The sequence below is a fragment of the Methylobacterium sp. genome, from assembly GCF_019745455.1.
Taxonomy (GTDB): Bacteria; Pseudomonadota; Alphaproteobacteria; order Rhizobiales; family Beijerinckiaceae; genus Methylobacterium.
The window spans coordinates 1-55,888 of record NZ_JAIETD010000032.1 but is presented as its reverse complement, the minus strand read 5'-3'; the positions used below and the strand labels follow the sequence as shown (position 1 = coordinate 55,888).

Below are 55,888 nucleotides of genomic sequence, written 5' to 3'. Positions count from 1 at the left end.
CTTGAAGGCGACGAGGCCCGAGATCAGCGTGCCGGCCTTGGACGATTCGACCCCCGGTGTCAGGAGGAAGAGCAGAGAGTTGAGGTCGTTCTTCTCCGGGACGATGCGGTTCTCGCGCAGGTATTGCGCGACGATGGGCGCGGGCACGCCGTGCTCGGCATATTCGCCGGTGCGCCGGTCGAACCCCGGCGTCAGCACGGTGAGCTTGTTGGGGTCGGTCATGGCGTAGTTCGGCGCCACATGGGTGAAGCCGTGCCAGGACGCGCCCGGTGTCAGCTCCCAGTACTTCGGGTCGCTTGCGAGCTCGTCCGTCGTCAGGCTCTCCCACGGAACCTTGCCCTCCGGTCCCTTGACCGTGTCCGGCACGAAGGGGTCGAAGAACCAGCGCCGGAGCGGATCGCCCTCCTTCTCCTCGAATTCGCGGCGGATGGCCCGGACCTTCTTGCGCCACTCGATCCCGAGCCGGATCGTGTCGTCCCAGAGCACCACCCCTGAACGGCCCTTCATCATCTGCGCGCCGACGTCGAGGGACGCGAAGAGGGGATAGAACGGCGAGGTCGAGGCGTGGACGAGGAAGGTCTCGTTGAAGCGCCTATGCTCGATCCGCCGCGTCTGGCCGCGGATATGGCTGTCCTTGGTGTGGATCTGGGAGGCCTGTGAGAAGCTCGCGAGCTGCTTGTGGGTCGATTGCGTCGCGATGATGCCCGGCGAGGTCTCGTCGAGGTTCTTCAGCCCCATGGCGAAGCGGCCGGCAAAGAGCGGGTGGAACTTCATGAAGCCCGCCCAGGCCTCGTCGAACAGGATGTAGTCGCAAAGATGCCCGATCTTCGCGATGATCATCTCGGCGTTGTAGATCGTCCCGTCATAGGTGCATTGCTCGATCACGGCGACCCGGAACGGGCGCTCGCGCTTCCAGGCATCCTTGTCCTTCACAAGCGGATTGGTGCGGATCTTCTCGCGGATCGCGGCCTCATCGAGGGCCTCATGATACATCGGCCCGATCAGGCCGAAGCAGTTGCGGTCGGTCTCCAGGAAGACCGGGACGGCGCCGCCGAGGAACAGCGCGCCGTGATGCGCCGCCTTGTGATTGTTGCGGTCGAACAGGACGAGGTCGCCCTCGGCGACCAGGGCCGAGAGCACGATCTTGTTCGAGGCCGAGGTGCCGTTGAGGACGAAATAGGTCTTCTCCGCCCCGAAGATGACCGCCGCCTCCTTCTGCGCCTTGAGGGCCGGGCCCTCGTGGACGAGGAGGTCGCCGAGATCGAGCACCGAGTTGTCGAGGTCGTCGCGGAACACCGCCTCGCCGAGATGCTCGACGAAGATCCGGCCGATCGGCGAGCGGTTGTAGAAGATGCCGCCGTTATGGCCTGGGCAGGTCCAGAGCTGGTTCCCCTGCTCGGCATAGTCGACGAGCGCCCCGAAGAACGGCGTCTTCAGGGTCTCGGCATATTGCTTGACCCGGCTGACGAGGCCGCGGGCGATGTAGTCGGGGGTCTCTTCCGCGAGGAAGATGTAGCCGTCGATGAAGTCGAGCACCTCGACCGGGATGTCCTCCAGGCGCTTGCGGCGGACCATGATGACAATGGGCATTTCGAGCCCGCGCTTCCTCATCAGGTTGATCAGCGCCGCCGCCTTCCCGTCCAGGCCACGCTTGCCCCAATCCACCACCATGCAGCCGATGGCGGCATCGGTCTGGACCGCGATGGCGGCGTCCTCGACGCGCCGGGCGCGGACCACCTCGAAGCCGAGCTTCTCCACGGAGCCGATGATCTGCTGGACGCGCACGCCTTCCAGGTCGTCCGGATCGAAGTTCGGGGCGCACATCAGCACGGTGAAGCGGCGGAAGAAGTCCATGCGGGTGTCGGCTCCTTGGAGGGATCGCGTACCGTTACCGCGATGTCTGACGGTTCGATGACAGTTGCCGCGCGGTCATGGGCGCATTGCCCCGCTCGATCAACCGCGCGGGCGCACGATGCCGAGTCGCCGGATGATCAGGTAGACCGCGAAGGCCGCGAGCGCGCCGATCCCGAGGGCGATGGTCGAACCATTCTCGAAATCGGCGAGGAACAGCCCCTTGGTGTTCATGCCGAAGACGCCGGTCACCAGCGTCGGCGGCAGGAGCAGCGCCGTCAGGATCGACAATGTGAAGAGCTGCCGGTTGGTCTCGGCGGCCGTGCGCGCGGCGATCTCGTCCTGCAGCAGGCGGCTGCGCTCGGACAGGAGCTGCATGTCTCGATGGAGAGCGTCGAGGCGCTGCACGACCCGAGCCGCCATGGCCTTCACCGTCTCGGGGCACTCCTCCGGCTCGTCGAGTTCCGTCTCCAGCCGATGGACGACGGCGTGAAGGCCGGAGAGCTGCCTTTGCAGCCGCACCGCCTTGCGCCGCAGGGGCGCCAGCGCTCCCGCATCGGCGCGTCCTTCGCCGTCGAGCAGCCTGTCCTCGATCCCATCGATAGAATCCGAGCAGGTCACCGTTGCCAGGTGCGCCGCGTGGATCACGCCATCGACGCAGAGTTCGACCAGATGAGCAGGCGAGGCGACGCGCCTGCCGGCGAGAACCGCGTCGCGGACCGCTTCGGCGCCGGCCGAGGCACGGCGGCGCCCGGTGATGACGATCTCCGGCCCGATGAGGCAATGGAGGCGGCTCGTCGGCAAGGCGGCCACGGTCCCGTCGAAGGCCCGCTCCCGGTCGCAGAGGACGAGGCCGATCCATGGCCCGTCGACCACGACGCGCTGGTGCTCGTCCCGGCTGAAGGTCGCCGAGGCAAGGGGGGCAGGGCCCAGCCGTCCCTGCGCGATAGGGCCTTCGATCCGGGCATCGACGAGGTCGAGATGAAGCCAGAGGAAGCCGCCATCGGTCGGAGCGCGAAGCTCGTCGATCTCGGCCTCGATCGGCCGGCTGGTCCCATCGGCCTCGAAGCGGGTCGCGAAGAGAAGACCCGGGAAGATGGCCGGATCAGTGAGAAGATGGAGCATCGGAGTTTTCCGATCGGCCGGACAGGGCCGCGTTCGCCCATGCGGTGCCGAGGGCACACGACAATCTGATGACGGCTCGCTTTCCGGTTGCCGCAAGACGGGACCCTGAGGGCCGAGCCGCCGCCCATCGAAAGATCCACCCGGCCTGCATGGCGCTCACACGGTCTTCGCCCAACTGTCACAAAGCCATGCTCTACACCGGCAACGACGAAGCGGAGCGAGCGAGATGAGTGACAGCGCGGATGCGGCAAGGGCCGCGAATATCGAGGCGGTTCGTCGGGAAGTGACGGACGATTTCGACGAGGAGCTCGAACTCGAATTCGAGGAGGAACGCCTCGAACAACTGGCTGCCGGGCTCAAGAGCCATACCCGCGCTCCGACCCTCGACCGCAGGATCTACTTCCGCGAGCTATTCCGGCTCCAGCACGAACTGGTGCGGCTTCAGGACTGGGTGCAGGCGCAGAAGCTGCGCGTCGTCGTGGTGTTCGAGGGTCGCGATTCCGCCGGCAAGGGTGGCGCGATCAAGCGCATCACCCAGCGCCTCAATCCGCGCGTCTGCCGGGTCGCGGCCCTGCCGGCGCCGAACGAGCGCGAGCGCACCCAATGGTACTTCCAACGCTACGTCGCTCACCTGCCGGCGGCCGGCGAGATCGTGCTGTTCGATCGCTCCTGGTACAACCGTGCCGGAGTCGAGCGCGTGATGGGGTTCTGCACCCAGGAGCAGTATGAGGAGTTCTTCCAGTCGGCGCCCGAGTTCGAGCGAATGCTGGTGCGCTCAGGCATCATCGTGATCAAGTACTGGTTCTCGATCACCGACGAGGAGCAGCAGTTACGCTTCAACATGCGCATCAACGATCCGCTCAAGCAGTGGAAGCTCTCGCCGATGGACGTGCAGTCGCGCCGCCTGTGGGAGGATTACACCAAGGCCAAGGAGATCATGCTGGAGCGCACGCATATTCCCGAGGCGCCCTGGTGGGTGGTCGAGGCGGTGGACAAGAAGCGTGCGCGGCTGAACTGCATCGCGCATCTGCTCGCGCAAATCCCCTACGGCGACGTGTCCCATGCGGCGGTGGAGCTGCCCGAGCGTGTCCGGCATGACGATTACGCCCGGCACCCGGTGCCGCCCGAGATGTTCGTGCCGTCGGTATTCTGAGATCGATGGCGATCTCGGCGGATCGCCGAGGATCGCTGACGGAGCTGGCTTGCAGCTTTGGTCTATTGCTGCACCCGGTTGATCAGCGCCTGCAGCGCCCTGGCCACCGGCTCGGTGATCGTCTTGCGGTACTTGCGGTGAACGAGCTGGCCATTGTGGTAGATGTCATGCTCGACGTAGAGCCGCTCGCCGTCCCAACGCACGACGTGATCGGAATCCGTGGTCTCCTCGACGCCCAGGTCCTCACGCAGGATGGCGTTGCGGGTTTGGGTCAGCATGGTCGGTCCTCGTGAGCCAGGCGAAAGACGGGTGTGATCGGCGACGAGTGTAAGATCACCGCTCGCCGGACGCTACACCTCAGCGCACCGTCACCTGGTCCTTGATGCGCTGATACGTGCCTTTGCTGAGCACCCGCTTCGAGAGCAACTGGTCGACCGAGCTGTAGGGACGCGCCCGGATGATCGCCTTGCCGATGGCACCTCCCCCCTGAAGTCCGTTGAGCTCTTCGAGTGACGCGGTGTTGAGGTCGACGACAGACAGCGCCGGCGGCGGCGAAGCATCAGCCGATACGCTGGCGCCTCCCTGGCGCGACGGTAGAGCTGCAGGGTCGGGCGGAGGAGCCTCGACGGCTGGCGGGGCTCGCTCCACGGGTGGTGCCGGAGATAGGGCTGGCGCGGAAACAGGAGGAGGCAACTGCGACGGGGGCAAGGGAGCTGCCTGCGGCGAGGCGGTAGGCCGCGGAGCGTCCTGGAGTGGCGGAGCGGCACTCGAGACCGCCGGCGGAGACGCCGCAGTGACTTCGGCCTCCGAGTCGATCCGGGAGGAAGGCCAGAATATCTGAACCAGCGCCGCGAGCATGGCCGCCACGACAACGAGGATGGCGACCCTGATCAGGGCTGAACCGCTGAGCATCGTTTCCATTTCACGCAAATTAAGCGGCGGGACGCTACCATAGGTATTGGCGGGGCGGAGCATCGCGGCCCTGCCATCCACCACGGTTTCGGGCAGCGTTCGCACGCCCTGCGACACGGATGCGTGAGTGAGCGGGATCGACGGGCGCCGAGGCTCGCGTCATGGTCGCGCCAATGCGCCTGCTCTCTTTCCTTGACGCGGCCACGCTGCGCCGTGCCGCGGCCGAGCGCGTCGGCAACCTTCGCCACCTGCCCGCCCTGTTCGCACTCGTCTACGCCGCGAGCCCGCGCCTGCTGGTCGCGAGCCTAGTTCTGCGCCTGGTACGCGCCTGTCTGCCGGTGCTCGCCCTTTATGTAGCCAAGCTCATCCTCGATGCCATCGTCGCCGAGCAAGGCCGCCCGCTTCCGGAAAGTTGGGAGGCCTGGTTCACCGATCCGCATCGCCGGGCGCTCGTCACGCTGGTCGGCATCGAGTTCGGTCTCGCCGTGCTGTCGGATCTCCTCGGGCGTCTCAGCACCCTGGTCGACGGCCTCGTCGCCGACCTCTACGGCAACGCCGCGACCTTGCGGCTGATGCGGCACGCCGCCGAACTCGATCTCGAACAGTTCGAGGACAGCACCCAGCAGGATCGCCTCGAGCGCGCGCGGCGCCAGGTCACCGGCCGGTCGAGCCTGCTCTCCCAGGTCTTCGGGCAGTTACAGGACCTGATCACCCTGGCCTCCTTCGCCCTCGGGCTCCTCGCCTTCGCCCCCTGGCTGATCCTGCTCCTGGCGATCGCCCTCGTCCCCGCCTTCTTCAACGAGACCTATTTCAATCGACAGGGCTACCGCCTCGCCTGGACCCGCACGCCGGAGCGACGCCAGATCGACTACCTGCGCTATCTCGGCGCCAGCGTGGAGGCGGCGAAAGAGGTCAAGCTCTTCGGCCTCAACGACTACATCGCCGGACGCTACGGGGCCCTCGCGATCAAGCTCGTGGCCGACAACCGGGCGCTGGCGATTCGCCGCGCCGCCTGGGGCGGTGCCTTCGCGGCGCTCGGAACGCTGGCCTATTACGCCGCTTACGCCACCATCGTCTGGCGCACGGTCGCAGGCTCGTTCTCGATCGGCGACCTCGCCTTCCTGGCCGGATCGTTCCAGCGCCTGCGCAGCCTCATCGAGGGTCTGCTGCTGGGCTTCTCGCAGATCGCCTCGCAGGCTCAGTACCTCGACGACCTGTTCTCGTTCTTCGCCGTGGTCCCGAGCATCCGTTCGCCGGCCGATCCCGCTCCCTTCCCGGCGCCGATGGTCCAAGGGGTCGTGTTCGAGGATGTCGGGTTCCGTTATCCCGGGACCGAGACCTGGGCGGTGCGCAACCTCAGCTTCCACCTCGATGCCGGCGAGGTCCTCGCCTTGGTCGGCGAGAACGGCGCGGGCAAGACCACCATCGTCAAGCTCCTGACCCGGCTCTACGACCCCACCGAGGGCCGAATCCTCCTCGACGGGCGCGAGCTCTCCGCCTACGACCTCGACGCCCTGCGCGGGCGGATCGGGGTCATCTTCCAGGATTTCGTTCGGTTCAACTTCACCGCCTCGGAGAATGTCGCGGTCGGCCGGATCGAGGCCCGGGACGAGGCCCCGCGCATCGCCGCGGCGGCCGGGCGCAGCCTCGCCGACAGGGTCATCGAGAAGCTGCCGAAGGGCTACGACCAGCCGCTCGGCAAGCGCTTCGAGGACGGCGTCGACCTGTCCGGCGGCGAGTGGCAGAAGATCGCCCTCAGCCGCGCCTACATGCGCGAGGCCGAGATCCTCGTCCTCGACGAGCCCACCGCCGCCCTCGACGCCCGCGCCGAGTTCGAGGTGTTCCAGCGTTTCCGCGATCTCAGCCGCGGCCGCACGGCGCTCATCATCTCGCACCGCTTCTCCACCGTCCGCATGGCCGACCGCATCCTCGTTCTGGAGGGCGGGCGCGTGCTCGAAGCCGGCACGCATGCCGAGCTGCAGGCCCTCGGCGGCCGCTACGCCGAGTTGTTCGACCTGCAGGCTGCGGGCTACCGCTGAGGCCTGCGTCGGTCTGCCCGAGATGACCACCGGGGCTGTCCCGCCCTATCTCGGCCCCATGGACAACATCCTCACCCGCGACGCGGGCCTCGACCGGCTGGGCCGCTTCGTGCCGCGCATGGGCCGGGCCTATGCCGGGCAGCGCAACACCGATCGCGGTCTGGATGCCGAGCCGACCACGTCGGCGCTCTCGCCCTACCTGCGCCGGCGCCTGCTGACGGAGGAGGAGGTGATCGCCGCCTCGATCCACGCGCATGGGCCGGGGGCCGTCGAGCGCTTCGTGCAGGAGGTCGTCTGGCGCAGCTACTTCAAGGGTTATCTCGAGACGAGACCCGGGATCTGGAACGATTACCGAGCCCGCGTTGCCGAGGGTCACGCCCGTCTCGAGCGAGAATCCGGCCTGCGCCGGACCTACGAGAAGGCCGTGTCCGGACAGACCGGCATCGACGGCTTCGACGACTGGGCGCGGAATCTCGTCGAGACCGGCTGGCTCCACAATCATGCCCGGATGTGGTTCGCCTCGATCTGGATCTTCACCCTGCGCCTACCCTGGGCGCTCGGGGCCGAGTTCTTCCTGGCTCACCTCCTCGACGGCGACCCCGCGAGCAACACCCTGTCCTGGCGCTGGGTCGGCGGCCTCCATACCCGCGGCAAGCACTACGTCGCCCGCGCCGAGAACATCCGCCGCTACACCGACGGACGTTACGACCCGCAGGGCCTCGACGAGGCGCCCGAGGCCCTGGACGAGCGGGAGCCTGCCCCGGCGGCGAAGCTGCCATCCGCCGACGCGCTTCCCCGCGGCGACATCGCCCTGCTTATCCATCTCGATGACCTCCTCCCCGAGAGCCTGCCCCTCGATGGTGCCTGCGTGGTCCGCGTCGGTGGTCTCGTCGCCCATGCGGATGGAGCGGTGGACCGCGTGCGCCAGGCCGACGAGAGCGCGATGGCGGACGCCCTGAACCGGGCTTCGGTCTACTTCGGCTGCAAGGCACTACCGGTCGCGCCGGGATGGGCGGGCGAATATCAGGTCGTCGCACCTTGGGCGCCGGTCGGTCCCTCCGCCGAGGCACTGCCGCCCTGCCTGCGCATCCGCAGGCCGTGGGACGAGCGGGTCTGGCCGCACTCGACCCGCGGCTTCTTCAAGGTCAGGGCCATGATCCCCGATCTGCTCGCGGCGTCTGGGATGATCGTCGATTGACGGTCGAGGCACAGGTTCTGAAAGGTCTCACGGCGGCACAAGTGCGATGCGACACCTCGGTTTGCCGAGCGGCCCGGATTATTGGGCGGCGGTGGGAACGATGGTATGGTCAAGCTCGTTCTCGCCGAAGCTGAGCCGTTTCAGCTTGCGGTCTCCGCGTAGCGGCGGGCTGGCACGAACGGGGTTCAGGGCTTGAGAATGACCATGTTTGCCCGCTCCAAGTGGCTCCGTGCCACTATCGTCATCGCCCTCGCCGCCCATCTCGGCGCCTGCGGTTCTACCCCTCGCGTCTCATACACGGCCAGCGAGGCCGCAGCCGCGTCGGTGCCGGGGATGGATCTCAGCGTCCGTGCCTTCGCCGACGCCTCCGAGAAGACCTTTACCGAGATGGTGGCGCGCCCCGAGGCACAGCGCAAACCCTTCGCCTATCTCGCCCTGTCCGGCGGCGGCGGCGACGGCGCCTTCGGCGCAGGCATCCTCAACGGCTGGACCGCCTCGGGCAAGCGGCCCGAATTCTCCCTTGTCTCGGGGGTGAGCACCGGCGCCCTGATCGCGCCCTTCGCCTTCCTGGGTTCGGGTTACGATTCCTATCTCACCGATTTCTACACGAGCGGCGTCGCCTCGACGCTGGTGCAGTCGCCGAGCGTCGCCAACGTGCTGTTCGGCTCGGGGCTGTTCGGCGACGGGCGCCTGCGCGAGCTCGTGGGCCGCTACGTCACGCCCGATCTCCTCACTGCCATCGCGGCGGAGCACGCCAAGGGCCGCAGGCTCCTCGTGGTGACGACCAACCTCGATTCGCAGCGCGCCGTCATCTGGAACATGGGTGCGATCGCCGCGAGCAACAGCCCGAACGCGGTCTCCCTGTTCTCAGACGTGCTGACGGCCTCGGCCAGCATCCCGGCGGTTTTCCCGCCGCAATTCCTCGAGGTGCAGGCCGAGGGGCGTGCTTTCCAGGAGATGCACGTCGACGGGTCTGTGGTGACGCCGGTGTTCACGCTGCCGCAATCATTCCTGCTGCGCGATGGGCGCCTGCGCGTCAGCAGCAAATCCGACATCTACGTCATCATCAACGGCCGCCTGGAGCCGGAATTCGATCCGGCGCAGAACAACACGCTCTCGATCGTCGAGCGGTCCTTCACGACCGCGAGCCGCGCCCGTAGCCGGGCGACATTGGCATCGACCTACGCCTTCACCCGCAGCAACGGGATCGGCTTCAATCTCACATATATCGACGAGAGCGCTCCCAACGCCAACGCGGCCAGGGGCTTCGACACCGGCTATATGCGCAGCCTCTACCAGGACGGATACGAGAAGGGACGCAGTGGTGCCTTCTGGTTCAAAAACGTGCCGACCGCGCCGCTCGTGAAGGCAATCGTCGCCGCACGCTGAGCCGGCCTGCGCATCCGTCCCTCGCGCTTCATGCTGCACTGCGATACGACGAGTGATCAGCGTGGGTCTATCGATCCGCGAGACCGTTCGCGATTGGCCCGGCATGCTCCAGATCGAAGACCTCACCTTCAACGCCTGGGGCCGCCGCTTCTTCGACCGGGCGAGCGTCACCGTGCCGCCCGGAACCAAGGTCGGCCTCGTCGGCCGTAATGGAGTCGGGAAGTCGACCCTGTTCAAGATCATCCTCGGCGAGTTCCAGCCCGATAGCGGCTTGGTGTCTCTGCCGAAGACCGCCCGGATCGCCTCGGTCGACCAGGAGCACCCGGCAACGCCCGTGAGCCTGATCGACACGATCCTGGCCGCCGATATCGAGCGCGAGGCCCTCAACCAGGAACTCGAGACCGCCGAGCCCGAGCGCATGGGCGAGATCTACGGACGCCTTATCGAGATCGACGCCGACCGCGCCCCTGCCCGTGCGGGCGAGATCCTGGCGGGCCTGGGATTCTCGGTGGCCGACCTGACACGGCCGATGGCGGAGTTTTCGGGCGGCTGGCGGATGCGGGTGGCGCTCGCCGCTGCGCTCTTTGCCGAGCCCGACATGCTGCTTCTCGACGAGCCCACCAACTACCTCGACCTCGAAGGCGCTCTCTGGCTGGAGGCGCGGCTCAAGCGCTACCCGCACTCGGCGCTGATCATCAGCCACGACCGCGAGCTCCTCAACAACTCGGTCGACGCCATCCTCCACGTCTCGGGCGAGAAGCTCGAGCTCTACACGGGTGGCTACGACGATTTCGAGAAGCGTCGCGCCGAGAAGGCCAGGCTCCAACTCTCGGCCAAGGCGAAGCAAGACGCCGAACGCGCGCACCTCCAAAGCTTCATCGACCGCTTCAAAGCAAAGGCCTCGAAGGCGGCCCAGGCGCAGTCACGGGTGAAGCGGCTGGCGAAGCTCGAACCGATCGCGGCCACGATCGAGGAGCATGTCGCACCGTTCCACCTGCCTTCGCCGAAGCGCCCGCTGGCACCACCGCTGATGCATCTCACCGACGCGACCATCGGCTACGGTGATGACGCGCCGGTGCTGCGCGACCTCAACCTGACGCTGGATGTCGATGACCGGATCGGGCTTCTCGGTGTCAACGGCGCCGGAAAGTCGACCTTCGCCAAGATGGTGGCGGGAGCACTCAAGGTCCGGGACGGACGCATGGTGCGCGAAGGCCGGGTTCAGGTCGGCTGGTTCCACCAGCACCAGATCGAGGCCCTCGACCCCGCCGACACACCGCTGGCCATCATCCGGCGCGAACGGCCCGACGACAGCGAATCCTCGCGCCGTGCCAAGCTCGCAAGCTTCGGTCTGCCGTTCGACAAGCAGGAAACCACGGTCGATTCCTTATCGGGCGGGGAGCGAGCGAGGCTGCTTCTCAACCTTGTGGCGATGCAGGCGCCGCATCTGCTCATCCTCGACGAGCCGACGAACCACCTCGACATCGACAGTCGCCGCGCATTGCTCGACGCCCTCAACGATTACGGCGGTGCCGTCATTCTGATCACCCACGACCGCTCGCTGATGGAGCTCGTCGCGGATCGCCTGTGGCTCGCGGCGGACAACACGGTGAAACCGTTCACCGGCGACATGGACGATTACGCGAGATTCGTCCTTGATCGATCGCGGCAGGGCAAGATCGCGCCGGGACAAGGTCGCGAGAGGAAGGGCAAGCGGCGGGCCGCCTGATGCCCGCCGCTCATCGCCGCCTTGCCTGCGCAGGATTCACTTGCGCAGGATCTTGGTGACGAGGCGTCCGATCGGGTTGCTGGAATCGACGTTGCGGTCGTCGCGGGCGACCGGACGGTCCTCGGTGCCGAGGAGCTTGGTGACGATGCGACCGATGAGGCTCATGGCTCTACCCTGATGACGTGACGCGCCGGCAACACGGCGCAGCTTGAGCCTTCAACGAGGCAAGACGGGAGCCGTTCCCAAAAACCGATATGCATGGCGGTGGGACGGTGCTGACGTGGCGACGGCTCATTGCGGCGAGCGACCTCAGCTGCGGTCGCAAGGTCTGCGCGGTGCGCAGAGACCCCGGCTCGCTCGTCGCCACCCGTGCCCAAGCGTCCAAGGATTATGCATCTCGGCATCGACCTTGCTCCCAGGCCCGAATAAGCGGGGCCTTATGAACGAAAAGCTTTTTCACGCCGGCGCGAGCATCCTGATCCTGCTCGCGGTCGCTTTCCTGTTCTCGACGAACCGTCGCGCGATCAGCCCACGCGTCGTCTTTTCGGCCCTCGCGCTCCAGGTCGCCGTGGGAGCGCTTGTGCTGTTCGTTCCCGCGGGACGTGCCTCCCTCGCGGCGGCCGCTGGATTCGTCGAGACGGTGCTCGGTTATGGGGATCGCGGCGTCGCCTTCTTGTTCGGCGGCCTGGTGGAACCGCGCATGGTCGAACTGTTCGGCGGAAGCGGGTTCATCCTGGCCCTGCGGGTGCTGCCGCAGATCCTCTACGTCTCGGCCCTGATCGCGGTGCTCTATCACTTCGGCATCATGCAGGCGGTGGCCCGAGCGCTCGGCGCGGGCCTGCAGCGACTGATCGGCACCTCGCGGATCGAGACTTTCGCGGCGGTCGTGACCATCGCCATCGGCCAGAGCGAGATCGCGGTAGCCCTTCGCCCATTCCTCGCGGTGCTGACGAGCGCTGAATTGTTCGCCGTGATGTCGAGCGGCGCCGCCTCGACGGCTGGGACCATCCTGGCCGGCTATGCCGCACTCGGCGTGCCCATGGAATACCTCCTGGCGGCGAGCGCCATGGCGATCCCCGGCGGTCTCCTCTACGCCAAGATCCTGGTGCCCACGACCGAACCGACGCGGATCGAGACCATGCGGGTCGAGTTCGGCGAGACCCGCGCAGCCAACGTCATCGAAGCGGCAGCCGACGGCACGCAGAAGGGCCTCGTCGTCGCCGCTTCGGTGGGCGCGATGCTGATCGCCTTCGTCGGGCTCATCGCGCTTCTCAACGGCATGATCGGCTGGGGAGGCAGCTACTTCGGGTATCCGACGCTCAGCCTGGAGGGCATGCTTGGGACCGCGCTGGCGCCGCTCGCTTGGCTGCTGGGTGTGCCGTGGGAGCAGGCAGGGCTTGTCGGCGGTGCCATCGGCCAGAAGATCGCATTCAACGAGTTCTTGGCCTACGCGCAGCTCTCCCCGACCCTGAAGGCAGGTATACTCGACCCGCGCACGAGCGCCATCGTCTGCTTCGCGCTGTGCGGCTTTGCGAATCTCGCCTCGATCGCCGTGCAGCTCGCGAGCTTCGGCGCCCTGGTGCCGGAGCGCCGCGCGGAGGTTGCCCGGTTCGGCCTCCGCGCGATCCTGGCCGGCACGCTCTCGAACCTGACGAGCGCGGCCATCGCCGGATTGTTCATCGGCGCATGAGCGGTCATATCCGGGGCAACTGATCGCTGCATCATTGGGAGCTCCGATGGACGCCCACGCCGCTCCTGCCGGAACATCGAGGCTAGTGCCGCCGGTTCCGGAACCGCCCGAACACGACCTTTCCATGCTCCGGTTCATCGCGGCGATCAGGACGAACGGGACTGCCGGCTGGTCCAAGCGCGCCTATGAGGAACTCGTGTCGCGCCGCAGCCTGCTCGGCCGCAGCAACCTCATGGTCAGCGACCCCGACGGTATCCGCCACGTCCTCGTCGACAACGTGCCGAACTACCGGCGCACGCCCGCGAGCGTGCGCGTATTGCGACCGATGCTCGGCGACGGCCTGCTGATCAGCGAGGGACAGGCCTGGCGCCGCCAGCGCCGTGTGCTCGCTCCGGCCTTCACGCCGCGGGCGGTCGAAGTCCTGGTTCCGCACATCCTGTCTGCGACGAACGAAGCGATCGCGAGGGTTGCTGCAGCGGCAGAGGCGGGACCGGTCGACCTCTTCGACGCGCTCCAGCACCTCGCCCTCGAGATCGCCGGCCGCACCATGTTCTCAGTCGACATGCGCCGTCACGGAGAGCGGCTCAGGCAGATGATCGCGGCGTATCAGACACGCCTGGGTCGCCCGCACCTGCCCGATCTTCTTCTTCCCTTGCGCTGGCCCGCACCCCACGACATTCCCCGCGCGCTCTTTCGGCGACGGTGGGTCCGCTTCCTCGACGAGGTGATCGCCGCCCGGGAGGCCAAGGGCGACACCGCGACCTCCGGCGACCTCCTCGATCTTCTCGTAGCCGCACGCGATTCCGAGACGGGGGAGGGATTCACCCGGGAGCAACTGCGCGATCAGGTCGCCACCATGATCATGGCCGGCCACGAAACCACTGCCGTCACCCTGCTCTGGGCGGCTTACCTGCTCGCGCTGTCACCCGAGTGGCAGGACGCGGTGGCCGAGGAGGCGCAAGAGGCGGGAGCGGATCTCGAAATGGGATGGGAGGACAGGCTTCCGCTGACGCGAGCCGTCATCGACGAGACCCTGCGGCTCTATCCGCCGGCACATATCATCGTGCGCATGGCGCAGGGTCCCGACGTCGTCGCAGGACAGGCCATTGCGGCGGGCGACGTGGTCGCGATCTCGCCGTGGATCCTGCATCGGCATCGCCGCCTCTGGCTGGATCCAGCCGCCTTCGACCCGCGCCGCTTCTTGCCCGGTGCGCCTGCGATCCCGAGAATGGCCTACCTGCCATTCGGCGTCGGGCCGCGCATCTGCATCGGCGCACAATTCGCGTTGGCCGAGGCGACGCTCGCTCTCGCGAAGCTCGCCGGCGCTTTCCGCATGACCATCGAGGGAACGCGGCCGGTGCTTCCGGCGGCCGTCGTCACGACGCAGCCCGATCACGCGCCGGGCTTCCGCCTGTCGAGACGCTGAAGCTCGACTCCCGTGAAGCCTGATCGCCCGCGCAGGCTTGCTGAACCAGCCCGCGCTCCGGTCGAGTGTGGCCCGTATCAGGCCGCCGCCAATCCCCCGCCGACCGTGACCGGGAGCTCGATGTCGACGCCGAGCGTCGAGACGCCGATGCCGCGCTCCAGGCGGATCTGGACCTTGTCGCGCTCCACCGCCACGTGGCGCTCGATAACCGCGAGGATCTCCTCCCGCAGCAGAAGCACGAGATCCGAGCCACCCCTGCCCGACCGCTCATGCGCGAGGATCAGCTTGAGACGGTCGCTCGCCACGCGAGCCGAGGGCCGCTTTCCGAACAGGTTGAAGATGTTCATGCGGCCCTCCTTGTGAAGAGCTTGTTGATCAGGGACTTCTTGTCCGACGGGACCGACATCGCCACGGTCTCGCCCCTGAGCCGGCGCGCCGCGTCGATATAGGCGCGGGCCGGGGCGCTGAGCGGATTGTTCATCGTCACCGGGCAGCCGACGTTCGAGGCGCGCAGGACCTCGAGGCTCTCCGGCACGATCGCGAGCAGCGGGATCGAGAGGATCTCGAGCACGTCGTCGATCTTGAGCATGTCGCCGCGGTCGGCCCGGGCGGGGTCGTAGCGGCTGAGGATGAGGTGCTTCTCCATCTTCTCGCCGCGTTCCGCCTTGAGCGTCTTGGAGTCGAGGAGACCGATGATCCGGTCGGAATCGCGCACAGAAGAGACCTCGGGATTCGTCACGACGACGGCGAGGTCGGCGTGGCGCATGGCCAGCGTCGCGCCGCGCTCGATGCCGGCCGGGGAGTCGCAGATCACCCAATCGAACTTCTCGCGGAGCTCTCCCATCACGCGGGCGACGCCCTCGTCGGTGAGCGCATCCTTGTCGCGGGTCTGGGAGGCGGGCAGCAGGTGCAGGGTGTCGAGGCGCTTGTCGCGGATCAGCGCCTGGTTGAGCTTGGCGTCGCCGTTCACGACGTTGATGAGATCGTAGACCACGCGGCGCTCGGCGCCCATGACGAGGTCGAGGTTGCGCAGGCCGACGTCGAAATCGACCACGGCGACGCTCGCACCGCTTTGTGCCAGCGCGGCGCCGAGCGCCGCTGTGGTCGTCGTCTTGCCGACGCCGCCCTTGCCTGAAGTGACGACCAGTACTTTGGCCATTGTTCAAAGTGTCCTTCTATTCCAAGGGTGCGATGCGGATGGCGCTGCCGTCGAGCCAGACCTGAGCGGAGCGTCCGCGGAAGGCCGGGCCCATATCCTCGGCCGTACGGACGAGGCGATCGATCCCGAGGAGTTCGGGCTCGAACTTGCGGCAATAGATGCGGGCGCGCGGATTGCGCGCGGCGCCTGCGATGGCTCGGCCACGCAGGGCGCCGTAAACGTGGATCGAGCCTCCGGCCAGGATCTCGGCACCCGACGAGACCGAGCCCATGACGGTGACGTCGCCGGACCGGTGGACGATCGACTGACCGGAGCGCACCGACCCTTCGATCATCAGGGAGGCGTGTTCCGGCTCCGGCGGCTCGACCGGGATATCGATCGTCGTCACGAGGCGCCCGGCGGAGAGCCGCGGCGGGAACTCGAGGCCGGCGAGGGTCGGCTCGGCGCCTTCGATCCCGAGGATGCGGATCTTGCGTGTATCGAGACCTGCCAGCGTCTCCACGAGGCCCGAACGGTCCGGCGCCAGAGCGGAGACGTCGAGGATGACGGGGCGTCCGTCGAACAGCGTCGGCGAGCGCTTGAGAGACGCGTCGAGGTCGCCGAACCACTCGGGCAGCGGCGCCGTCGGGGTCAGGATCAGCGCCTTGAAGGCACGGCCGCGGATCTGGACGGAGCGTCGGGAGGGAAAGGTCTGGGACACGGGCTCTCGCGATTCCTTACCAGACCATTGACGTCCGGCATGGTTAGCGAATGGTTAACATCCCGCCTCGATGTGCCATTCTGGAGCCGACTTCGGCACGAAAGGCAACCGGCTTGCTCGAATAATTTATGTAACGCCACTTATTCGGCGAAACCGGGATGGAGGTGCGCTACCGATAGCCATGGCGATCACGTTCGTTCCTGCGAAGCGAGAAAGGCCGCTGATGGAACGGAACCTCGACTTTGCCGATGCCGCTGCGATTTTCGAAGGCCCAGTTCTTCAGTTCGAGGATGAGCGGTTTGACTACGGCGAGACTCGTATGGTGGCCGTCGGCTACCGGCATGAGCGCATGATGATCGTGATCTGGACGCCGCGTGGTGCGGATCGCCACGTCTTTTCGATGAGGAAGGCCGATGACCGCGAACAGAGGCGCTACGGACCGTTTTTTCTGAGTTGGTCGGCAATACAGATCTCGCCAAGGTCGATGCGCACGTGAGTCAGCCAGAGGAGTACGACGACATCCCGGAACTCACCGCTGAGATGATGGCACGGGCCGACTTCCACATCGGCGACAAGCTGATCCGGCGCGGACGTGGCCGGCCTCGGGTCGCCTCGCCGAAGAAGCAGGTCACGCTGCGCCTCGATGCCGACGTGATCGAGCGTTTTCGGGCGTCGGGACCGGGCTGGCAGGTGCGCGTGAACGACATCCTGCGCGGTGCGCTGGAGACGACGACCTCCCCAGCGGGCGCAAAAGACCGACAGCGTTAGCCTCTCGCACATACAGCCATGCGGTCCCCGCTCGACCGTCCTGCAGCTCAAGACGCAGGCGGCCCTTGCCGGATGGAGCCCAACCTTATATTGCAGCGCGATAGCTCGATTCTGGACCCGGCGTGGCCGGCCGCATTCTCGCGGCCTGTGACGTGACGGGCTCTTCTCGCTTCGGATACCCCATGAAGCTGCGCAACATCGCCATCATCGCCCACGTCGACCACGGCAAGACGACGCTTGTCGACAAGCTGCTGTCGCAGTCCGGCTCCTTCCGCGAGAACCAGCGGGTCGAGGAGCGGGCGATGGACTCGAACGATCTCGAGAAGGAGCGCGGCATCACCATCCTGGCCAAGGCGACCTCGGTCGTCTGGAAGGACACCCGCGTCAACATCGTCGATACCCCCGGCCACGCCGATTTCGGCGGTGAGGTCGAGCGCATCCTCTCGATGGTCGATGGCGTGATCGTGCTCGTCGACGCCGCCGAAGGCCCGATGCCGCAGACGAAATTCGTCGTCGGCAAGGCCCTGAAGATCGGCCTCCGCCCGATCGTCGCCATCAACAAGGTCGACCGTCCGGACGCCCGCATCACCGAAGTCGTCAACGAGGTCTTCGACCTCTTCGCGGCGCTCGACGCGACGGACGACCAGCTCGACTTCCCGATCCTGTACGGATCGGGCCGCGCCGGCTGGATGGCGACCGCGCCGGACGGCTCGCAGGAGGACGGCCTTGCGCCGCTGTTCGACCTCGTGCTGGAGCACGTTCCCCCGGCGAAGGTCGAGGAAGGTCCGTTCCGGATGCTCGGCACGCTGCTCGAAGCAAACCCGTTCCTGGGCCGTATCATCACCGGCCGCATCGCGTCGGGCACGGTGAAGCCGAACCAGTCGATCAAGGTGATGGACCGTACCGGCAAGTTGGTCGAGACCGGCCGCGTCTCGAAGATCCTTGCCTTCCGCGGGCTCGAGCGCGCGCCGATCGATGTCGGCGAGGCAGGCGACATCGTCTCGATCGCCGGCCTCGTGAAGGGCACCGTGGCAGACACCTTCTGCGATCCGCAGGTCGAGACCCCGATCCAGGCCCAGCCGATCGATCCGCCGACCGTCACCATGTCCTTCATCGTCAACGACTCGCCGCTCGCCGGCACCGAGGGCGACAAGGTCACGAGCCGCATGATCCGCGACCGCCTGTTCAAGGAAGCGGAAGGCAACGTCACGCTCAAGATCGAAGAGGCGGCCGACAAGGATTCGTTCTTCGTCTCGGGCCGCGGCGAGTTGCAGCTTGCCATCCTCATCGAGACCATGCGCCGCGAGGGCTTCGAGATCGCCGTGTCGCGTCCGCGTGTGGTGCTCTCGAAGGATGACGAGGGTAACGTGCTGGAGCCCGTCGAGGAGGTCGTGGTCGACGTCGACGAGGAGTACTCGGGCGTCGTCGTGCAGAAGATGTCCGAGCGCAAGGCCGAGATGATCGAGATGAAGCCGTCGGGCGGCTCGCGCCTGCGCCTCGTCTTCCATGCGCCCACCCGCGGCCTCATCGGCTACCAGGGCGAGCTCATGACCGACACCCGCGGCACGGCGATCATGAATCGCCTGTTCAAGGCCTACGAGCCCTACAAGGGCGAGATGCCGGGCCGTCGCAACGGCGTGCTGATCTCGAACGACAAGGGCGAGGCCGTGGCCTACGCCATGTGGAACCTCGAGGATCGCGGCCCGATGATGATCGAGCCCGGTGCGAAGGTCTATCAGGGCATGATCATCGGCGAGCACAACCGCGAGAACGATCTCGAGGTGAACGTGCTCAAGGGCAAGAAGCTGACGAACATCCGCACCACCTCGAAGGACGAGGCCGTGCGCCTGACGCCGCCGATCCGCATGACCCTGGAGCGCTCGCTCGCTTGGATTCAGGACGACGAGCTGATGGAAGTCACTCCGAAGTCGATCCGCCTGCGCAAGACATACCTCGACCCGAACGACCGCAAGCGGTTCGAGCGGTCGGGCAGCGTCGCATAGCGCGAAAAGTCAGGTTCGATATGAGCGAAGGCCGGGCTTTGCCCGGCCTTTTCTTTTGGCCTCACGCGTCTCACGACGCCCTCACATCGCCTTCGCCCGCTCCCGAAGCAGGAACTTCTGCACCTTTCCCGTCGAGGTCTTTGGCAGCTCCTCGAAGACGATTTCGCGCGGGATCTTGTAGCCCGCAAGGCGCTCGCGGCACCAGGCTATGAGCGCATCTGCCTCGACCGCGGTTCCGGGTTTCAACTCCACGAAGGCGACCGGCGTCTCACCCCATTTTGCGTCCGGCTTGGCGACGACGGCGGCGGCCGTCACGTCGGGGTGGCGGAAGAGGGCGTCCTCGACCTCGATCGAGGAGATGTTCTCCCCGCCGGAGATGATGATGTCCTTCGAGCGGTCTTTCAGCTGTATGTAGCCGTCCGGGTGCTTCACCCCGAGATCGCCCGACCGGAACCAGCCGCCGGAAAAGGCGGCCTGCGTCGCCTTCGGGTTCTTGAGGTAGCCGCGCATCACCACGTTGCCGCGGAACATCGCCTCGCCCATGGTCTCGCCGTCGGCCGGAACGGATTCCATGGTCTCGGGGTCGCGGATGTCGAAGCCTTCGAGGACTGGGTAGCGCACGCCCTGGCGCGCCATCTTGGCAGCGCGCTCGTCCTCGGCGAGACCGTCCCAATCCCGGTGCCAGGCGTTGACCACGGCAGGTCCGTAGGTCTCGGTCAGACCATAAAGATGGGTGACGTCGAAGCCCGCATCGCCCATGGCGGCCAGCACCGCCTGAGGCGGGGGCGCGGCCGCGGTCATGAAGGCGACCCGGCGCGGCAGCGGCCGTCTTTCCTCGTCCGACGCGTTGAGCAGGAGTTGCATCACGATCGGCGCGCCGCAGAGATGCGTGACGTCGTGCTCGGCGAGTGCCCGATAGAGTGGACCGGCCCGGACCTGCCGCAGGCAGACATGGGTGCCGGCCACGACCGACAGGGTCCAGGCGAAGCACCAGCCGTTGCAATGGAACATCGGCAGCGTCCAGAGATAGACCGGGTGCTGCCCGAGTCCTCCGGTAATCACGTTGCCGAGGGAGAGGAGTGCGGCGCCGCGATGGTGGTAGACGACGCCCTTCGGATCGCCGGTGGTCCCGGAGGTGTAATTCAGCGAGATCGCGTCCCACTCGTCGCCGGGCATCGCCCATTCGAAGGCTGGGTCCCCCTCGGCGAGAAACGCCTCGTAGCCGAGACTGCCGATCGCTTCGCCCGCATCCTGATATCCGGGATCGTCCACGTCGATGACAAGAGGCTTCGCCTTGGCCTGCGCCAAGGCCGGGCCGACAACCCTGGCGAATTCACGGTCGGTGATCAGCACCTTGGCCTCTCCATGGTCGAGGCAGAAGGCGAGGCCGGCGGCATCGAGGCGGGTGTTCAAGGTATTGAGAACGGCGCCAGTCATCGGCACCCCGTAATGGCATTCGATCATTTCCGGGGTGTTGGCGAGCATCACCGCAACGGTGTCGCCGCGTCCGATCCCACGGGCCGCCAGTCCCGAGGCGAGGCGGCGGCAGCGCGCATAGAGATCGGAATAGGGACGCCGAAGCGCGCCGTGAATGACCGCGACGTGCTCTGGAAAGACTTGGGCCGCCCGAGCGAGATAGGTGAGCGGCGTCAGGGGCTGGTGATTGGCCGGGTTCCGGTCGAGATCCCGGTCGTAGATCGTCTCGGCTCTCTCGGCCGGTATCGCTTGGGCGGTCATGGCGTCTGTCTCCCTGAGGGATACAGTACCCGTCCGCCCTCGGTGTTCAAACGGCGGATACCCCGACCAGTCTTGGGCCCGCTGGGCTTCAGCTGCTGCCCGGGTCGGTCTCGTTGTCGGCCGAACCGCCCTGGCCGCCCAGTCCCGGTTTCCCGTCCGTCTTCTCGTTGGGGTCCTTCACCGCATCGGGCGCGACGTTTGCCGGCTTCTTGGCGGGCTTCTCGGTCTGATCGTCTCGGTCGGAAGGCATGGTGATCCTTTTCGCGTGACGTCAGCTGTTGCCGCGTTCGACCTTGTAGTGGCCTGCCGCGACGGGCTCGTCCTCGCGTGGGCCTTGTGCAGCCTTCTGGTCGGAATGGCCGTTCGACGAGCCGCCGATGGGCGCCGGGTTGCGACCGGGCTCGCCGCCGCCTTTGCTCCAGGAGGCATGCTCCTCGGCCTCGCTGCGGCCGCCGCTCCCCTGCCGGGTGATCTCCGCCTGCTGCGCCGTCTGCTTGCCGCCGCCCGCGGCGGGGCCGCCCGGCTTGCCGACATCCTCGTCGGGCTTACGGGTGACGGTCTCGGTCGGAATGCTGTCGCCGGACATGGCTCAGCCCTCGTCCTTGCCGATGGAGGCGGTAGCACGGTCGATCGCCTCCTTCGTTTCGTTCGACTCAGGCGAAGCGGAGGGGCTGGAGGATGCCTTGCCGACGTCGGCGGGATTGATCCCGGCACTCGTTGCGCCGCCCTTGGAGGTGTCGGCATCCTTCAGCGAGGACCGTGCGGTCTCATCAGTCATGGAATTCCTCCTGTCTGACCGGGACAACCCGGCCCGACCGGAGGAAGTTGCGTCACGGCCGCCCGTGCCGGTGACGCGAGGATACAGCCGAGGTCAGCCGATCCCCTCGAACAGCGCCGACGAAATGTAGCGCTCGGCGAAGGAGCAGGCGACCGTGACGATGCGCTTGCCTCGGAATTCCGGCCGCTCGGCGAGCTTCAGCGCCGCGGCGACGTTGCCGCCGGTCGAGATGCCGCCGGGGATGCCCTCCAGCCGCGCCACCAAGCGCGAGGTATCGAAGGCCTCTTGGTTCGACACTGTGATGACCTCGTCCACGACGTCGCGATGGAGATTCTCGGGGATGAAGCCGGCGCCGATACCCTGGATCTTGTGCGGGCCCGGCTGGCCGCCGGAAATCACCGGCGAATCCACCGGCTCCACCGCGACGACGCGCAGGTTCGGCAGGCGGGGCTTCAGCACAGAGCCGACGCCCGTGATGGTGCCGCCGGTGCCGACGCCCGCCACGAAGGCGTCGAGCTGGCCCTGCGTATCGTTCCAGATCTCTTCCGCCGTCGTCTTGCGGTGGATCTCCGGGTTTGCTGGGTTCGAGAATTGCTGCGGCATCACCGCGCCGGGAATCTCGGCCAGCAGTTCCTCGGCCTTGGCGATGGCACCCTTCATGCCCTGAGGGCCGGGGGTGAGGGCGAGCTCGGCGCCGAGGAAGGCCAGCATCTTGCGGCGCTCCAGCGACATCGTCTCGGGCATCACGAGGATGAGCCGGTAGCCGCGGGCGGCGGCTACGAAGGCGAGGGCGATGCCGGTATTGCCGGAGGTCGGCTCGACCAGCGTGCCGCCGGGCTTGAGCCGACCCGAGGCTTCCAGCGCGTCGATCATGTTGACGCCGATACGGTCCTTCACGCTCGCGATGGGGTTGAAGAATTCGAGCTTCAGCAGGATCTCGGCCTCGATGCCGCGCTCCTTGGTGATACGGTTCAGCCGGACGAGGGGCGTGTTGCCGATCGTCTCGGTAATGGAGCCGTAAATGCGGCCGTGGCCGGCCTTGGCGGTGTCGCTCATGGGTTCATCTCCTCTGGGGCGGCCATCTCGAGGACGGTCCGGCGTGACGATGGGACGGGCAGCGGGCGCCAGCCGGACCAGTATGGCGCCGGGAATATCGCGGCGACCTGTACGAGGCAATCGCGAAGCGTGGCAGAACGACAATAACCTTCTGTAGAAATGGAAGATTATCGGGGCAGTAGAATGGTCTATTCGCAAACCGGTGGCATAGGAGAAATTTGTTCTTCAGCGGCCGTTCTGCTGACCGTTCAGCACCGCCCCGGCCCCGTTCCATGCGGCCAGGAAGTTGTCGGCCATTGCGGCGACTCCGAAGCGGGTCTCGATCCGAGCCCGTGCAGCCTCGCCGATCCCTCGACGCTCCGCCACCGGCAGGGCAGATAGCTCCAGGATCGCCGCCGCTATGGCAGCAGGATCCTTGGGCGAAACCAAATGGCCGATATCGGAGAGGATCAGCTTCGCATCGCCGACATGCGTCGCCACAGGCACCAGACCAGCCGCCATCCCCTCAGCCAAGGCATTGGAGAAGCCCTCGCCGAAGGCCGAGGTCGAAACCACGACGTCGGCGGCGGCATAAAGCCGATCGAGATCATCGCGCCGGCCGAGGGCGACCGCATTCGGCGGCAGATCAAGCGTCTCGGTCCCGGCACCGGCGAGGAGGAAGCTGACACCGGGCACTCGGCTCGCCGCTTCGAGGAGCGTGACGTGATCCTTCATCGGGTCGAGCCGAGCGGCATGAACCGCGACGATCGAGTTATGAGCGATCCCAAGTTCTGCCCGCATGACGGCGCGGGCCCTGTGGTCGGGCCGGAAGCGGTCCGTATTGATGCCGTTGGGGATCACCGCGAGGCGTTGGGGCCGATAGCCCTGCGCGAGGTGAAAATCGGCGCCGGCCTGGCTGTTCGAGATCACGATTCCAGGCCATCGCGACAGGTATCGGCCGGCGAGGAGCAGTCGGCCGTAGCGAGCATGGTCGATGTCTGAATTGCGCAGACCCCAGGCGAGCAGGGTCGAGGCCGGGGTGCCGGCAAAGCGGTGGCTCACGGCCGAGAGCAGGTCGCCATGGTAGAGCCAGCCCTGCAGCACGGCCGGCCGCAGACGTCGGATCAGAAGGGCGAGCGATACGGCCGAGGTCCCCGCGCCCAGCGGCCCGCGAGGGGCGAGACCATGAACCGGGATACCGGCCGCTTCCAGGACCGCCCGATTCGCACCCCCTTCGGTGAGGGTGACGACGTGCTGCGGAATCCCCCGGGCCTCAAGACTGCGGCAGAGCGCGACCAGCATGGTCTCGGCCCCACCGGTCCGCAAGCCGGAGATGACGTGAAGAACAGGCCGCACTCGTTCAGGCCGCGGCGCCGAGGCACGATTCGGCCGTCAGCGGGCAATCAGGACGGCGACGGTCGCGAAGAGCGGTGTCGCGAGAGCGATCCATGCAGCCGCCCTGTCGAGACCGTGAGCGAACGTATAGCGAAGCTGCTCGCCAGATCCGCCACGCGGTTCCGCACCGCCGCACGACGCCACTCTCACACCCATTGCATGCCTCGACCCAGACAACGGACGCAGTGAGGCGCCGAGTTGGTTGAGGGCCGATGAAGCGGAAACGGCGATCCGCGATCGTCCTAAACGCGGCGTAAACGGCCGCTTTCAGATCGTTCAGAGCGCGCGATCGAAGCGCAGTTCGCCCTTCTGGCTCTTGATCACCAGTTGCGAGCCGACAAGGTCCCATTGGCCCGCGGTGCGCAGAGCGATGAAGAAATCCTGCTCGGAGGCGCCGGTGCCCTTGTCGCAGGGCTTCTTGGTCAGCGCGAGCGGGCCGACGGCGAGTTGCTGGTCGCGTAGGGGAAAGGCGGTGGCCGCGAACGTGTTGCATCCGCCATAGCCGCGGGCACGGTACTGCTTGTCGATGACGAAGCTCGGCCGGTCGGCGCCATTGAACGGCTTGCCGTTGAGACTGACCGCGGTCCAGGTCGAATCGAGCGGGAAGATCTTCTCTTGCGGCTTGGCCGCCGGAATGTATTGCTTCTGCTCTTTCTTTTCCCGGTTCTCCTTGCCGAAGCCGGTGACGTTGTTGCCCATCTGCGCCTGGGCCGCGGTGGCGGCCAGAAGGGTCGTGCCGATGACGGCGGAAGCCGCGGCGGCGATCAGCGTTGCTCTCATTGGTCGGCCTCCCCTGGCGCCATCATCACGTCGATCGTCCTGGGATCGGCTCCAGAGCTTCGTCAGGACGGTGCTGCCCATCCGATAAGATTCCAGCGCAAATATGGTCAAGACCGCAGCCGATGCTTTTCTGGACTGTCCCGTGCGGAAGCGAAATTCCAGGCTCCAGCCTCGGGAATTCGGCCCCAGCGGCGCGTAAATCGTGGATCGCCTGAACGATCTTGCCTTCGTCCGGTTGTAGATCCCAGAGAACGCGAGAGGAGACGGCGGCGTGGCGGGATCTGACGAGAGCGGACAGGATGGCATGGCGCCGGCTTCCATGAGCCCGGCGCAGTCCCGCGCGGCTCGAGCTCTGCTGGGCTGGTCGCAGGGCGACCTCGCCGCCAAGGTCGGGTTCGGCGAGGCTGACGTGAAGGCTTTTGAGGACGGGTTCGGCGATCCAGCGACGGGGCAGGTAGAGGCCCTCCGCAGCGCCCTGATCATGGCGGGCGTCCTGTTCAGCGAGGATGGCGGCGAGGGTGTCACGTTGAGCCGCCGCGGCCGCGACGAGGGAACCCGCGCCGACGACCTGACCACCGAGAACGATCGCTGACCGCTATCCGCCCTTGGCCAGGGCCTTGAGATCGAAGCCGGCGTCCGCTGCCTGATCGGGGGACAGGGTAAGGCCGAGGGTGAGGATGCGCCGTGCTGCCATGTGGTCGGCCGCACGATCGACCGACTCGACTGCGCAGAGGCGCCCCTCTCGATAGCGGAAGGCGGAAAAGCCGGAACCGGCATCCCGAACCACCGTGAGGTCGGAGGGTGCGGCAAGCCCGGCGATCTGAAGCTTGTGCGGCCCCTGATCGCTCCAGAACCACGGTACGGCGTCGTAGGATGCGGCGCGACCGGCAAGTCGCGCAGCGAGGCAGCGGCCCTGGTCGATCGCGTTCTGCACCGACTCGATACGCACGCGGTTCCCGCCGGACAGGCCCTCGGCGAAGCGGGTCGGGAAGCGCGCGCAATCGCCGAGAGCCGAGATGGCCGTATCGGAGGTGGCAAGGACCTCGTCGACGACGATGCCGTCGGCGGTGTCGAGGCCGGCCTCCGCTGCAAGTTCCTGGTTCGGCACGACGCCGATGCCGACGAGGACGAGGTCGGCGGCAAGTTCGCTGCCGTCGGCGAGCCTCAGCGAGGAAACTCGTCCGTCGGTCCCGTGGATGGCGGCGAGCCCGGCGCCAAGGACAAAGCGCACGCCAGCCTTCTCGTGCGCGGCGAGGAAGAATGCCGACGTCCTGGTCGAGACAGCGCGAGCCATCGGCCGGTCGGCGGCTTCGATGACGGTAACGTCGAGGCCGCGGGCGGCGCAGACGGCGGCAAACTCGAGCCCGATGAAGCCGGCCCCGACGATGACCACCGAACGCGCCGCCGAAAGACCGGATTGAAGCACATCGGCGTCGGCGAGGGATCGAAGCTGATGGACTCCCGCGAGATCGGCGCCCTCCACCTTGAGCGCACGGTTGCGCGATCCCGTGGCGATGATGAGATGATCGTAGGGGAGGGCCGATCCGTCCTCCAATCGGACGCTTCGTGCCGCGCGGTCGATGGCGACGGCGCTGATCGGGCCTCGGTGTTCGATCCGATGATCGGCGTAGTAGCCCGCCGCCCTCAGGAAAAGGCCGGCGGCATCGAGCTTGCCTGCCAGATAGGCCTTCGACAGGGGCGGGCGCTGGTACGGCAGGTTCGGTTCGTCGCCAATGAGGGTGATGGGGTCGGTGAAGCCAGCGTCCCGTAAGGAGGCTGCGACCTGGAATCCCGCCTGTCCCGCACCCACGATGATGATGCCGGCTGCGCTCACCTCTCGAACTCCGACGGCGCGCGTCCTGCCGAGGTATCGAGGGTCGGCAACCAGCGCGCGCCCTCCTTCACCACGAAATCGCGGCAGGCGGCGGCGGGGCCCAGAACCTTGTCGGCCCGGCGCACCACGTACCAGTCGCGCCGGATCGGCAGCCCGTGAACGTCGAGGAGGATCAGACGGCCGCTGGCGACCTCGGCCGCCACCGTGTGGCCGGAGATCAGAGCGATTCCGAGGCCAGCCATCACCGCCTGCTTGATGGTCTCGTTCGAGGCCGCATCGATCCCGAGCCTAGCGCGCTTGATCATCACGCCGGACATGAACTCCTCGAACACGGTGCGGGTGCCCGAGCCCTCTTCGCGGACGAGGAACGACTGCTCGGAAAGGTCCGCTCGCGTCAGGCCGGAGCGCCCGGCCAGGGTGTGGCCGGGTTGGGCCACGAGGACGAGGGGATGCGCCCCGAAGGTCTCCGCCTCGATGGCGAAATCGCGAGGCGGCCGACCCATGATGGCGAAATCGATGGCGTAGTTGCGCAGCGCCTCGACCGTGTCGCCGCGGTTGCCGACGGCGAGGTTGATCTCCACGGCCGGGTTCTGTGCGCAAAAGGCGGCGATAATCTGGGGTGTGAAATACTTGGCGGTGGAAACGACTCCCATGGCGACGCGCCCGCCGCCGCCGCCCTTGAGGATCTCGATCTTCTCGGCACAGGTCTCGAGAACGGTGTTGATGCTGTCGATCGCCCACAGCATCTCGCGGCCCGCATCGGTCGGCTTCAGGCCGGTGGGCGTCCGATCGAACAGGAGAAGGCCCGCCTCCTCCTCAAGTTGGCGGATGCGTGCATAGAGGGCGGCCGAGGTGACGTTGAGCTCCTGCGCCGCGCGCGTCATGGTGCCGAGCCGCGATACGGCGGCGACTGCCTGGAGCTGTTTCAGTGAGAGGTTGCGCATTCGGCGGTTCTAGTTTTTTTAGGAGGCCCCGCAAGTTTTTTCAGAATTCCTTCGGGTCAGGGTTTGCCTGTCGCGGGGTGCCGGTTAAGCCGGCCAGGACGTCGAAGCGGCGGAGACGGCGCGGCCGGGTTCTTGACGGGGCCGCGAACCGGGCGTTTCTCCGGCCGCAACAGGGTGAGGGAACGAGAACTGATGTCGGCAGCACCTCTGGAATTCGGCGCCCATCTCGATGCGGGCCTGGCGCAGGCCGTTGCGACGGATGCCCGGCTTGCCGACGTCGCAGCCGTCATCACGGCCTGCGCGGCGGCGGCGATCGATGTCAGCGCGGTAATCGGCCGCGGTGCCCTCGGCGGCGACCTTGGAGCTCAAGGCGAACACAACAGCGACGGCGACGTCCAGAAGGCCCTCGACGTCCTTGCCCACGAGCGCTTCACAGAGGCGCTCCGGTCAGTGCCCGTGGCAGAGGTCGCGTCCGAGGAGGCCGAGGGCGTCATGGTGCTCAATCCCGGCGCACCGCTCGCGGTCGCCATCGATCCCCTCGACGGCTCATCGAATATCGGGGTCAACATGGCGGTGGGCACCATCTTCGGCATCCGCCCGGCGGTCGTGCGGGATGGCGACCCGATCGCCTCCTTTACCGATCCCGGCACGGTCCAGCTGGCGGCCGGCTTCGTCACCTACGGCCCGGCCACCTCCCTGGTCGTGACCATGGGCGCCGGTACTCAGATCTACACCCTCGACCGCGAGGCCGGCGCCTTCCGCCTGACCCATCCGCAGCTGGAGATTCCGGCGCAGAGCAACGAATACGCGATCAACGCCTCCAATGCCCGTCACTGGGACAGTCCGGTGAAGGCCTATATCGAGGATTGCCTGCGCGGAAAGGAGGGCCCGCGCGACCGAGACTGCAACATGCGGTGGCTCGGCTCGCTGGTGGCGGACGCCCAGCGCGTCTTGATGCGCGGCGGGATCTTCCTCTATCCGGGGGACAACCGGAAGGGCTACGCGCAGGGGCGCCTGCGTCTCCTTTACGAAGCCGCCCCCGTGGCGATGCTCATCGAGCAGGCGGGCGGCGGCGCCACCGACGGCGAGCGCCGCATCCTCGACATCGCGGCGACGTCGGTCCACGAGCGGGTTCCGCTGGTGTTCGGCTCGGCCGAGGAGGTCACCACCGTGGCAACCTATTTCAACGGCCGAAATCCGGCCGCGGGCCGCTCGCCGCTGTTCGGCCAGCGCGGCCTGATCCGGAACTGAGGACCGGCGGGAGGCGGGTTCGGGAGCACGATGTCGGCGCGTCATCCCATCATCTCGGTAACCGGCTCCTCGGGCTCCGGCACAACCTCGGTGCGCAACACCTTCGAGCAGATTTTTCGGCGCGAGGATGTCAGTGCCGTCTACATCGAAGGCGATGCCTTCCACGCCCTCGACCGCATCGCCATGCGCAAGGCGATGGCCGAGGAGCCAACGCTGAGCCACTTCGCGCCGCGGGCGAACCTGTTGCCGGAGCTCGAGGAGGTATTCCGGACCTACGGCGAGTCGGGCAGCGGCCGCACCCGGCACTATGTCCACGATGCGGCGGCGGCGGAGTGCTACGGAACTCCTCCGGGCACCTTCACGCCGTGGGAGGAGTTCCCGCCTGCCTCCGACCTCCTGTTCTACGAGGGGCTGCACGGGTGCGTCGTCACCGAGGCCATCGACATCGCCCGCTATGCCGACCTGAAGATCGGGGTCGTGCCGGTGATCAACCTCGAATGGATCCAGAAGCTGCACCGGGACCGCTCGTTCCGCGGCTATTCCACCGAGGCCGTCACCGACGTCATCCTGCGGCGGATGCCCGACTACGTGCAGACGATCTGCCCGCAATTCTCCTGGACCGACATCAATTTCCAGCGCGTGCCGACGGTCGACACCTCGAACCCCTTCATCGCCCGCTGGATTCCCACGGCCGACGAATCCCTCGTGGTGATCCGCTTCAAGGATCCGCGCGGGATCGACTTCGCCTACCTCATCTCGATGATCGACGGCAGCTTCATGAGCCGCGCCAACTCCATCGTCATTCCGGGCGGAAAGCTCGACTTGGCGATGCAGCTCATCCTGACGCCGATCATCATGCAACTCGTGGAGCGCAAGCGCCGCATGGCGTGAAGCCGACGCTGACCTAACTGAGGCTTCCATGACCGGCCTGATCATCGCTCCCTCGATCCTGTCCGCCGACTTTTCCAAGCTCGGCGAGGAAGTCCGCGCCGTGGACGAGGCCGGGGCCGACTGGATTCATCTCGACGTGATGGACGGGCATTTCGTGCCCAACCTCACCTTCGGGCCCGGCGTGGTGAAGGCCCTGCGCCCGCACAGCCGGAAGCCCTTCGACGTCCACCTGATGATCGCCCCGGTCGACCCCTATCTCGCCGCGTTCGCGGATGCCGGGGCCGACGCGATCTCAGTCCATGTCGAGGCCGGCCCGCATGTCCATCGCTCGCTTCAGACGATCCGAGCCCTCGGCAAGCGCGCCGGCATCGCACTCAATCCCGGCACCCCGGCCGCGATGGTCGAGCCGCTCATCGACCTGCTCGACCTCGTCATCGTCATGACGGTCAATCCGGGTTTCGGCGGCCAGAGCTTCATCCCCTCGACGCTCGAGACGGTGGCGCGGGTTCGGGCGATGGCGGCGGGCCGGGACATCGACATCGAGGTCGATGGCGGGATCACGGCCGAGACGGTCGGTCTCGCGGCCGCCGCCGGCGCCAACGCCTTCGTCGCCGGCAATGCCGTCTTCAGTGCCGGGCCTGCGGGCTATGCGGATCGCATCGCCGGAATACGGGCGGGTGCCCAGGACCATTCCGGCACGCTGTCATGCTGAAGGCGCTGATCTTCGACGTCGACGGGACTCTTGCCGAGACCGAAGACCTGCATCGCCAGGCCTTCAATCGCGCCTTCTCGGAGATGGGCCTTGGCTGGACATGGTCGCCTGCGGCCTATTCCGATCTCCTCAAGGTCATGGGCGGCAAGGAGCGGCTCGCCCACTACGTCGAGACCGAGCATGCGGCCGAGGCCGGCGAGATCCGCCCGCTGATGCCCGAGATCCATCAGCGCAAGACCCGGCTCTACGGCGATCTCGTCGAAGCCGGGCAACTGGCCCTGCGCCCCGGCATCGCTCGGCTCATCGCCGAGGCGAAGGTGTCGGGCGTGCGTCTGGCCGTGGCGACCACCACGAGCCGCCCGAACGTCGATCGCCTGCTCGCCGTCAACTTTCGCCAGGATCCCGAGAGTGTCTTCGACGTCATCGCATCCGGCGACGAGGCTGCGCGCAAGAAGCCGGCCTCCGACGTGTTCGATCTGGCCCTCGCGCGCCTCGGCGTCGCACCGTCCGAGGCCATCGCCTTCGAGGATTCGGCAGCCGGCATCCGCTCAGCCCGCGATGCCGGCCTGCCCGTCATCGCCACGCGCAGTCGCTATACCGAGAGTCACAGGCTGGAGGGCGCGTTCTCGGCGATCTCCGATCTCGGCGAGCCCGGAGATCCGCACCGCCATATCGACGGCGTTGCCTGGCCGGGAGGGGTCGTCACCCTGAGGGCTCTTCAGGCGTGGCACGCGGCTCAGGCGGGTTGATCGGCCGGCCAGGGCCGTGGGCCTTCCTCGGGAACAGGACCGCACCTGCAAGCACCCCAACAGCCGCGGCGAGGCCCAGCTTGATCCAGTCCGCTATGCGATCCTCCTTCACCCGAACCATCCTTCGCGTTGCCTCTGCGCCGGGACCCGGCCTATAACCCGCGCCATCCCCAACGTGGCGGCGTCGAGGAAGGGTCCTGCCGGGCCGCGATCCTCCGTCGCGAGCGAGTTTTTAAGGTCACGCCATGGCCGGCCATTCCCAGTTCAAGAACATCATGCACCGCAAGGGCCGCGTCGACGCGGTCCGCTCGAAACTCTTCGGCAAGCTCGCCCGTGAGATCACGGTGGCGGCGAAACTCGGCTTGCCGGACCCGGCGATGAACGCGCGGCTTCGCGCCGCCATCATCGCGGCCCGCGCCGAGAACGTGCCCAAGGACAATATCGACCGCGCCATCAAGAAGGCGAGCGGGGCCGATGCCGAGAGCTACGACGAGGTCCGCTACGAAGGCTACGGCCCTGGCGGCGCCGCGCTCATCGTCGAGGCCCAGACCGACAACCGCAACCGCACCGCCAGCGACGTGCGCTCGGCCTTCACCAAGTCCGGCGGCAACATGGCCGAGACCGGCGCGGTCTCTTTCCTGTTCGACCATGTCGGGCTGATCGCGTTCCCGCCCGAGGTCGCCGATGCCGACACGATGCTGGAGGCGGCGATCGAGGCCGGCGCCGACGACGTCCGCTCGGACGATGAGGGCCATGAGGTCATCTGCGCACAGGAAGCCTTCGGCGAGGTCGCCAAGGCCTTGGAGGCCCGCTTCGGCGAGCCGCGCCGCACCGGCCTGATCTGGAAGGCGCAGGCTCCGATCATGGTCGACGACGAGACCGGCGAGAAGCTGATCCGCCTCGTCGAGGTCATCGAGGACCAGGACGACGTCCAGAACGTCTACGTCAACTTCACGCTCTCGGACGCGCTGGTGGCGAAGCTCGAAGGCTGAGCAGGGCTAGAAGGCTGACCGCGGGCTTGGCGCCGCGTGAGGCGCGGACGCCAGACTCCGAGCACGACATTGGCCGTCGAGACCGCGAGCAGCAGCCAGAGCGTGCCGCGCTCCCCGGAGAGAGAGAGGCCGAGTTCCGCCGGATTGCCATGTCCAGCGAGAGCCTGGGCGGCGAGTTCCGCCTCCTGCTGCATCGTTCCCTGGATGTGGACGAGGCCGCCCTCGAACATCAGGATACCGGTGGCGAGCTTGAGCCAGGCCCAGCCGGCATTGTGAAAGGCGCGCTGGGCGATCGCCAGCAGGCCGGCGAGCAAAGTCAGCGTGAGCGAGGGCAGGAAGACATATGTCGACACCGCGACCATGGCGCTGCGCATCAGGGCGTACCCGGAGAGCGAATCCGGCCCGGGCGTGACGCTGAGCATCACGACGAGCGACGCCATCGCCCCCATGAGCCCGACGGACCCCATCGTGTGCAGGAATTTCAGGAGGCGTCGCACGACGACCCCGTGACCGATCGCAGAAGCATGCCCGACGCTATCTCAAGTGCGGCCAAGTGGGTAGCCGGCCTCGCCGCAAAGCCTCGTGATGGGCGCTCCCTGCGCCTCCACTGCCGCGCAGGCAGCGCCGGGGGGCATGGCCCAGGACCACGCAAGGAGACCGTGAGGACGACAGGCGTCCGGGCCGGGACGGCCGTCAACGCCTGTCACTAGCCCCGTCCATTCCCAGCTCGTAGAAGACACCGCGGCCGCTTCCCGGCCCTGGAACCGTGGCGTCTCATGGGTATCGAACGACGGCAGTATCTCGTCCTCTCGGCAGGGCTGGGGGTATTCCTGGGCGCCTCCGGGTTGGCACTGGCGCAAGGCTACGGCCAGGCCTTCGCCGTTAAGAACGACGACGACCGACCGGTCGCCAACATGCGGCTGCCCGGCGAGATCGTCGGCGAGATCCAGGCGTTGCGCGGCGTCACCTATGTCGGGCCGCGCGAAGCGGAGGTCACGCTCTACGAGTTCTTCGACTACAATTGCCCGTATTGCCGGAAAGCGGCGGCCGACCTCGTCTCTCTCTCCGCTGCCGATCCGACCTTGAGGATCGGCCTCATCAACAATCCGATTCTTTCGATCCAGTCGGCCCAGGCTGCGAAAGTGGCCCTTGCCGTCCAGCGCCGGCTCGGCTCCGAGGCGGCGTGGCGACTCTATCAGGACATGCTCAGCAAGCCGGGTCGGATCGACGGACCTTCGGCCCTCGCCGCAGCGGTCAAGCTCGGCCTGCCGGCGGCGGAGATCGAGAGCATCGGGGACAGCGAGGAGGTGCGCCTCGCTCTCAAGAGTCAGATGCGGATGGCGGCCGATCTCGGTCTCGTGGCGACGCCGTCCTACGTACTCGGCAATACCGGTCTCCTCGGCCACCCCGGTCCGAAGGCGATGGCCAAGATGGTCGCCGCTCAGCGACGGTGCGACCGGATCGCCTGTTGAGGTTCTGATGATCCCGCTGCGGTAGCGACACGATTTCGCCGCACGCATGATCCGTCATGCCGGCAGGATCGTTCCCGCATAGCTCCTCAAGCCTCGCCTTGCGTCGCCCATGACCGCATGGTAGGGCGACGCCGCCTCGGTAGAGGGGGTTTCCCGCCCTCTTAGGTCCGAGACGTTCCCATTGCCGACGTTTCCTGATCCGCCGCCGAAATGAGGCGAAATGCGGTCGGAACGCGCGGTTCGGATTGAAGAGAGAGCGGCCGCGTGGCGCAGAACGGTTCCGAGGCGAGTTCCCCGGTTGCAGGCGTAGCTGCACGCTACGCTTCGGCCCTGTTCGATTTGGCTCGGGATGAGCGTCAGGTCGATGCCGTCGCAGAGGGTCTGGAGCGGTTCGACGCGCTGCTCAAGGAGAGCGCCGATCTCACGCGCCTCGTGCGCAGCCCGGTCTTCTCCGGCGAGGAGCAGGCCGCCGCCATCGGTGCCGTCCTCGACCGTGCCGGCATCACCGGTCTGGCGGCAAACTTCATCAAGCTCTCGGCCTCCAATCGGCGCCTGTTCGCCCTGCCGGACATGATCCGCGCCTTCCGCGTTCTCGTGCGCGAATCCAAGGGCATCGTGCGCGCCGAGGTTCGCGTCGCCGAGCGCCCGTCGGATGCCGTGATCGAGGAGATCAAGGCCTCCCTGCGCGACGTCGCCAAGTCCGAGATCGACCTCGACCTCCATGTCGACCCGAGCCTGATCGGCGGTCTCGTCGTGAAGATCGGCAGCCGCATGGTCGATGCGTCGCTGCGGACCAAGCTCAACGGAATTCGTCTCGCGATGCGGGAAGCCTGAGGGTCCGGGCTCCGTGGGAGCTCGATCCGTCCCGTCATCACACACCCATTTCTCGTTTGAAGAGGCCTAACGATGGACATCCGCGCTGCCGAGATCTCCGCGATCCTGAAAGAGCAGATCAAGAATTTCGGTGAGGAGGCCACCGTCACCGAGGTCGGCCAGGTCCTCTCGGTCGGCGACGGCATCGCCCGCGCCTACGGCCTCGACAGCGTCCAGGCCGGCGAGATGGTCGAGTTCGAGTCGGGCGTCCGCGGCATGGCGCTGAACCTCGAGCAGGACAACGTCGGCATCGTGATCTTCGGCTCCGATCGCGACATCAAGGAAGGCCAGACCGTCAAGCGCACCGGCGCCATCGTGGACGTGCCGGTCGGCAAGGCCCTCCTCGGCCGCGTTGTCGACGGTCTCGGCAACCCGATCGACGGCAAGGGCCCGATCGCCACGACCGAGCGCCGCCGCGTCGACGTGAAGGCGCCGGGCATCATCCCGCGGAAGTCGGTGCACGAGCCGATGGCCACCGGCCTCAAGGCCATCGACGCGCTCATCCCCGTCGGCCGTGGCCAGCGCGAGCTGATCATCGGCGACCGCCAGACCGGCAAGACCGCCATCGCCCTCGACACCATCCTCAACCAGAAGGCCGCCCATGCCGGCACGGACGAGGGCGCCAAGCTCTACTGCGTCTACGTCGCCATCGGCCAGAAGCGCTCGACCGTGGCGCAGTTCGTGAAGGTGCTGGAGGATAACGGCGCCCTCGAATACTCCATCATCATCGCCGCCACCGCCTCCGACGCCGCGCCGATGCAGTTCATCGCGCCCTTCGCCGGCTGCGCCATGGGCGAGTATTTCCGCGATAACGGCATGCACGCCGTGATCGTCTACGACGATCTCTCGAAGCAGGCCGTCGCCTACCGCCAGATGTCGCTGCTCCTGCGCCGTCCGCCCGGCCGCGAGGCTTATCCTGGCGACGTGTTCTACCTGCACAGCCGCCTGCTCGAGCGCGCCGCAAAGATGGGCGACGCCGCCGGCAACGGCTCGCTGACCGCGCTGCCGGTCATCGAGACCCAGGCCAACGACGTCTCGGCCTACATCCCGACCAACGTTATCTCGATCACCGACGGCCAGATCTTCTTCGAGACCGACCTGTTCTACCAGGGCATCCGCCCTGCCGTGAACGTCGGCCTCTCGGTCTCGCGGGTTGGTTCTTCCGCGCAGACCAAGGCGATGAAGAAGGTCGCCGGCAAGATCAAGGGCGAGCTCGCGCAGTACCGCGAGATGGCTGCCTTCGCGCAGTTCGGCTCGGATCTCGACGCCTCGACGCAGAAGCTCCTGAACCGCGGTTCGCGGCTCACCGAGCTCCTGAAGCAGCCGCAATTCTCGCCGCTGAAGATGGAAGAGCAGGTCGCGGTGATCTATGCCGGCGTCAACGGCTACCTTGATGCCCTGCCGGTCGCCAAGATCCGCGCCTTCGAGGATGCGCTGCTCTCGACCCTCCGCACCAAGCACGCCGATCTCCTCACCACGATCCGCGATTCGAAGGACCTGTCGGATGCCAGCGCCGGTACTCTGAAGGGCGCCATCGAGGGCGTCCTCAAGTCGGTGAAGTAAGGAGCATACCCTCCCCGAAAGGGGAGGGGAGCCTGCCAGGTCGAACCGAGACGGATCCGAAAGTCAGCCGATGCCGAGTTTGAAGGACCTGCGTAACCGCATCACGTCGGTGAAGGGCACGCAGAAGATCACCAAGGCGATGCAGATGGTCGCCGCGGCCAAGCTTCGGCGCGCCCAGAACGCGGCCGAGGGCGACCGCCCCTATGCCGAGAAGATGGCGCAGGTGCTCGGCAACCTGGCCGCCAACCTCGTCGGCGGCGTGCAGGGCCCGCGGCTGCTCTCGGGCACCGGTTCGGAGCAGACCCATCTCCTCGTGGTCTGCACGGCCGACCGCGGCCTCTGTGGCGCCTTCAACTCCTCGATCGGGCGCCTCGCCCGCGACCATGCCCGCCGGCTGATGGCCGAGGGCAAGACCGTGAAGATCATCACGGTCGGCAAGAAGGGCAACGACCTCCTCCGCCGCGTCTTCAAGGACCAGATCATCGAGGCCCGCGACATCCGCGGCACCAAGCCGGTGGATTACGAGTTCGCCTCCGAGATCGCCGACATGATCATCGCGCGCTTCGAGGCCGGCGAGTTCGACGTCGCGACCCTGTTCTACTCACGGTTCCGCTCGGTGATCTCGCAGATCCCCACGGCGCAGAAGCTGATCCCGGCCGAGCTGCCCGCGACCGGGGCCACCGCTCCGGACGCGGCTCTCGAGTTCGAACCGAACGAGGAAGCGATCCTCGACACGCTGCTGCCGCGCAACCTCACCGTCCAGGTGTTCCGCGCGCTCCTCGAGAACGCCGCCTCCGAGCAGGGCGCGCGCATGGGCGCCATGGATTCCGCCACGCGCAATGCGGGCGAGATGATCAAGAAGCAGACGCAGATCTACAACCGGACGCGTCAGGCCATGATCACCAAGGAACTCATCGAAATCATCTCGGGCGCGGAAGCTCTCTAACCAGACCTTCGGCGCTCTGATCCCCATCTGATCGTAAGGACTCCATCATGGCGAATACCGCTTTCCCCGGCGCCGGCTCCAACAAGGTCGGCCGCATCACCCAGGTCATCGGCCCGGTGGTCGATGTCCATTTCGACGGCCACCTGCCCGAGATCCTGAATGCGCTGGAGACCAAGAACAACGGCGCCCGCCTCGTCCTCGAAGTCGCTCAGCAGCTCGGCGAGAACACCGTCCGCTGCGTCGCGATGGACACCTCGGAAGGCCTCGTGCGCGGCCAGGACGTCCACGATACGGGCGAGGCCATCAAGGTGCCCGTCGGCTTCAACACCCTCGGCCGCATCATGAACGTCATCGGTGAGCCGATCGACGAGGCCGGCCCGATCGAGTCGGAGTCGCTCCGCGCCATCCACCAGCCGGCCCCGGCCTATTCCGAGCAGTCGACGGAATCGCAGATCCTCGTCACCGGCATCAAGGTGGTGGATCTCCTCGCCCCATACGCCAAGGGCGGAAAGATCGGCCTGTTCGGCGGCGCCGGCGTCGGCAAGACTGTGCTGATCATGGAGCTGATCAACAACATCGCGAAGGTCCACTCGGGCTACTCGGTCTTCGCCGGCGTCGGCGAGCGCACTCGCGAGGGCAACGATCTCTACCACGAGATGATCGAGTCGAAGGTGAACATGGACCCCAAGGAGAACAACGGCTCCGCGGAAGGCTCCAAGTGCGCCCTGGTCTACGGCCAGATGAACGAGTCCCCCGGCGCCCGCTCGCGCGTCGCGCTCACCGGCCTGACCATCGCTGAGGATTTCCGCGACAAGGGCCAGGACGTGCTGTTCTTCGTGGACAACATCTTCCGCTTCACCCAGGCCGGCTCGGAAGTGTCCGCTCTCCTCGGCCGCATCCCGTCGGCGGTGGGCTATCAGCCGACGCTCGCCACTGACATGGGCGCGCTGCAGGAGCGCATCACCACGACCAACAAGGGCTCGATCACCTCGGTGCAGGCCATCTACGTCCCGGCCGACGATCTGACCGACCCGGCGCCCGCCACCTCCTTCGCCCACCTCGACGCCACGACCGTGCTGTCGCGCTCGATCGCCGAGAAGGGCATCTACCCGGCGGTGGACCCCCTCGACTCGACCTCGCGCATGCTCAACCCGGTCGTGCTCGGCGAGGAGCATTACGACGTCGCCCGCCGCGTCCAGCAGACCCTGCAGCGTTACAAGGCGCTCCAGGACATCATCGCGATCCTCGGGATGGACGAGCTCTCGGAAGAGGACAAGCTGACCGTGGCGCGCGCCCGCAAGATCGAACGCTTCTTCTCGCAGCCCTTCTCGGTCGCCGAGGTCTTCACCGGCTCGCCGGGCATCCAGGTCCCGCTCGCGGACACGATCAAGGGCTTCAAGGGCCTCGTGAACGGCGATTACGACGACCTCCCGGAGGCCGCCTTCTACATGGTCGGCACGATCGAGGATGCCAAGGAAAAGGCCAAGAAGCTCGCGGCTTCGGCCTGAGCCTTACCGGGTGCCCGGCCGATACGGTCGGGCACCCATCGACATGACACGCAGAAACCTGGGTTCCCGACGCCATGGCCACCTTCCAGTTCGACTTCGTCGGCCCCGAGCGGACCCTGTATTCGGGCCAGATCGAGGCCGTGCAGCTCCCGGGTGTCGAGGGCGAGATGACCGTCCTGCCCGGCCACGCCCCGGTTCTGACCGCGCTCAAGGTCGGGGTCATCGTCATCAACGAGGCCGGGCACAACGGCAAGCGCGTGCTCGTGCGCGGCGGTTTTGCCGATATCGGGCCGACCTCGGTCACCGTCATCGCCGAGCGGGCGAACCCGTTCGAGGAGATCAGCCCCGCCTCCATCGACGCGGATATCGAGGCTCTCCAGCTCCAGCGCGACGCGACGACGGATTTTGCCAAGCGTGAGGAGATCGACGGCCAGATCGTCCAGCTTCAGGACGCGAAGGTCGCGCTGAGCTTCTGATCCGCGCGGGGCATGCACTGAACGAGTTGGTGATCGCGGCGGCCTCTGGCCGCCGTTTTCGTTTGCAACCCTTGCCGCCGCGTCCGAACTCCTCCAGCGTGCGGCGGTCAAGCTTCGGCGAATGGGAATATGACGCCCGGTTTGATGATCTGACGTCCTGAAAATAACGTCAGCCGGGAAGATCGAACGAAGTTCCCTTCAACGCGTTTCTCGTTTCGAATCAGGGAGAACACCGAACATGAAGTCGATTTGCGCAATCGCGATTGTGGGCTTGAGCCTTACCGCGACCCTCGCCACTGCCGTGGCTCAACCCTATGGCGGCTACGGGAGAGATCGCGATTACGGTTATGACGATCGCGGCCGCGGCAGGGACCGTGGCTATGACGACGATCGCGGTCGCGGCGGGGGCCGTGAATATGGTTTCGACGCGCGCGAGTATCTGCGTTGCAATCCTGACGTCCGCCGCGCGGTCGAGCGGGGCCAGATGGAATCGGCTGCCGCGCATTACCGCGTCTTCGGCCGCCGCGAGGGCCGGCGTCTGAGCTGCTGACGAGAGCGTTCGCGGACCTTCAGAGGCCTTCTCGTACCCTTCTGGGTCTATCGAAACGTTGAAGTAGACAAGGTCCGGGACAAGCTGGGTTCAACCGGGACCCTGCTCCCCGGACCTATTTCGTGCGTGCGGCATTCATCGCGATTTCGATCAGCGCCTCGATGGCCGATGGGTCATCCGAGCAGCCGCGTTCGAGCCAGTATGCCCGCGCAGCGTCCAGACCGCGGCCGACCGCTGGACCCGGCGTTATGCCGTTTGAGGCGAGATCCGCCCCCGTGAGGGGAAAGGTCGGCCGCTGGGCTCGGCCAGCTCCGACAGCTTCCAAGAAGACGCCAGCGTCTTCCGCGATCGGGGGGCTCTGGCTGGGATCCATCGACGCGAGGGCAGTCATAAGCGCTTCTGGATCATGATCCGCAGTAAGGGTGCGCATCGTGCCCAGATCGATGGGCTTTCGTCTGTCCAGGCTCTCCCAGGCGAGCGCGTAGGACGACAGTGCAGCCGCCTCGGCCTTCGAGAGGCGCAGGGCCGGCTGAAGCCGTACAACGTCCGCCTTTGAGCGGACGGCCAAAGCCGCAAGCCGCGCTACGTCCCCCGCCTGTGGCCTCGCCCCGATCAGGCGTCCGAGGCGTGAAAGGTCGGTCGGGCCACCGATGAGCCGTGGGAGGATGCCGACTTCGTCCATCACGGCGAGGGCTTCGGCTACGCCCGGCGCCACCAGAAGCTTCAGGAGTTCCGTCCGGACCCGCTCGCGGGAAAGGCCGTCGATCATGTGTTGCGCGGCGATACAGGCCGAAAGTCCGGCGGCGTCCGGTTCGGCGAGCCCATAGCGCGCATGGAACCGGAAGAAGCGGAGGATGCGCAAGGCGTCCTCCTGGATGCGGGTCGCGGCGTCGCCAATGAAGCGGACGCGGCCATCGCCCAGGTCCCTCACACCGCCAGCGGTGTCGTGGACCTGTCCGCTCGGATCGAGCGAAAGCGCATTGATGGTGAAATCGCGCCGCTCGGCGTCGCGAACGAAGTCGCGGCCGAAGCGGACGACGGCGTGGCGCCCGTCGGTCTCGATATCCTCGCGCAGGGTCGTCACCTCGAAGGGCGTTCGTGCGACCAGGACCGTGACGGTGCCGTGATCGAAGCCTGTCGGGATCGCCCTCAGGCCGGCCTTGATGGCGAGGGACAGGGTCTGCGCAGGCTCGAGGGTCGTCGCCAGATCGATATCGGAGGAATTTCGGCCAAGGAGGGCGTCGCGAACGCAGCCGCCGACGAGTCGCGTCTCCTCGTCGGGGGCAGCGAGGGAGGCGAGGACCGTCTGCACGTCGTCGCGCCGCAGCAGCCGCGCAGGCCCGTCGTCATCGAGCCCGCGCGACGTCACTGAAAAGTGCCCGGGACCACGCGCCCGTTTTCGAGCCGCGGCGGCGTGTAGCCGCTGCGATGGCGCTCGCCGAAAAGGCCGATGGCGACGAGGGACAGGATCACGAGGGCGACGCTCGCCATGGTGAGGCGGAACACCGAGGCTTCCCAGTGTTCGCGGCGATGCGGGTTGCGCCCGACGGCGAGGAGATAGCCGTAGAACAGGAACCAAGGCAGCAGAAAGATCAGGGTTTCTTGCAGGATGGTGCGGATCATGGTGCTTTCGGGAGACCGTATTGGGAGCTTGGCACGGCTCCGGCTACAGACATAGTCGTTCGTAGAGATTGCGCACGATCCCTGCGGTCACACCCCAGATCAGCCGACCTTCGTGGGTGATGGCATAGTAGCACCGGGTCCGGCCGCGCCAGATTCCCGAGCTGAGGCTATGGCCGTCCGGGTCCATCAGGACGGGCAGGGGCACCTCGAACACTTCGGCCACCTCGGTCGGGTTTAGGGCGAGGCTGACCGGCTCCTCCAGGAGCCCGACCACGGGCACCACGAGGAAGCCGGTGGCCGACAGGTAGGAGTCGAGGTAACCGAGCAACCTCACCCGCGCCGGGTCGAGGCCGATCTCCTCATTGGCCTCTCGCAGGGCCGCACCGGCAGGACCCGGATCGGCAGCGTCGATCTTGCCTCCGGGAAACGAGATCTGCCCGGAATGGTCGCGAAGGCTCGCGCTGCGCAGGTTGAAGAGCATCGCGAGCCCATCCTCACGGGCGACCACCGGCACCAGCACCGCTGCGTGGCGATGTGGGCCGGGAGGCGCTATGGCGACGCCCTCATCGTCGAGATCGTGGTCGCCGCGGGGATTGGAGGTGGGATCGTCAGGGCCCGGCGAGATCGTCGACAGGCGGTCGGCGGCCCTGTCCAGGAAAGCCTGGAGGTTGCCGAAGGGGCCCCCGCTCAAGCGTCGGCCGCGGGCGCGATGCGGTGGAAGGTGCCTCCCGCCGCGATGCCGAACCAAGGATCTCCGTCGACGATCCGCTCCTCGCCCATCTCGACGAGGTCATAGGTGAGCGCCCGCGTTACCCGAGCCCAAAGGCCGCGACGGACGTGGAGATAGGGCTTGAGACCGCCGTCCTCGCCTTCCTCGAAGCGCAGGCCATGCTCCGCATCGACGGACACGACGTCGTCCACATTGGTGCGGAACACGATCCGCCTGTCGCCCCCCGCACCCTCGACAGCCATGCCCACGGCGAGGAAGGGCGCGTCCTCGACGACGATGCCGACCTTCTCGGCAGGCGTCACCAGCACGATCCCGCCGTCCTCCTCGCGCCGCATGATCGAGGCGAACAGCTTGACGAGTGCCGGGCGACGGATCGGTGCCCCGTCATGGAACCACGTCCCATCCGCAGCGATCCGCATGTCGATCGAACCGCAATGGGTCGGGTTCCAGCGCTCCACCGGAGGGATGCCTCGCCCCGCTTCGGCACCGAGGGCGGCGGTGAGACGGTCGAGGACGAGATCGGGGGAGGGGGGAGTGGTCTCGGTCATGGAGCTTCAGATAGCGCCCGCACGGCATCCGGAACAGGCTTGTCTCAAAGGCGTGCCGGCGGACGATTCCGCCTGCGGCGTCGCGCCGACCTTGCCATCCTGCCTCGAACGGCGCCACACTCCCTCTTTCCAGCGCCTTGGCGCCACGGGAGATCACAACGCATGACGCAAGGCGTTTCGCCGGCCACGGCCCTCGATGACGGCATCGTCGCCACGGCGGAGGCTTGCCTCGGGACGGTGAGCCAGGCTCGGGAGGCGATCCATAAGGTCATCTTCGGCCAGGAGACCGTCGTCGATCTTGCTCTCATCACCATCCTGGCCGGCGGCCACGGGCTGCTGGTAGGTCTGCCTGGCCTCGCCAAGACCAAGCTCGTCGAGACGCTCGGGACCGTGCTCGGCCTCGATGCGCGACGCGTGCAGTTCACCCCTGACCTGATGCCCTCGGACATCCTCGGCACCGAAATCCTCGACGAGGATGCCGACCGGCACCGCTCCTTCCGCTTCGTGAAGGGACCCATCTTTACCCAGCTCCTCATGGCCGACGAGATCAACCGGGCGAGTCCGCGCACGCAATCGGCGCTGCTGCAGGCGATGCAGGAGAACTTCGTCTCCGTGGCGGGCGAGCGCCACGACCTGCCGCGACCGTTCCATGTGCTGGCGACCCAGAACCCGATCGAGCAGGAGGGAACCTACCCGCTGCCCGAGGCGCAGCTCGACCGGTTCTTGCTGGAAATCGATGTCGGCTATCCCGATCGCGCCGCCGAGCGCCGCATCCTGATCGAGACCACGGGCATCGTCGACCACACGCCCGAGGCTGTGATGTCGACCGAGGCCCTGCTCACGGCCCAACGCCTCGTGCGGCGCCTCCCGGTGGGCGACACGATCGTCGACGCCATCCTCGATCTCGTGCGCTCCGCCAGACCTGAGGGTGGCGACCCCTCGCTCAAGGGCAAGCTGCTGTGGGGGCCGGGGCCGCGTGCCAGTCAGGCGCTGACACTCGCGGTGCGGGCTCGTGCCCTCATCGAGGGCCGCGTCGCTCCCTCCATCGCCGACGTCAAGGCGCTGGCGGAGCCGGTTCTGAAGCACCGCATGGCGCTGAGCTTCGCGGCGCGGGCCGATGGTGAGACCATCCCGGGCCTCATCGCCCAGCTCGCGGCCAAGCTCTAGGCCCGGTGAGGATGGCCGCGAGCCAGGTTCTACCGGCGAGCGAGCGCCGACCCGGACGTCACGAGACCGAGAACGCCCTCTCGCTCGCCGAGCGGATGCCGCGGCTCATCCTCGAGTCGCGCCGTGTCTCCACGACTCTCGCGCATGGCCTCCACGGACGTCGCCGGGCCGGGCCAGGCGAGAGCTTCTGGCAGTTCCGGCCCTTCGTCACCGGCGAGGCGGCGGCGCGGATCGACTGGCGCCGCTCGGCCCGCGACGACCGGCTCTATGTCCGCGAGCGTGAGTGGGAGGCGGTCCATAACATCTGGTTCTGGATCGACCGCTCCGCCTCCATGGGCTTCGCCTCCAAGCACGCCCAGGCCTCCAAGGTGGAGCGCGCCCTGGTGCTCGGCCTCGCGCTCGCCGACGTGCTGGTCGAGGGCGGCGAGCGCGCCGGCCTCCTCGGGCTGACCCGCGCCACCGCATCGCGAAAGATCGTCGAGACCATGGCCCATGCCCTCACGGAGGACCACGCCGGGCTCGACAAGGACGCGCCGCCCCGCGCCATACCAGGTCGCTTCGACGAGGTCGTGCTGATCAGTGACTTCCTGTCTCCGCTTTCCGAGGTAAAGTCCGTCATTAACCATATTTCCGGCGGGGGCACCCGCGGCCACCTCGTCGCGATCGTGGACCCGATCGAGGAGACCTTCCCGTTCACCGGCCAGGCCGTGCTCCAAGACCTCGAGAGCGACCTCAGCCTCAATATCGGCGATGCCGGCGCCTGGGGGGATGCCTATCGCGCCCGCATCGCCGAGCATCGCGCCGGCCTTGCCGAGATCGCCCGCCTCCAGGGCTGGACGGTGACCACCCACCGAACCGACCGGCCCGCAAGCGAAGCGGCCCTGCGCCTGCTGACCCTCGTCGCCGCCTCGCGCGGGGGCGGCTGAGGCCATGTTCGGATTGCCGCTGACCTTCGCAGCTCCCCTCGCGCTCGCCGCCCTCGTCGCGCTACCCGCCCTGTGGTTCCTGCTCCGGGTGACGCCGCCTCGGCCTCAGCGCATCGACTTTCCGCCGCTCCGGATCATGGCGGACCTCATGGGCAAGCGCGAGACGCCCGCCCGCACACCGCCCTGGCTCCTCATCCTGCGAATCCTGGCGGCGGCCTGCCTGATCCTCGCCGTATCCGGGCCTGTCTGGAACGCCGCCGGCATCGGTGCCGCCGCCGGTCGCACCCCGCTGCTCGTCATGATCGACAACGGCGCCACCGCCGCCCACGATTGGCGGGACCGCCTGAGGGCAGCCACCGACGAGATCGAGGCCGCCGCCCGCGATGGTCGCCCGGTCGGGGTCCTGGCCACCGCCGAGCCTGCCGCCGCCTTCGAGGCCAAGGCACCGGCTGCCGCCCTCGACCGCCTTCGTGCCATCGCGCCCCGGCCGCACATTGCGAGCCGCAGCATCCATCTGCCGGCCGTCGCCGGGTTCCTGGAGCGCAATCCCGGTTCGTCCGTCGTGTGGATCAGTGACGGTGTGGCAGGGTTCGAAACCGAGAGCTTCACCAAGGAGCTCAATGACTATCTCGGCCGTACAGGGGCGAGCCTGACGATCCGCGCCGCGGAGACGCCGCCTGCCCTCGCCCTGTCGGTCACCGAGGCGAGCGGCCGCCTCTCCGTCCATGTTCTCCGGGCTGCTGCCAACGGGCGCGACGCGGGTCTGCTGCGCGCCCTCGACCAGAAGGGCCTGCCGCTGGCCGAGCACGATTTCGCCTTCCGTTCCGGAGAGACCGATACGGAGGTCGTGTTCGACCTACCCGTGGAATTGCGCAACGCGATCGCCCGCATCGAGATCGCGGCGGAGCGCTCCGCAGCGGCCGTGCGTCTGATGGACGAGCGCGGCCGGCGGCGCCGGGTCGGGCTCGTCTTCGGCGGCACCAGCGATCAGGCGCAGCCGCTGCTCGCGCCGACCTACTACCTGTCGCGCGCCCTCGTTCCCTTCGCCGACGTGCAGGAGCCGCGCGGCGCCAAGGGCGTATCCGACCAGATCGCCCAGATGCTCGACGGGCAGGTGTCGGTGCTCGTGCTCGCCGATGTCGGCGCCCTCGATGCCGAGGCGGTGCAGAAGGTGACTCGCTTCATCGACGAGGGCGGGCTGCTCCTGCGCTTTGCCGGCCCCCGCCTCGCCTCGGGCAACGACACCCTTGTGCCGGTACGTCTGCGCCGTGGCGGCCGGACGCTCGGCGGTACCCTGTCCTGGGACAGCCCGAAGACGCTCGCGGCCTTCGCGCCCGAAAGCCCCTTCGCCGGGCTCAATCCACCCGCCGATATCGGCGTACGCCGCCAGATTCTGGCCGAGCCGGACGGCGACCTGCCGGGGCGGACCTGGGCGTCCCTCCAGGACGGCACGCCGATCGTCACCGCCGAGCGGCGGGGGCAGGGCATGATCGTGCTCTTCCACGTCACCGCCGACACGACCTGGTCGAACCTGCCGCTCTCGGGGCTGTTCATCGACATGCTCCGCCGCGTCGTCGGCCTCGCTGGGGCGGGCGCCGTACAGGCGCCCGGCAACGGTCCGCGGCCAGCCGCCGCGATCCTCGCCCCTCGGGTGACGCTTGATGGCTTCGGCGTGCCCGGCAGTCCGCCAGCCGGCGCCACGGCGGTCGCGGCAGACCAGACCGAGCGCGCCTCCTTCGAGCATCCTCCTGGCTTCTACGGCCCCGCCGATGCGGGGATTGCGGTCAATGCGCTTCTCCCCGACGACCGGCTCAAGCCCCTCGATCTTGGCGCGCTCACCGGAGCACGCATCAACGCCCTGGCGGGCGCCGAGACCCTCGATCTGAGAGCGTTCCTGTTCAGCATGGCCCTCGCGCTCCTCATCCTCGATACCCTTGCTGGGCTCTGGCTCGGCGGCTTTGCAGGGCGTCTCTTCGGGCGGGGTCTCACGCGCCGCGGCGCCGCTGCCGCGATGCTGGCGCTCGCCTTCGGCTTCGTGATCGCGCCGCGGCCCGCGGAAGCGCAGGAGGCGGCAAGACCGCCCGGCATCGAATCCGCCCTCGCCACTCGCCTCGCTTTCGTCGTCACCGGCGACGAGGCGGTGGATACCGCGAGCCGCGCCGGTCTGTCGGGCCTGACGCAGATGCTGGCCGCCCGCACTGCCCTGGAGCCGGGCGATCCAATCGGCATCGACCCCAGCCGCGACGAGCTCGCCTTCTACCCGATTATCTATTGGCCGATCGTCGCGAGCCGGCCGCAGCCGAGCGAGGCGGCGATCCGGCGGATCGACGCCTTCATGCGAAATGGCGGCACGGTTCTGTTCGACACCCGCGACGCGCTCACCGCCCGCCCCGGCGGTCCCGCGACGCCCGAAGCGCTCTACCTGCGCCGGATGCTCGCGACGCTCGAAGTACCCGAGCTCGAGCCGGTGCCGGCCGACCACGTGCTGACCAAGGCCTTCTATCTCGTCGACAGCTTTCCCGGCCGCTACGCCACCGGACAGACCTGGGTCGAGACCCTGCCGCCGGCGGGCGAGGGCGGCGAACGCCGTCCGGCACGAGCCGGCGACGGTGTCTCGCCGATCGTCATCACCGGCAACGACCTCGCCGCGGCATGGGCGGTGGGCAAGCGGGGCGAGCCGCTCTACCCGATCGTCGGCGGCGACCAGCGCCAGCGCGAGATGGCGTTCCGCGGCGGCATCAACTTCGTGATGTACACACTGACCGGCAACTACAAGGCGGACCAGGTCCACGTGCCCGCCTTGCTGGAAAGGCTCGGGCAGTGAGGGAAACGTCGGTTCCGGAAAGAGGCCGCATCACATGCTGAGCCTCGCCTTCACGCCCCTCGTGCCTTGGCCTGTCCTTGCCGGCTTCGGGATCGTCGTGGCCCTGTTCTGCATCCTGGCGATCGTCGCAAGGGGCAGGACCGCGCTGCTGCGCGCTGTGGCCCTCGCCCTGGTGCTGCTCGCCATCGCCAACCCGTCCCTGGTCCGCGAGGACCGCGAGCCGGTCAAGGACATCGCCGCCATCGTGGTCGACCGTTCCGGATCACAGGCGCTCGGTGACCGCGCGAGCATGACGGATGCGGTGCGCGCAGAGTTGCAGCGCCGGTTCGGTTCGCTCACCAATATCGAGCCTCGCTTCATCGACGTCCCCGATGCGGCCGACGGCGACGAAGGCACCAGGCTGTTCACAGCCCTGTCCCAGGCGCTCTCGGACGTTCCGCCCGAGCGCCTCGCCGGTGTGGTGATGCTCACCGACGGCGTCGTTCACGACATGCCGGCCTCGGTGGCGGCACTCGGCATCAAGGCGCCGCTTCACGTGCTCGTCACGGGCCATCCGGACGAGCGCGACCGCCAGATCAAACTCATCGAGGCGCCGCGCTTCGGCATCGTCGGGCGCGACCTCGCGATCAAGGCCGAGGTGATGGAGCGCGGCGGCACCGGCAATGCCGTGGTGACGGTGCGGCGCGACGGCGAAGAGATCGAACGGCGCTCGGTGCCGACGGGCCGGCCCTTCTCGCTGACGACGCGAATCGAGCATGGCGGCCCCAACGTCGTCGAGATCGAGGTCGAGGCGCTGCCCGGCGAACTCACCACCATCAACAACCGCGCTGTGCTCCCGATCGAGGGCATCCGCGAGAAGCTGCGCGTGCTCCTCGTCTCGGGCGAGCCGCATCAGGGCGAGCGGACCTGGCGCAACCTTCTGAAGTCCGACGCCAATGTCGACCTCGTCCATTTCACGATCCTTCGGCCTCCCGAGAAGCAGGACGGGACGCCCATCTCGGAATTGTCGCTGATCGCGTTCCCGACGCGCGAATTGTTCGTCCAGAAGATCAAGGATTTCGATCTCATCATCTTCGACCGCTACGCCAACCAGAGCGTGCTGCCCTCGGCCTATTTCGACAACATCGTCCGCTACGTCCGCGACGGCGGCGCGCTGCTCATCGCCGCCGGTCCGGAATTCGCCTCGCCGACGAGCCTGTCGCGCACCCGCCTCTCGGCGATCCTGCCGGGCGAGCCGAACGGCCGCGTCGTCGAGCGCGCCTACAAGGCCGCCCTCACCGGCACCGGCCAGCGCCATCCGGTCACCCGCGCCCTGCCGGGCTCTGAGTCTTCTCCGCCGGCCTGGGGCGACTGGCTCCGGGTCGTGGCGGCGCAGACCAAGCCCGGCATCCAGCCGATCCTGCAGGGCGCCGATTCCCTGCCGCTCCTCGCGTTGTCGCGCGAGGCGAAGGGCCGGGTCGCGCTGCTGCTCTCAGACCATGCCTGGCTCTGGGCGAGGGGCTATCAGGATGGCGGACCCTATCTCGACCTGCTGCGGCGCCTCGGCCATTGGCTGATGAAGGAGCCGGCCCTCGAAGAGGAGGCACTGCGCGCCCAGACCACCGGCCGCGGCCGCGAGGTCCGCGTCGAGCGCCAGACCATGGCCGACACCGCAGAGCCGGTTAGCGTCACCGGTCCGACCGGTACACAGACAAGCCTGACGCTGACGCAAAGCGAGCCCGGCCTCTTCGCCACAACCTTCGAGGCGGCTAGCCTAGGGCTACACACGTTGCGCTCGGGCAGCCTCGTCGCCTTCGTCAGCGTCGGGCCCCCGAACCCGCGCGAGCTTGCCGACGTCTTCAGCGATACAGAGCGGCTGCGACCCCTGGCCGAAGGCACGGGCGGCTCGATCCGGCGCCTCGACGAAGCCAATGGCGGCTTCACCGTCCCACGGCTGCAGAGCGTGCGCAGCGGGCGGCTGGCCGGTGCCGACTGGATCGGGTTCCGCCCGAGCGACAGCGCCAATATTCGGGGCGTCGAGGTCTATCCCCTGGCGCTCGGTCTCTGGGCCCTCGCGGCTCTGGCTGCGGCCGTGCTGGCCATGTGGCTCGTCGAGGGGCGGCGCGGACGCGTGGCTTGACGGGCGGCCAGAGGCGTTGATCTTCGCTGTCCGACGCTTGAGCAGACGCTTACCTGACGTTGCCGGTTCCCGGCACCTACCCGCCCGTCACCATCCCTCGCATCGCCTTCGCCCCGTCCTGCAGCGCCAGCCACAACACCCGCCCGGGATCGACCGGTCCCGGCAGCATCAGCGTACCGGCGGGCACCCGCTCGAAGCCGAAGCGGGCGTAGAAGGGCGCGTCTCCGACGAGGAGCACCAGCGCCTCGCCCCCCGCCCGTGCGGCGTCGAGGCTGCGGTTCATGAGGCCCGAGCCGATGCCGCGGTTCTCGAAGCTCGGATCGACGGCGAGCGGCCCGAGCATCAAGGCCGCCCGCCCTCCGATCAGGATCGGTCCCATCCGCACCGAGCCGACCAGGAAGGTCCCGACCAGGGCGGTGAAGGAGAGGTCGGGGCGATGCGGCACCCCCTCGCGCAGGCGATAGGGCGTGCGGGCGTAACGGCCGGGGCCGAAGGCGCGAGCATGGAGGCGCTCCACCGCTTGCGCGTCGTCGGGTAATTCCGGCCGGATCAGCAGCGGCAGCGTCGTCATCCGGGCCGCTCAGTTGGCGCGGCTCGAGAAGTCGATGCGCGGGTCGATCCAGGTATAGATCAGGTCGGAGAGGAGATTCACGGCGAGCCCGAGCAGCGAGAAGATGTACAGGGTCGCGAACACGATCGGGTAGTCGCGTCCGACGATGGCCGAGAAGGACAGGAGGCCGAGCCCGTCGAGGGTGAAGATCGTCTCGATCAGGAGAGAGCCGGTGAAGAAGGCCGCGATGAAGGCGCCGGGGAAGCCCGCCACCACGATCAGCATGGCGTTGCGGAAGACGTGGCCGTAGAGAACGCGCCGCTCGGTCAGGCCCTTCATTCGTGCCGTCAGGACGTATTGCTTGCGGATCTCGTCGAGAAACGAGTTCTTGGTGAGGAGCGTCGAGGTGGCGAAGGCGCCGAGCACCAGGGCGGTGAGCGGCAGCACCATGTGCCAGGCGTAGTCGACGGCCTTGCCCCAGAGGCTCAGGCTGTCGAAGTTCTCGCTCGTCAGGCCGCGGATCGGGAACCACTGGAAGAACGAGCCGCCGGCGAACAGGATGATGAGCAGGATGCCGAACAGGAAGCTCGGCACCGCGTAGCCGACGATGACGACGCCGGAAGTCCAGAGGTCGAAGCGCGAGCCCTCCTTCACCGCTTTTCGGATGCCGAGCGGGATCGAGATGGCGTAGGAGAGCAGCGTCATCCACAGGCCCAGGGAGATCGAGACCGGAAGGCGCTCGCGGATGAGTTGAAGCACCGACACGTCGCGAAAATAGCTGTTGCCGAAATCGAACCGGACGTAGTCCCACAGCATCTTGGCGAAGCGCTCGGGCGCCGGCTTGTCGAAGCCGAACTGCTTCTCCAGCTTGGCGATGAAGGCGGGGTCGAGCCCCTGCGCCCCGCGATAGCGCGAACTGCTCTCCCCGCCGCGAGAAGCCATCCCGCCGCCGAGGTCGCCTGCGCCGCCGGTCACCCGCGACAGGCCGGCATCGTTCTGGCCCTGAAGCTGGGCGAGCACGCGCTCGACCGGGCCGCCGGGGGCGAACTGCACGATAACGAAGGTGATCAGCATGATCCCGAAGATGGTCGGGACCATCAGGGCGATGCGGCGCAGGATGTAGGCGAGCACGCGGGGTTCCTCAGATCCGGCCGATGCGCCGGGCCTTGGCGGCATCGAACCACCACGTCGCCGGCACGCCGAGGCCGTAGGGCGGCGGCTCCGCCGGGCGGCTGAACACGTCCCAGACCGCGATCCTGTGGGCGGCACCGTACCACATCGGTACCCAGTACTGCCCGGCCCGCAGCACCCTGTCGAGGGCACGGCATGCGGTGACAAGAGCCGGCCGCGACACCGCGTCGGTGGCGGCGGTGATCAGTGCGTCCACGGCTGGGTCGGCGATGCCCGCGAGGTTGTTCGAACCGGGAGTTGAGGCCGCGCGCGACCCGTAGATCTCGCGCATTTCCGGCCCCGGCGTCATCCCGCTGGAATAGCGCCGGCTGGTGATGTCGAAGTCGAAATCCTTGAGTCGCGACTGGTACTGCGAGGCGTCGACGGTGCGAAAGCGCGCCTTGATGCCGATGAGACCGAGGTTGCGGATGAAGGGCAGCGTATGGGGTTCTAGGCTCGCCGTGACGTCGAGGAATTCGATCTCGATGGGCTTGCCGTCGGGCAGTCTCTGGACGCCTTCGCTGCGGACGCAGCCGGCTTCGCGCAGGAGCCCGGCCGCGCGGCCCAGCAGCGTGCGATCCTGGCCGGACCCATCGGATTCGGGCGGACTCCAGACCTCTCCGAAGACCTCAGGCAGAAGCGTCGCGCGCAAGGGCTCGAGGAGTGCCAGTTCCTCCGGCGAGGGCAAGCCTGTCGCCTTGAGATCCGAGTTCTCGAAGTAAGAGGCTGTGCGCTGATAGGCCTCGAACATCAGGTTCTTGTTGGTCCAGGTGAAGTCGAAGCACAGCCCGATCGCCTCGCGCACCCGGCGGTCCTTGAAGGCGGCGCGGCGGGTATTGATCCACCAGCCCTGCGTGCCGGACGGCGTTTTGTCGGGCAGGATCTCACGCCGGACCCGGCCCTCCTTCACCGCGGGAAAATCGTAGCCGGTGGCCCAGACCTTCGCAGTGAATTCTTCGCGGTAGGTGAAGGCGCCACCCTTGAAGGCCTCGAACGCCACCTGGCGATCACGGAAGCACTCGTAACGGATCGCGTCGAAATTGTTCTGGCCGACATTCACCGGCAGGTCTGCGCCCCAATAGTCGCGGACCCGCTCGAGTTCGATGAACCGGCCCGATTCGAGCCGGCCGACCTGGTAGGAACCGGAGCCCAGTGGCGGTTCGAGCGACGAGGCCTCGAAGTCGCGGCCGCGATAGTAATCGGCCGAGAACACCGGAAGGGTGGCGACGAAGAGGGGCAGGTCGCGGCTACGGCCTGGTGCGAAGCGGACCGTCACTGTCTCTGCCTCGGCGCTCGCCTCCACCATGTCGCGGATCACCTGCGAGATCGCCGGGTGACCCTTCTCCTTCAGGAGCATCAGCGAGAATGCGACATCCCGTGCAGTGAGAGGCGAACCATCGTGGAAGCGGGCCTGCGGCCTCAGGGCGAAGCGGTAGGCCAGCCTGTCATCGGAAATCTCCACCGAGCGGGCGAGGAGCCCGTAGAGGGCGTCGGGCTCGTCGAGGGCCCTGACCATCAGCGAGTCGAAGGTCAGGTTCATGCCCGGCGCGCCGTCGCCACGCAGGACATAGATGTTGAGGGTGTTGAAGGTCTCGGATGACTGGTTGCCGATCGTCGAAGTCAGTTGCGCCGAGAAGCGGCCGCCTTTCGGCGACATCGGGTCGACATAGTCGAAATTGCGGAAGTCGGGTTGGTATTTGAGGTCGCCGAAGCTCGACAGCCCGTGCGCGGTGCGGGCCTGCCCTATTCCCTCCCTCGATGATCCGCAGAGCGCGACAGCGGCCGCGCCGGCAACCACCGTCCGGCGCGTCGGACCCGCGCTCAACGCGGCGCCCCCGTCTTCGCGGCAAGCCCCTCGTCGTACCACCACGTCGTCGGGAAGCCCGAACCGCCGTAGCGCGGCAGCACGGCGGGACGGCTGAACCGGTTCCAACGCAGGGTCCGGGAGACGTTGGAAGCCCATTGTGGCACGACGTAATTGTGGGCGAGGAGCACCCGGTCGAGCGCCTTGGTGGCGGCGATGACGCCGGGACGGTCCTTGGCGAAAACCACCTTCTCGATCAGCGCATCGATGGCCGGGTCCTTGATCCCGATGAGGTTGCGCGAGCCGGGTTTGTCGGCGGCAGCCGAGCCCCAATATTCGCGCTGCTCGTTGCCCGGCGACAGCGATTCCGCCCATGAGCTCGTGGTGACGTCGAAGTCGAAGGACCGCATCCGGTTCTGGTACTGCGCCTGATCGATGACCCGGAGGTTCGAGTTGATGCCGATGAGCTTCAACTGCGCGGCGAACGGCAGGATCACCCGCTCGAACACGCTCTGGAATTCGAGGAACTCGACGGTGAGCGGCTCGCCCGTCTTCACGTTGGTCATCTGACCGTTCTTCAGCTCGTAACCAGCCTCCTTGAGGAGGCGAACGGCCTCGCGCAGGTTGGTGCGGACCGCCTCCGGGCTACCGTTGACCGGATTGGCGTAAGGCGTCGTGAAGACGGAGGCCGGGATCTTGTCCTTGAGCGGTTCGAGGAGGGCGAGTTCCTCGGGTCCCGGCAGGCCGGAAGAGGCAAGCTCGGAACCGAAATAGTAGGAATCGATCCGCCTATAGAGGCCGAAGAACAGAGCCCGGTTCATCTCCTCGTAGTTCATGGCGAGGTTGAAGGCGCGGCGTACGCGCTCGTCGGCGAATTTGGGCTTCCGCGTATTGAAGACGAAGGCCTGCATGTTGCCGTTGCCGCGATCGGGGAATTCCTCCTTGACGAGGCGGCCCTCCTTCACGGCGGGGAAGTCGTCGTAGGCGGTGGCCCAGTTGCGGGCGACGTTCTCAGTGCGAAAGTCGTAGAGATCGCCCTTCAGCGCCTCGATCAGTACGGTGGAATCGCGAAAATACTCGTTGCGGATGGTGCCGAAATTGTTGCGACCGACATTCACCGGCAGATCCTTGCCCCAGTAATCGGCCACCCGCTCGTAGGTGGCGCTGCGGCCGGGCTCGAACTTGGCGAGGCGATAGGGGCCGGAGCCCAGGGGGATCTCGAGGGTCGTCTGAGCTGCGTCGCGCTGGCGCCCCTGCGCGTCCTTGGCCGTCCACCAATGCTTGGGAAGGATGCGCAGCTGACCGAGCACCTGCGGGAGCTCGCGGTTGCCGGTTTCGCTGAAGCGGAAGGTGACCTCACGTGTCCCTGTGGCTTCTGCCTTCGTGACGGTTTGGTAGTAGGCCGAATAGAACGGACTGTTGGCCTTCAGCGTATCGAAGGACCAGATCACGTCCTCGACGCTGATCGGGGTGCCGTCATGCCAGCGAGCGTTTTCGCGCAGGCGATAGCTCACGGAAGAAAGGTCCGGTGCTACCCGCACGCCCTCGGCGACGAGGCCGTAGGAGGTGAACGGCTCGTCGGCGGATTCCGTCATCAGGGTATCGTAAATCAGGGTGACCGCGCCTTCGAGATCGCCCTTGAGGCCCGACACCACGTAATTGAAGTTGTCGAAACCGCCCTGTGCCCCGAGCCGCACCAGGCCGCCCTTCGGAGCTGCGGGGTCGGCATACTCGAAATGCTTGAAGCTTGGCGGATATTTCGGCTCCCCCATCAGCGTGATCGCATGGGAGAACGCGTTATCGGCCGGCGGAGGCGTCTGAGCGACCGCCTGAAATCCGAACCCGGAGACGACGAGTACCGCGGCGAGCAATCCGGCACGGCACGATTCGATCAGGCTCTGACGCATCACGATCCGGCTGTCTCCCTCGATGACGGCTTCACCCCGCCGATGCGGCAGGTTGCGCCGTTCTAGGACGGTCGCGGCTCGAACGCCAATTCGGCGCTTGCGCGCAGGGGCAGGGCCTCCGGGTAGCAGACATGAGAAAGGCCGGGTTTCCCCGGCCTGATGTCGTACGCGAACCGCGGCGGGTCATCCGCTCAGGGCTTGGCTTCCGCCGGCTTGGCCTCGGCGGTCGGCAGCGGCTTCGGGGTCTCCGAGAGCGTGCGCAGATAGGCGATGACGTTGGCGCGCTCCTGCGGCGAGGAAATGCCCGCATAGGCCATCTTCGTGCCCTTGATGTAACCCTTCGGGTTCTCGAGGAAACCATCGAGCTGGGCGTAATCCCAGGCGCCGCCCTTCTCCTTGAGCCCGGCCGAATACTCGAAGCCCGGATGGCTGCCGAGCTTGCGCTCGACCACGTCCCAGAGGCCGGGGCCGACCTTGTTGGTGTTCGACTTGTCGAAGACATGGCAGGCTTGGCACGCCTTGACCCCGGCCTGTCCCTTCTCGGCACTGGCGCTCGCGAGCCGCACGGCGATGGGCTCGACCTTCGCGGCCTCCGGTGCCGCACTCGCGGTCGGGGCAGGCTCGGGAAGCGCGTAGCCGGCATTTCCGGCCGGCTTCCCGTGATAGATCAGCTCGGCCAGGAACCCCGAACCCATCACGAAGAGCAGGGTGCCGAGCACCGCACCGGCGACCTTGTTCAGCTCGAACGAGTCCATTCTCGACAACTCCGGAGCGCTCAATGACGATGGCGCCGATGAAGGCGGCGCATGGGTAGGTGTCTGGTTGCGATACCTCCTTGGCGTCGGCGACGATGCGCATTGCTCGTTTGATGATGCTGGGACTGGGTGGCTTG

The 55,888-nt window shown here is 67.2% G+C and carries 53 protein-coding genes and 1 pseudogene (1 of these 54 cut by a window edge); 27 read left to right on the top strand and 27 right to left on the bottom strand.

Features of this window, described 5'->3' with window-relative positions:
* Both K2Y56_RS07320 and K2Y56_RS07315 read right to left on the bottom strand, forming a co-directional pair.
* Positions 1-1,854, bottom strand: partial view of an Orn/Lys/Arg decarboxylase N-terminal domain-containing protein gene (locus tag K2Y56_RS07320; RefSeq protein WP_292506566.1) — the 5' portion only. 489 nt of this gene lie to the left of the window's left edge; only the first 1,854 of its 2,343 coding nucleotides appear in the window; it begins with the start codon at positions 1,852-1,854; its stop codon lies beyond the left edge, outside the window.
* Positions 1,855-1,953: 99 nt separating this feature from the next.
* On the bottom strand, positions 1,954-2,976 hold the full coding sequence (locus K2Y56_RS07315) for a CorA family divalent cation transporter (protein ID WP_292506564.1): 1,023 nt from the start codon (positions 2,974-2,976) through the stop codon (positions 1,954-1,956).
* 226 nt (positions 2,977-3,202) lie between these two features.
* Between K2Y56_RS07315 and ppk2 the strand changes: the two genes are divergently transcribed.
* Positions 3,203-4,129: a polyphosphate kinase 2 gene (gene ppk2 / locus K2Y56_RS07310; protein ID WP_292506562.1), complete on the top strand. Its 927-nt coding sequence runs from the start codon at positions 3,203-3,205 to the stop codon at positions 4,127-4,129.
* Positions 4,130-4,191: 62 nt separating this feature from the next.
* Here ppk2 and K2Y56_RS07305 read toward each other — a convergent pair whose 3' ends face one another.
* The gene (locus K2Y56_RS07305) at positions 4,192-4,407 is read right to left on the bottom strand and encodes a hypothetical protein (RefSeq protein ID WP_292506560.1); all 216 of its coding nucleotides are present in this window, start codon (positions 4,405-4,407) and stop codon (positions 4,192-4,194) included.
* A gap of 79 nt (positions 4,408-4,486) precedes the next feature.
* Entirely contained in the window at positions 4,487-5,041 is a 555-nt protein-coding gene (locus K2Y56_RS07300; RefSeq protein WP_292506558.1) for a helix-hairpin-helix domain-containing protein, read from the bottom strand.
* A 173-nt stretch (positions 5,042-5,214) separates the two neighbouring features.
* Between K2Y56_RS07300 and K2Y56_RS07295 the strand changes: the two genes are divergently transcribed.
* The 4 genes from K2Y56_RS07295 (at position 5,215) to K2Y56_RS07280 (ending at position 11,396) form a co-directional block, all read left to right on the top strand.
* Positions 5,215-7,080 (top strand): ABC transporter ATP-binding protein, encoded by a 1,866-nt coding sequence (locus K2Y56_RS07295; RefSeq protein ID WP_292506623.1) that lies wholly within the window; start codon positions 5,215-5,217, stop codon positions 7,078-7,080.
* Positions 7,081-7,102: 22 nt separating this feature from the next.
* Positions 7,103-8,278: an FAD-binding domain-containing protein gene (locus K2Y56_RS07290; protein ID WP_292506556.1), complete on the top strand. Its 1,176-nt coding sequence runs from the start codon at positions 7,103-7,105 to the stop codon at positions 8,276-8,278.
* 198 nt (positions 8,279-8,476) lie between these two features.
* Entirely contained in the window at positions 8,477-9,667 is a 1,191-nt protein-coding gene (locus K2Y56_RS07285) for a patatin-like phospholipase family protein (RefSeq protein WP_292506554.1), read from the top strand.
* Positions 9,668-9,728: 61 nt separating this feature from the next.
* Positions 9,729-11,396 carry an ABC-F family ATP-binding cassette domain-containing protein gene (locus tag K2Y56_RS07280; RefSeq protein ID WP_292506552.1) on the top strand — a complete coding sequence of 556 codons (1,668 nt, stop codon included), beginning with the start codon at positions 9,729-9,731 and terminating at the stop codon, positions 11,394-11,396.
* Positions 11,397-11,432: 36 nt separating this feature from the next.
* Here the strand turns inward: K2Y56_RS07280 and K2Y56_RS07275 are convergent, their stop codons facing one another.
* Complete coding sequence (locus K2Y56_RS07275) at positions 11,433-11,561, bottom strand: TFIIS helical bundle-like domain containing protein (protein ID WP_292506550.1); 129 nt, start codon at positions 11,559-11,561, stop codon at positions 11,433-11,435.
* 274 nt (positions 11,562-11,835) lie between these two features.
* Here K2Y56_RS07275 and K2Y56_RS07270 point away from each other — a divergent pair, with 274 nt between their 5' ends.
* Complete coding sequence (locus K2Y56_RS07270; RefSeq protein WP_292506548.1) at positions 11,836-13,086, top strand: nucleoside transporter C-terminal domain-containing protein; 1,251 nt, start codon at positions 11,836-11,838, stop codon at positions 13,084-13,086.
* A gap of 46 nt (positions 13,087-13,132) precedes the next feature.
* Positions 13,133-14,512, top strand: a complete 1,380-nt coding sequence (locus K2Y56_RS07265; protein WP_292506546.1) for a cytochrome P450 — start codon at positions 13,133-13,135, stop codon at positions 14,510-14,512.
* Between the two features lie 77 nt (positions 14,513-14,589).
* On the opposite strand, the gene minE is transcribed toward K2Y56_RS07265, so the two are convergent.
* The 3 genes from minE to minC are packed head-to-tail and all read right to left on the bottom strand — an operon-like array spanning position 14,590 to position 16,371.
* Positions 14,590-14,859: a cell division topological specificity factor MinE gene (minE, locus tag K2Y56_RS07260; protein ID WP_292506544.1), complete on the bottom strand. Its 270-nt coding sequence runs from the start codon at positions 14,857-14,859 to the stop codon at positions 14,590-14,592.
* Entirely contained in the window at positions 14,856-15,671 is an 816-nt protein-coding gene (minD, locus tag K2Y56_RS07255; RefSeq protein WP_292506542.1) for a septum site-determining protein MinD, read from the bottom strand. Before minD ends, minE begins: the two co-directional genes overlap by 4 nt.
* Before the next feature lie 16 nt (positions 15,672-15,687).
* Positions 15,688-16,371, bottom strand: coding sequence for a septum site-determining protein MinC (gene minC / locus K2Y56_RS07250; protein ID WP_292506540.1), 684 nt, complete (start codon positions 16,369-16,371; stop codon positions 15,688-15,690).
* A 181-nt stretch (positions 16,372-16,552) separates the two neighbouring features.
* Here minC and K2Y56_RS07245 point away from each other — a divergent pair, with 181 nt between their 5' ends.
* The 3 genes from K2Y56_RS07245 (at position 16,553) to typA (ending at position 19,142) form a co-directional block, all read left to right on the top strand.
* Positions 16,553-16,867 (top strand): BrnT family toxin, encoded by a 315-nt coding sequence (locus K2Y56_RS07245; protein ID WP_292506538.1) that lies wholly within the window; start codon positions 16,553-16,555, stop codon positions 16,865-16,867.
* Positions 16,864-17,139, top strand: a complete 276-nt coding sequence (locus tag K2Y56_RS07240; RefSeq protein WP_292506536.1) for a BrnA antitoxin family protein — start codon at positions 16,864-16,866, stop codon at positions 17,137-17,139. Before K2Y56_RS07245 ends, K2Y56_RS07240 begins: the two co-directional genes overlap by 4 nt.
* 182 nt (positions 17,140-17,321) lie before the next feature.
* Positions 17,322-19,142 carry a translational GTPase TypA gene (gene typA, locus K2Y56_RS07235; protein ID WP_292506534.1) on the top strand — a complete coding sequence of 607 codons (1,821 nt, stop codon included), beginning with the start codon at positions 17,322-17,324 and terminating at the stop codon, positions 19,140-19,142.
* An 81-nt stretch (positions 19,143-19,223) separates the two neighbouring features.
* Here typA and K2Y56_RS07230 read toward each other — a convergent pair whose 3' ends face one another.
* From K2Y56_RS07230 to K2Y56_RS07200, 7 genes are all read right to left on the bottom strand, one after another.
* A complete protein-coding gene (locus K2Y56_RS07230; RefSeq protein ID WP_292506533.1) occupies positions 19,224-20,879 on the bottom strand; it encodes an acyl-CoA synthetase in 1,656 nt (551 codons plus the stop codon).
* 88 nt (positions 20,880-20,967) lie between these two features.
* Positions 20,968-21,129 carry a hypothetical protein gene (locus K2Y56_RS07225; protein WP_292506531.1) on the bottom strand — a complete coding sequence of 54 codons (162 nt, stop codon included), beginning with the start codon at positions 21,127-21,129 and terminating at the stop codon, positions 20,968-20,970.
* A 21-nt stretch (positions 21,130-21,150) separates the two neighbouring features.
* Complete coding sequence (locus K2Y56_RS07220; protein ID WP_292506530.1) at positions 21,151-21,465, bottom strand: hypothetical protein; 315 nt, start codon at positions 21,463-21,465, stop codon at positions 21,151-21,153.
* Positions 21,466-21,468: 3 nt separating this feature from the next.
* Complete coding sequence (locus tag K2Y56_RS07215; RefSeq protein ID WP_292506529.1) at positions 21,469-21,657, bottom strand: hypothetical protein; 189 nt, start codon at positions 21,655-21,657, stop codon at positions 21,469-21,471.
* A 93-nt stretch (positions 21,658-21,750) separates the two neighbouring features.
* The gene (gene cysK, locus K2Y56_RS07210; RefSeq protein ID WP_292506528.1) at positions 21,751-22,713 is read right to left on the bottom strand and encodes a cysteine synthase A; all 963 of its coding nucleotides are present in this window, start codon (positions 22,711-22,713) and stop codon (positions 21,751-21,753) included.
* A gap of 225 nt (positions 22,714-22,938) precedes the next feature.
* Positions 22,939-24,048: a glycosyltransferase gene (locus K2Y56_RS07205; protein WP_292506526.1), complete on the bottom strand. Its 1,110-nt coding sequence runs from the start codon at positions 24,046-24,048 to the stop codon at positions 22,939-22,941.
* Positions 24,049-24,363: 315 nt separating this feature from the next.
* Positions 24,364-24,867 (bottom strand): META domain-containing protein, encoded by a 504-nt coding sequence (locus tag K2Y56_RS07200; protein ID WP_292506524.1) that lies wholly within the window; start codon positions 24,865-24,867, stop codon positions 24,364-24,366.
* A 271-nt stretch (positions 24,868-25,138) separates the two neighbouring features.
* Here K2Y56_RS07200 and K2Y56_RS07195 point away from each other — a divergent pair, with 271 nt between their 5' ends.
* Positions 25,139-25,459: an XRE family transcriptional regulator gene (locus K2Y56_RS07195; RefSeq protein ID WP_292506522.1), complete on the top strand. Its 321-nt coding sequence runs from the start codon at positions 25,139-25,141 to the stop codon at positions 25,457-25,459.
* 3 nt (positions 25,460-25,462) lie between these two features.
* On the opposite strand, the gene K2Y56_RS07190 is transcribed toward K2Y56_RS07195, so the two are convergent.
* Positions 25,463-26,701 (bottom strand): FAD-dependent oxidoreductase, encoded by a 1,239-nt coding sequence (locus K2Y56_RS07190; protein WP_292506520.1) that lies wholly within the window; start codon positions 26,699-26,701, stop codon positions 25,463-25,465.
* Positions 26,698-27,645: a LysR family transcriptional regulator gene (locus tag K2Y56_RS07185; RefSeq protein WP_292506518.1), complete on the bottom strand. Its 948-nt coding sequence runs from the start codon at positions 27,643-27,645 to the stop codon at positions 26,698-26,700. The genes K2Y56_RS07190 and K2Y56_RS07185 overlap by 4 nt, the downstream gene beginning before the upstream one ends.
* A gap of 192 nt (positions 27,646-27,837) precedes the next feature.
* Between K2Y56_RS07185 and K2Y56_RS07180 the strand changes: the two genes are divergently transcribed.
* From K2Y56_RS07180 to K2Y56_RS07160, 5 genes are all read left to right on the top strand, one after another.
* Positions 27,838-28,896, top strand: coding sequence for a class 1 fructose-bisphosphatase (locus K2Y56_RS07180; RefSeq protein ID WP_292506516.1), 1,059 nt, complete (start codon positions 27,838-27,840; stop codon positions 28,894-28,896).
* Positions 28,897-28,926: 30 nt separating this feature from the next.
* Positions 28,927-29,787 carry a phosphoribulokinase gene (locus K2Y56_RS07175; RefSeq protein WP_292506514.1) on the top strand — a complete coding sequence of 287 codons (861 nt, stop codon included), beginning with the start codon at positions 28,927-28,929 and terminating at the stop codon, positions 29,785-29,787.
* Between the two features lie 28 nt (positions 29,788-29,815).
* Positions 29,816-30,499, top strand: coding sequence for a ribulose-phosphate 3-epimerase (gene rpe / locus K2Y56_RS07170; protein WP_292506511.1), 684 nt, complete (start codon positions 29,816-29,818; stop codon positions 30,497-30,499).
* Positions 30,493-31,248 (top strand): HAD-IA family hydrolase, encoded by a 756-nt coding sequence (locus K2Y56_RS07165; protein WP_292506509.1) that lies wholly within the window; start codon positions 30,493-30,495, stop codon positions 31,246-31,248. Before rpe ends, K2Y56_RS07165 begins: the two co-directional genes overlap by 7 nt.
* 245 nt (positions 31,249-31,493) lie before the next feature.
* Positions 31,494-32,240, top strand: a complete 747-nt coding sequence (locus tag K2Y56_RS07160) for a YebC/PmpR family DNA-binding transcriptional regulator (RefSeq protein ID WP_292506507.1) — start codon at positions 31,494-31,496, stop codon at positions 32,238-32,240.
* On the opposite strand, the gene K2Y56_RS07155 is transcribed toward K2Y56_RS07160, so the two are convergent.
* Positions 32,189-32,737 carry a hypothetical protein gene (locus K2Y56_RS07155; protein WP_292506505.1) on the bottom strand — a complete coding sequence of 183 codons (549 nt, stop codon included), beginning with the start codon at positions 32,735-32,737 and terminating at the stop codon, positions 32,189-32,191. The genes K2Y56_RS07160 and K2Y56_RS07155 overlap by 52 nt on opposite strands.
* A 279-nt stretch (positions 32,738-33,016) precedes the next feature.
* Between K2Y56_RS07155 and K2Y56_RS07150 the strand changes: the two genes are divergently transcribed.
* The 7 genes from K2Y56_RS07150 (at position 33,017) to K2Y56_RS07120 (ending at position 39,628) form a co-directional block, all read left to right on the top strand.
* Positions 33,017-33,712: a DsbA family protein gene (locus K2Y56_RS07150; protein ID WP_292506503.1), complete on the top strand. Its 696-nt coding sequence runs from the start codon at positions 33,017-33,019 to the stop codon at positions 33,710-33,712.
* A gap of 264 nt (positions 33,713-33,976) precedes the next feature.
* Entirely contained in the window at positions 33,977-34,546 is a 570-nt protein-coding gene (locus tag K2Y56_RS07145; RefSeq protein ID WP_292506501.1) for a F0F1 ATP synthase subunit delta, read from the top strand.
* 72 nt (positions 34,547-34,618) lie between these two features.
* Positions 34,619-36,148: a F0F1 ATP synthase subunit alpha gene (atpA, locus tag K2Y56_RS07140; RefSeq protein ID WP_292506499.1), complete on the top strand. Its 1,530-nt coding sequence runs from the start codon at positions 34,619-34,621 to the stop codon at positions 36,146-36,148.
* Between the two features lie 70 nt (positions 36,149-36,218).
* Positions 36,219-37,094, top strand: a complete 876-nt coding sequence (locus K2Y56_RS07135) for a F0F1 ATP synthase subunit gamma (RefSeq protein ID WP_292506497.1) — start codon at positions 36,219-36,221, stop codon at positions 37,092-37,094.
* Between the two features lie 47 nt (positions 37,095-37,141).
* Positions 37,142-38,602, top strand: coding sequence for a F0F1 ATP synthase subunit beta (gene atpD / locus K2Y56_RS07130; RefSeq protein WP_292506495.1), 1,461 nt, complete (start codon positions 37,142-37,144; stop codon positions 38,600-38,602).
* Between the two features lie 74 nt (positions 38,603-38,676).
* On the top strand, positions 38,677-39,078 hold the full coding sequence (gene atpC / locus K2Y56_RS07125) for an ATP synthase F1 subunit epsilon (protein ID WP_292506493.1): 402 nt from the start codon (positions 38,677-38,679) through the stop codon (positions 39,076-39,078).
* 238 nt (positions 39,079-39,316) lie between these two features.
* Positions 39,317-39,628, top strand: coding sequence for a hypothetical protein (locus tag K2Y56_RS07120; protein WP_292506491.1), 312 nt, complete (start codon positions 39,317-39,319; stop codon positions 39,626-39,628).
* Positions 39,629-39,743: 115 nt separating this feature from the next.
* Here the strand turns inward: K2Y56_RS07120 and K2Y56_RS07115 are convergent, their stop codons facing one another.
* The 4 genes from K2Y56_RS07115 to K2Y56_RS07100 are packed head-to-tail and all read right to left on the bottom strand — an operon-like array spanning position 39,744 to position 42,529.
* Positions 39,744-40,997 (bottom strand): CCA tRNA nucleotidyltransferase, encoded by a 1,254-nt coding sequence (locus K2Y56_RS07115; RefSeq protein WP_292506489.1) that lies wholly within the window; start codon positions 40,995-40,997, stop codon positions 39,744-39,746.
* The gene (locus tag K2Y56_RS07110) at positions 40,994-41,251 is read right to left on the bottom strand and encodes a DUF6111 family protein (RefSeq protein WP_292506487.1); all 258 of its coding nucleotides are present in this window, start codon (positions 41,249-41,251) and stop codon (positions 40,994-40,996) included. The genes K2Y56_RS07115 and K2Y56_RS07110 overlap by 4 nt, the downstream gene beginning before the upstream one ends.
* A gap of 43 nt (positions 41,252-41,294) precedes the next feature.
* The gene (locus tag K2Y56_RS07105) at positions 41,295-41,942 is read right to left on the bottom strand and encodes a CoA pyrophosphatase (protein ID WP_292506486.1); all 648 of its coding nucleotides are present in this window, start codon (positions 41,940-41,942) and stop codon (positions 41,295-41,297) included.
* Entirely contained in the window at positions 41,939-42,529 is a 591-nt protein-coding gene (locus tag K2Y56_RS07100; protein ID WP_292506484.1) for a DUF1285 domain-containing protein, read from the bottom strand. The genes K2Y56_RS07105 and K2Y56_RS07100 overlap by 4 nt, the downstream gene beginning before the upstream one ends.
* 162 nt (positions 42,530-42,691) lie before the next feature.
* On the opposite strand from K2Y56_RS07100, the gene K2Y56_RS07095 reads away from it, so the two are divergent.
* From K2Y56_RS07095 to K2Y56_RS07080, 4 genes are read left to right on the top strand one after another with little or no spacing between them, the layout of a single operon-like run.
* Complete coding sequence (locus K2Y56_RS07095; RefSeq protein WP_292506482.1) at positions 42,692-43,696, top strand: MoxR family ATPase; 1,005 nt, start codon at positions 42,692-42,694, stop codon at positions 43,694-43,696.
* Between the two features lie 11 nt (positions 43,697-43,707).
* Entirely contained in the window at positions 43,708-44,622 is a 915-nt protein-coding gene (locus K2Y56_RS07090; protein WP_292506480.1) for a DUF58 domain-containing protein, read from the top strand.
* A gap of 4 nt (positions 44,623-44,626) precedes the next feature.
* The gene (locus tag K2Y56_RS07085; protein WP_292506478.1) at positions 44,627-47,446 is read left to right on the top strand and encodes a DUF4159 domain-containing protein; all 2,820 of its coding nucleotides are present in this window, start codon (positions 44,627-44,629) and stop codon (positions 47,444-47,446) included.
* Between the two features lie 34 nt (positions 47,447-47,480).
* Positions 47,481-49,565 carry a hypothetical protein gene (locus K2Y56_RS07080; RefSeq protein WP_292506476.1) on the top strand — a complete coding sequence of 695 codons (2,085 nt, stop codon included), beginning with the start codon at positions 47,481-47,483 and terminating at the stop codon, positions 49,563-49,565.
* Positions 49,566-49,641: 76 nt separating this feature from the next.
* Here the strand turns inward: K2Y56_RS07080 and K2Y56_RS07075 are convergent, their stop codons facing one another.
* The 5 genes and pseudogenes from K2Y56_RS07075 to K2Y56_RS07055 all read right to left on the bottom strand — a co-directional run.
* Complete coding sequence (locus K2Y56_RS07075; RefSeq protein WP_292506473.1) at positions 49,642-50,136, bottom strand: N-acetyltransferase; 495 nt, start codon at positions 50,134-50,136, stop codon at positions 49,642-49,644.
* A gap of 9 nt (positions 50,137-50,145) precedes the next feature.
* Complete coding sequence (locus K2Y56_RS07070; RefSeq protein WP_292506471.1) at positions 50,146-51,246, bottom strand: microcin C ABC transporter permease YejB; 1,101 nt, start codon at positions 51,244-51,246, stop codon at positions 50,146-50,148.
* A 10-nt stretch (positions 51,247-51,256) separates the two neighbouring features.
* Positions 51,257-53,110, bottom strand: coding sequence for an extracellular solute-binding protein (locus K2Y56_RS07065; RefSeq protein WP_292506470.1), 1,854 nt, complete (start codon positions 53,108-53,110; stop codon positions 51,257-51,259).
* The gene (locus tag K2Y56_RS07060) at positions 53,107-54,996 is read right to left on the bottom strand and encodes an extracellular solute-binding protein (protein ID WP_292506622.1); all 1,890 of its coding nucleotides are present in this window, start codon (positions 54,994-54,996) and stop codon (positions 53,107-53,109) included. The genes K2Y56_RS07065 and K2Y56_RS07060 overlap by 4 nt, the downstream gene beginning before the upstream one ends.
* Positions 54,997-55,199: 203 nt before the next feature.
* Positions 55,200-55,751, bottom strand: a pseudogene (locus K2Y56_RS07055) (cytochrome c family protein); the annotation flags it as partial.
* Positions 55,752-55,888: the final 137 nt, after the last annotated feature.

What these genes read in the sequence shown, in the direction of transcription:
- K2Y56_RS07315 (WP_292506564.1), bottom strand. Translation starts at nt 2,976, where the DNA reads ATGCTCCATCTTCTCACTGATCCGGCCATCTTCCCGGGTCTTCTCTTC.
- ppk2 (WP_292506562.1), top strand. Translation starts at nt 3,203, where the DNA reads ATGAGTGACAGCGCGGATGCGGCAAGGGCCGCGAATATCGAGGCGGTT.
- K2Y56_RS07305 (WP_292506560.1), bottom strand. Translation starts at nt 4,407, where the DNA reads ATGCTGACCCAAACCCGCAACGCCATCCTGCGTGAGGACCTGGGCGTC.
- K2Y56_RS07300 (WP_292506558.1), bottom strand. Translation starts at nt 5,041, where the DNA reads ATGCTCAGCGGTTCAGCCCTGATCAGGGTCGCCATCCTCGTTGTCGTG.
- K2Y56_RS07295 (WP_292506623.1), top strand. Translation starts at nt 5,215, where the DNA reads ATGCGCCTGCTCTCTTTCCTTGACGCGGCCACGCTGCGCCGTGCCGCG.
- K2Y56_RS07290 (WP_292506556.1), top strand. Translation starts at nt 7,103, where the DNA reads ATGACCACCGGGGCTGTCCCGCCCTATCTCGGCCCCATGGACAACATC.
- K2Y56_RS07285 (WP_292506554.1), top strand. Translation starts at nt 8,477, where the DNA reads ATGACCATGTTTGCCCGCTCCAAGTGGCTCCGTGCCACTATCGTCATC.
- K2Y56_RS07275 (WP_292506550.1), bottom strand. Translation starts at nt 11,561, where the DNA reads ATGAGCCTCATCGGTCGCATCGTCACCAAGCTCCTCGGCACCGAGGAC.
- K2Y56_RS07270 (WP_292506548.1), top strand. Translation starts at nt 11,836, where the DNA reads ATGAACGAAAAGCTTTTTCACGCCGGCGCGAGCATCCTGATCCTGCTC.
- K2Y56_RS07265 (WP_292506546.1), top strand. Translation starts at nt 13,133, where the DNA reads ATGGACGCCCACGCCGCTCCTGCCGGAACATCGAGGCTAGTGCCGCCG.
- minE (WP_292506544.1), bottom strand. Translation starts at nt 14,859, where the DNA reads ATGAACATCTTCAACCTGTTCGGAAAGCGGCCCTCGGCTCGCGTGGCG.
- minD (WP_292506542.1), bottom strand. Translation starts at nt 15,671, where the DNA reads ATGGCCAAAGTACTGGTCGTCACTTCAGGCAAGGGCGGCGTCGGCAAG.
- K2Y56_RS07245 (WP_292506538.1), top strand. Translation starts at nt 16,553, where the DNA reads ATGGCGATCACGTTCGTTCCTGCGAAGCGAGAAAGGCCGCTGATGGAA.
- typA (WP_292506534.1), top strand. Translation starts at nt 17,322, where the DNA reads ATGAAGCTGCGCAACATCGCCATCATCGCCCACGTCGACCACGGCAAG.
- K2Y56_RS07230 (WP_292506533.1), bottom strand. Translation starts at nt 20,879, where the DNA reads ATGACCGCCCAAGCGATACCGGCCGAGAGAGCCGAGACGATCTACGAC.
- K2Y56_RS07225 (WP_292506531.1), bottom strand. Translation starts at nt 21,129, where the DNA reads ATGCCTTCCGACCGAGACGATCAGACCGAGAAGCCCGCCAAGAAGCCG.
- K2Y56_RS07220 (WP_292506530.1), bottom strand. Translation starts at nt 21,465, where the DNA reads ATGTCCGGCGACAGCATTCCGACCGAGACCGTCACCCGTAAGCCCGAC.
- K2Y56_RS07215 (WP_292506529.1), bottom strand. Translation starts at nt 21,657, where the DNA reads ATGACTGATGAGACCGCACGGTCCTCGCTGAAGGATGCCGACACCTCC.
- cysK (WP_292506528.1), bottom strand. Translation starts at nt 22,713, where the DNA reads ATGAGCGACACCGCCAAGGCCGGCCACGGCCGCATTTACGGCTCCATT.
- K2Y56_RS07200 (WP_292506524.1), bottom strand. Translation starts at nt 24,867, where the DNA reads ATGAGAGCAACGCTGATCGCCGCCGCGGCTTCCGCCGTCATCGGCACG.
- K2Y56_RS07185 (WP_292506518.1), bottom strand. Translation starts at nt 27,645, where the DNA reads ATGCGCAACCTCTCACTGAAACAGCTCCAGGCAGTCGCCGCCGTATCG.
- K2Y56_RS07180 (WP_292506516.1), top strand. Translation starts at nt 27,838, where the DNA reads ATGTCGGCAGCACCTCTGGAATTCGGCGCCCATCTCGATGCGGGCCTG.
- K2Y56_RS07175 (WP_292506514.1), top strand. Translation starts at nt 28,927, where the DNA reads ATGTCGGCGCGTCATCCCATCATCTCGGTAACCGGCTCCTCGGGCTCC.
- rpe (WP_292506511.1), top strand. Translation starts at nt 29,816, where the DNA reads ATGACCGGCCTGATCATCGCTCCCTCGATCCTGTCCGCCGACTTTTCC.
- K2Y56_RS07165 (WP_292506509.1), top strand. Translation starts at nt 30,493, where the DNA reads ATGCTGAAGGCGCTGATCTTCGACGTCGACGGGACTCTTGCCGAGACC.
- K2Y56_RS07160 (WP_292506507.1), top strand. Translation starts at nt 31,494, where the DNA reads ATGGCCGGCCATTCCCAGTTCAAGAACATCATGCACCGCAAGGGCCGC.
- K2Y56_RS07150 (WP_292506503.1), top strand. Translation starts at nt 33,017, where the DNA reads ATGGGTATCGAACGACGGCAGTATCTCGTCCTCTCGGCAGGGCTGGGG.
- atpA (WP_292506499.1), top strand. Translation starts at nt 34,619, where the DNA reads ATGGACATCCGCGCTGCCGAGATCTCCGCGATCCTGAAAGAGCAGATC.
- K2Y56_RS07135 (WP_292506497.1), top strand. Translation starts at nt 36,219, where the DNA reads ATGCCGAGTTTGAAGGACCTGCGTAACCGCATCACGTCGGTGAAGGGC.
- atpD (WP_292506495.1), top strand. Translation starts at nt 37,142, where the DNA reads ATGGCGAATACCGCTTTCCCCGGCGCCGGCTCCAACAAGGTCGGCCGC.
- atpC (WP_292506493.1), top strand. Translation starts at nt 38,677, where the DNA reads ATGGCCACCTTCCAGTTCGACTTCGTCGGCCCCGAGCGGACCCTGTAT.
- K2Y56_RS07120 (WP_292506491.1), top strand. Translation starts at nt 39,317, where the DNA reads ATGAAGTCGATTTGCGCAATCGCGATTGTGGGCTTGAGCCTTACCGCG.
- K2Y56_RS07110 (WP_292506487.1), bottom strand. Translation starts at nt 41,251, where the DNA reads ATGATCCGCACCATCCTGCAAGAAACCCTGATCTTTCTGCTGCCTTGG.
- K2Y56_RS07100 (WP_292506484.1), bottom strand. Translation starts at nt 42,529, where the DNA reads ATGACCGAGACCACTCCCCCCTCCCCCGATCTCGTCCTCGACCGTCTC.
- K2Y56_RS07095 (WP_292506482.1), top strand. Translation starts at nt 42,692, where the DNA reads ATGACGCAAGGCGTTTCGCCGGCCACGGCCCTCGATGACGGCATCGTC.
- K2Y56_RS07090 (WP_292506480.1), top strand. Translation starts at nt 43,708, where the DNA reads ATGGCCGCGAGCCAGGTTCTACCGGCGAGCGAGCGCCGACCCGGACGT.
- K2Y56_RS07085 (WP_292506478.1), top strand. Translation starts at nt 44,627, where the DNA reads ATGTTCGGATTGCCGCTGACCTTCGCAGCTCCCCTCGCGCTCGCCGCC.
- K2Y56_RS07080 (WP_292506476.1), top strand. Translation starts at nt 47,481, where the DNA reads ATGCTGAGCCTCGCCTTCACGCCCCTCGTGCCTTGGCCTGTCCTTGCC.
- K2Y56_RS07075 (WP_292506473.1), bottom strand. Translation starts at nt 50,136, where the DNA reads ATGACGACGCTGCCGCTGCTGATCCGGCCGGAATTACCCGACGACGCG.
- K2Y56_RS07060 (WP_292506622.1), bottom strand. Translation starts at nt 54,996, where the DNA reads ATGCGTCAGAGCCTGATCGAATCGTGCCGTGCCGGATTGCTCGCCGCG.